This is a genomic window from Thermomonas alba (assembly GCF_022419205.1).
Classification (GTDB): domain Bacteria; phylum Pseudomonadota; class Gammaproteobacteria; order Xanthomonadales; family Xanthomonadaceae; genus Thermomonas; species Thermomonas alba.
On the sequence record NZ_JAJOZU010000005.1, the window covers coordinates 1 to 57,411 of the forward strand.

A 57,411-nucleotide genomic window follows, 5' to 3' on the forward strand; every position below is an offset into this window, starting at 1 on the left:
CAGCCTTCATGACGCTCGCCTTCTATTACACAGGGCATGCTCTCCGCATTTGGCGGGGCCGTGCCTAACAATTCATTCAAGCCGACGCCGCTTCGCGGCGCGGCTTAACTCAGGCGTTAGGGCTGCAACCCAATGACAATGCTATTTGCAATTTTCTTAATCTCCACAATTACAACATTTTTCCTACTTCGCCACTTTCCCATACCAAAGCAACCCCAAATTACTTCTAGAAAAATAACTCCCCGCGAAATATCCCTAGTCGGTGGAATGGTCTTCCTCATCGGCATCGCATCCATCGCAATGATATTCGTCTTCCTAAATGAAGCATACGCTCCATGCATGTGGCCTCGCCGAACATGCCATGAACAAATCTTCAAAGCTATTGATGAGGCCAGATATTGGAGACATCTTTATGCGTGGGTTGCATTCTGCCCTCTCACCACTCTCATGGGCTTGCGCCTCTACAAAATCGGAATTAAGCTTCGTGAATTGCAGCCCTAACAATTCGTTCAAGCCGACACCGCTTCGCGGCGCGGCTTAACTCAGGTGTTAGGGCTCATGTCAGACATGCGTAGTGCTCGAAAGAACAAGCTGTATCGGCTTTGGTCCGTTCCACTGCTGTTGGCGGGCGTCTGGTATCTAGTCCGTGCTGCAGAGTCCGGGCAGCTCAAGTTTGGGTTGCTTGGTTTGGGTATGCTCCTCGGCGGTACGTTTGCGCTCCGCCATAATCTGCTGGACATTTCATCGAGTGGGGTAGACCCGCGGCGGGTGGGGCCTGGCTGGGTCTCGCTGCTGGTCCTTGCAGTACTTCTCATACTGTCAGCGGCGGTGGTGAGCGTAACCGCATGAGCCCTAACAGTTCGTCCAAGCCGACGCCGCTTCGCGGCGCGGCTTAACTCAGGTGTTAGCTGCTTAGGACAGGACATGAACGAGCATTGTGCAATCTGCGACTGCATCCTCCATCGAACCGCTGGGACATACGCTCAGCCAACGGTCGAGGGGCGGAGCCACGCTACCAAGCACCACTTCGTCGCAGAACGCTTCTTTGGCCGCTCTTCCAATCGGCGCGGTACAGTTACGGAAGGCGTTTTTGCCTCCTGCCCTTGGGGTCACGAGGGTGAAACCGCCGTGCTCTGCTATGAATGCCATGAGGAACTGCTGCACAACCCGGTGCTGTTGCCCCAAGACATCGCGGTCTTTGCGGCACTGGTTCGGGAGGCTGGCTTAGCTGAACTCCACAAATCCAGCGATCGCTCCAAGCTTGGGGGCCGGGTGCGCCTCCTACATGAGGCTCTCAGTCGCGGCTTGGCATCGCTGGCTGCGGAGCAAGAAGCCCGGCGCAGCAGCTAACAATTCGTCCAAGCCGACGCCGCTTCGCGGCGCGGCTTAACTCAGGTGTTAGCGCCCAATCCATGACTCTCGCACTTTTCGATTTCGACGGCACAATAACAACCCACGAGACCATGCCCGACTTTGTGCGCGGCTCCATAAGTCGGCGCCGGTTGTTGCTCGGCCAGATTCTGTTGGCGCCGCTGGTGATTGGCTACAAGCTGGGGCTTGTTTCTGGCGTTCTGGTGCGTCGTGCCATTGTCCGCTTTGGCTATAGCGGCGTCCCCTTCGCGGCCCTAGACGCAGCAGGACAAGACTTTGCGCGTAACTACCTGCCCGGCACGCTCCGTCCAGAAGCAATGCAGCGTATTGCTTGGCACAAATCCCAAGGCCACAAGGTTGTTGTGGTGTCCGGCGGACTGGATGTCTACTTGGCCCCGTGGTGCAAAGAGCACGGCCTCGACCTTATCTGCTCATCCCTGCGACACCACAAGGGCGTCCTGACAGGCCACTACTCCGGGCAACAGTGCGTGCTTGCGGAAAAGGCTCGGCGCGTCCGTGAGCGGTATGACCTGAGTTCATTTTCAGCCATCTACGCCTACGGCGACACCCCGGAGGACAGGGACCTCCTTGACCTGGCCAGCAGGCGGTACTATCAATGGCAAGAGGTTAGTGCCGCAGTTGGGCGCTAACAATTCGTTCAAGCCGAACGCGCTTCGCTACACCAACAACATGGCAGGTAGAGCTTGCCATGTTGTTGGCTCCGCTACGCACGTCGGCTTAACTCTGGTGTTAGGTGGCTTGTGAAGACTCTCGCTATCTTGCTGGCAGTTCTCATATCTCCAACAATTGCCTCCGAGCCCCAGTTCAAGATCATCCCCGCAGAGCCGTTACAACAATTCATGGCCTTCGGGCGCATCACTGATGGATTCGAGGCTGAAATGCGCAAAGCAATCGCCAGAAGTCCGAACCTAAAACGTGTTTACATCGAGAGCACTGGCGGCAAGACCCTGGAGGCCAAGCGCACAGCGCAACTGTTAAATACGCACGGAATCACTATTCGCGTCGCTGGGAGATGCGCCAGCGCATGCGTCGGCCTGTGGGCTGCCACTGATCGGCGAGAGCTCACAGCAACTGCTCGCCTTGGGTTACATGCCGGCATTCCCGTCAAAAAGGCACCTGGCGCATTTGAAGCCATCGCATCTCCCGCCCGCATGAAATTGGCAGATGACATGCTGCGCCACGCGGGGTTCTCCGAACGCTTGCTCGCTAAAGCCCGCAAGGTTCCACCCAACTCCATTCTCTGGCTCACCCCAACAGAACTGGCAGCAGATGGCGTCAGGTTCACGTTAACGAGCCCGCCACCTAACAATTCGTTCAAGCCGAGACCGCTGCGCGGCCTCGGCAAAGTCCCGTAGGATTGTGCCTCTGCCGTGGCCGCGCAGCGGCCCGGCTTAACTCAGGCGTTAGGCGGCTATGGCACCAAGCTCGCACATGGAAGAACAATTGGAGAAGCTGGCGCGCCGTGGCGTGTACTGCCTGGTCATGAGTGCAGGAGCTTTCTTCGCCCACTTCAATTCGACATACGGCTGGCTCACTCCGCCGGAGTACCATCGAACTAAGGGAGCGTGGCTCAGCACCCTATTGCCGGGCTTGGAGCCATACCTGCCCCAGACTGTCATTACGCTTGGGGTCGGCTTCCTAGGTTGTGCGGTGTACTGCTTCTACCGTTATATGGCGTTGTCCAAGTCTGGCGGGTAGCCGCCTAACAATTCATTCAAGCCGACGCCGCTTCGCGGCGCGGCTTAATTCAGGCGTTAGATGCGGACAACCAATTTGGAGTACCCGTTGTGAACAAGCCAGCGTTTCGCGCGATCAAGATTGAGGCAATTCCCGCGCTCATCAGCTCTGTCATGTGGCTTTCTTTGCTTGTCGGCGCGGTTCTTTCGTTCTGCATGCTCTCAGGGTATCCGCTTCCTGGAGCCAAGATTTGGGTAGTTTTGGTTCCCACAGCAATGCTGCTTTCAGTGTTCTCGTCGGTTGTGTCTCAAGTGTCTCGCAGCCGCATCTAAGGAAGGTCTGAACAACGCCATCCAGGCGTTGTCAGCCCACGCCGAGTCCGGTACAGGCCCGGACTCGGCTCACACGCATCGATCACTCGCGTGATCGATGCGTGGCCGGCCCTCCATGGCCGACAGGAACCTCTGAGTTGATCAGAGGTTCCCTAACAATTCGTTCAAGCCGACGCCGCTTCGCGGTATCAGCTCGAGGCGGCATCACCCAGCAGCATTTCCAGCGCCGCCATGCGCACGGCCACGCCGTTGGCGACTTGCGTCAACACACGGGATTGCGGGCCGTCGGCGACGGCATCGGTGATTTCAACGCCGCGGTTCATCGGCCCGGGGTGCATGACGATCGCGTCCGGCGCGGCGCGGCGCAGGCGGGCTTCGGTAAGGCCGTAGGCGCGATGGTAGTCGTCGAGCGAGGCGATGAGTCCTTCGGTCATGCGCTCGCGCTGCAGACGCAGCATCATCACGACATCCACGCCGTCCAGCGCGGCGTCGAGGTCGTGACTGACCGCGCAGCCGGCCAAGGTGCCATCGTCGTCCGGAAGCAGGGCCGCCGGGCCGCATACGCGAATCTCGCCGCAGCCCAGCGCGCGCAGGGCGTGTAGATCGCTGCGCGCGACCCGCGAGTGCTTCACGTCGCCGACGATCACCACTTTCAGTTTCGAGAAATCTTCGCCTTTGGCCTGGCGCAGGGTAAGCATGTCCAGCAGGCCTTGGGTGGGATGGTGGCTGCGGCCGTCACCGGCGTTGAGCACCGCTACCCCCGGTTGCGCAGCTTCGGCCAGCGTTGCCACGGCTCCATCAACTTTGTGGCGGACCACGAAGCCGCGCACGCCCATCGCCTGGATGGTGCGGAAGGTGTCGAGGTCGGTTTCGCCCTTGGTGGTGGAGGCGGTGGATGCGTCGAAATTCAGCACGTGCGCGCCCAGCCGCTGCGCGGCGAGCTGGAAGCTGAGGCGGGTGCGAGTGGAGGGCTCGAAAAACAGCGTGCACACCGCGATCCCGGCCAGCGCGGAAGGCGCCTGCGCGCCATCGGCGTACCTCTGCGCGCGGCGCAGCAGGGCGTCGATCTGTGCAGCGGACAGGCGGGCGAGGTCGAGCAGGTGGCGATCAGGGAAGGACGAAATCATGCGGATATGCAGGCAGGTGAAGATTCAGGTGGGCAGCTGGACATCGCGCGGCGCGGCCAGCCAGCGTTCGACGATCACGGCGGCCGCGATTGCATCCAGCACCTCGGCATCGCGCCGCTTGCGGCGGCCGTCGGCACGGGCGGCAGCGAACCGGCGCGCGGCTTCCTGCGAGCTGTTGCGCTCATCGACCATCACCACCGGCAACCCGCTGCGGTGCTGCAGCTGCCGCGCGAACGTGCGCGCAGCCTGACGGATCGGCTGGTCGCCGCCGTCCAGGGTCATGGGATCACCGACCACCAGGCCGGCCGGTTTCCATTCGCGCAGCAGCCGGTCGATCCGTTCCCAGTCCGGGCCTGTGGCGTGCACCTCGATCACCGCCAGCGCGCTGGCATTGCCGGTCACCCCATTGCCCACGGCGACGCCGATTCGGCGCAGGCCGACGTCGAACCCCAACACGGTTGCATCAACGCGAATGACAGGCAGCGCAGCGGCGTCGCTCATGCGTGCCCGCTGTGGCCGGCGTGATTGAGCAGATCGATACCGATGCTGCCAGCGGCGGCCTGCCAGCGCTGCGCCAGCGGCAGCTGGAACAAGACGTCGTGGCGACTGGGCACCAGCAGCCAGCAGTCGTCGAGCAGCTCCTGCTCCAGCTGGCCGGCGCCCCATCCGGCGCAGCCCAAGGCCAATAGCGTCTGCCGCGGGCCTTCGCCGCGCGCCATCGCTTCCAGCACATCGCGCGAGGTGGTCAGGTACAGGTCATCGCCCAACGCCAGGCTGGACTCGTAGGGCTGGCTGCCATCGTGCAGGACGAACCCGCGTTCGGGATGCACCGGGCCGCCGGCGAGCACCGGTTTGGATTGCAGCGCCGGATCGGTGCTGGCAATCCCCATCTGCCGCAGGATTTCGCCGGCGGTGTATTCGGATGCGCGGTTGATCACCAACCCCATCGCGCCATCATCGTCGTGCTGGCAGATCAGGATCACGCTGCGCTCGAAATAGCGGTCGCGCAGCGAAGGCAGTGCGATGAGCAGGTGGTTGCCGAAATACTGGCGGGGAGGTTCCATGCCGCGCATTCTAGCGCGGCTCCCTTCCCGTCACGCGCGCGGCGGTCAGCGTCCGACCTCGACCACTTCCACCCCGTCCAGCCCCTGCGCCAGGGTGCGCGCGTCGCCGCCCTGGGCGAGCTTGATGCGCAGCCGCACTTCATTGGCCGAATCGGCGTAGCGCAGCGCATCCTCGTAGCTGATCTCGCCGGCCTGGTAGAGCTCGAACAGGCTCTGATCGAAGGTCTTCATGCCCAGCTGCACGGATTCCTTCATCACGTCCTTGAGCTTGTGGATTTCGCCGTCGCGGATGTAGTCCTGGACCAGGGGGGTGCCAAGCAGGATCTCCATCGCCACCCGGCGCCCCTTGCCATCCGGGGTGGGAATCAGTTGCTGCGCAATCACGCCCTTGAGATTGAGCGAGAGATCCATCAGCAGCTGATTGCGGCGATCCTCCGGGAAGAAGTTGATGATGCGATCCATCGCCTGATTGGCGTTGTTGGCGTGCAGGGTGGCCAGCACCAGGTGGCCGGTCTCGGCGAACGCAATCGCATGATCCATCCCCTCGCGGGTGCGGATCTCACCGATCATGATCACATCGGGCGCCTGGCGCAGGGTGTTCTTCAGCGCATTCTCCCAGCTGTCGGTATCGATGCCGACCTCGCGCTGGGTGATGATGCAGCCGTCGTGCTTGTGCACGAACTCGATCGGGTCTTCGATGGTGATGATGTGCCCGGTCGAGTTCTGGTTGCGATAGCCGATCATCGCCGCCAGCGAGGTGGACTTGCCGGTACCGGTGGCGCCCACGAACAGGATGATCCCGCGCTTGGTCATCGCCAGGGTCTTGATGATCGGCGGCAAGCCCAGCTCTTCCACGGTCGGGATGCGGGTCTCGATCCGGCGCAGCACCATGCCCACCTGATTGCGCTGGTAGAAACAGCTCACACGGAAACGGCCCACGCCGGCCACGCCGATCGCGAAGTTGCATTCGTGGGTCTTCTCGAACTCCTCGCGCTGCTGCGGGTTCATCACGTTGAGGACGAGATCGCGGCTCTGCTGCGAGGTCAGCGGATTCTGGGTGATCGGGGTGATCTTGCCATTCACCTTCATCGACGGCGGCATGCCGGCAGTGATGAACAGATCCGACGCCTTCTGATGCGCCATCAGTTTGAGGAACGAGGTGAAATCGATGCTGCTCATCGGAATGCTCCTGCGCGGGGGCGCTTATTCGAACAACCGCTTGTCCTTCGCATACTGGCGGGCCTGCTGACGACTGACCACGTTGCGTTTGACCAGCTCCTGCAGATGCTGGTCCAGGGTCTGCATGCCCTGGGCTTGGCCGGTCTGGATGGCCGAGTACATCTGCGCCACCTTGTCCTCGCGGATCAGGTTGCGGATCGCGGGGGTGCCGACCATGATCTCCCATGCCGCGGTGCGGCCGCCGCCGATCTTCTTCAGCAGCGCCTGGCTGATCACCGCGCGCAGCGACTCCGACAGCATCGAGCGCACCATCGGCTTCTCACCGGCCGGGAATACGTCGATGATGCGGTCGATGGTCTTGGCCGCGGAGCTGGTGTGCAGGGTGGCGAACACCAGATGCCCGGTCTCGGCCGCGGTCAGCGCCAGGCGGATGGTCTCGAGGTCGCGCAGCTCGCCGACCAGGATGTAATCCGGGTCTTCGCGCAGCGCCGAGCGCAGCGCCTCGTTGAACCCATGGGTGTCGCGGTGCACCTCGCGCTGGTTGATCAGGCACTTCTGCGAGGTATGCACGAACTCGATCGGGTCCTCGACCGAGAGGATGTGCGCGTATTCGTTCTTGTTGATGTGGTCGATCATCGCCGCCAGCGTGGTCGATTTGCCGGAGCCGGTCGGCCCGGTCACCAGGATCAGGCCCTGCGGCTGCTCGATCAGCTCCTTGAACACGCGCGGACAGCCCAGATCTTCCAGCGTCAGCACCTCGGAAGGAATGGTGCGAAATACCGCGCCGGCGCCGCGGTTCTGGTTGAACGCATTGACACGGAAGCGCGCCAGCGAGGGGATCTCGAACGAGAAGTCCACCTCCAGGAACTCTTCGTAGTCGCGGCGCTGCTTGTCCGACATGATGTCGTAGATCAGCGCGTGCACCTGTTTGTGATCCAGCGGAGGAATGTTGATCCGGCGCACGTCGCCATCGACGCGAATCATCGGCGGCAGACCTGCGGAAAGATGCAGGTCCGAGGCTTTGTTCTTGACCGAAAATGCCAGAAGTTCGGCGATATCCATGCGTAGCTCCCCAACGCGTCCTGATTCAGTGGCCGTCCTGCCGCCAGCACGCGCTGGCATCGACGGTCTTGCGCAGGCAGTATGAGCACCATCCGCGCCCGCGTTCAACCTCCGTGAGCACCTCCACCGCCATCCCGCCCCTACAGGCGATCCTGTCTGCGATTGCCAACGCGAAACCCCGCCCCGGCAGGCCAGCGCCGCGCCTGCTGGCGGTATCCAAGACCCGCGGCGCCGATGCGGTGGCGGCGCTGGCGGCGCAGGGCCAGCGGGCGTTCGGCGAGAACTATGTGCAGGAGGCGCTGCCCAAGATCACCGCCCTGCGCGAGCTCGGCCTGGAGTGGCATCTGATCGGCCACCTGCAGTCGAACAAAGCGCGCGAGGCCGCGCAGGCATTCGACTGGGTGCAAAGCGTCGATCGCCCGAAGCTGGTCGAGGCGCTGGCGCGTCACCGACCGCCGGAAGCCGGTCCGCTGAACGTGCTGATCCAGGTGAACATCGACGATGAGGCCAGCAAATCCGGCTGCCGGCCGGAGGAGGTACCGGCGCTGGCGGAGGCGATCGCCGCGCAGCCCCGGCTGCGCCTGCGCGGGCTGATGGCGATCCCCGCGCCCGCTCCCGACATGGCACGCCGGCGCGCGGCGTTTCGCGCCATGTCGGAGCTGTTCGATGCGCTGGCGCATGCCCACCCCGGCATCGATACTCTGTCGATGGGCATGAGCGAGGACTACCTGGACGCGATCGCGGAAGGGGCGACCATGGTACGCATCGGCAGCGCCCTGTTCGGCCCGCGCCCACCCAAGAAGGACACAAACGCATGACTTCGACCATCGCTTTCATCGGCGGCGGCAACATGGCGCGCAGCCTGATCGGCGGGCTGCTGGCCCGTGGCCATGATCCGGCACGCCTGCACGTCGCAGAACCGGTCGCGGCGCTGCGTGAGGCGCTGCAGGCCGATTTCGGCGTGACCGCCTGCGAACACGGCGCGCAGGCGGTGGTCGGCGCCGACACCTGGGTGCTGGCAGTCAAGCCGCAGGTGATGCGCACGGTGTGCGAAGAACTGGCGCCGCAGGCGCAGGCGCAGCGGCCGCTGGTGATTTCGATCGCCGCCGGCATCACCACCGCGCAGCTGGAACGCTGGCTGGGCGGCGCCCTGCCGGTGGTACGCGCGATGCCGAACACCCCCGCCCTGCTCGGCGCCGGGGTCACCGGCCTGTTTGCCAGCCCCCACGTGGACGCTGACGGGCGCGCCTCGGCGCAACGCCTGCTCGACGCCGTGGGCAAGACCGTGTGGATCGACAGCGAGGCACTGATGGATGCCGTCACCGCGGTCTCCGGCAGCGGTCCGGCCTATCTGTTCCTGCTGGCCGAAGCCATGATCGATGCCGGCATCCGCGAGGGCCTGCCCGCCGACACCGCGCGCACATTGACCCTGCAAACCCTGCTGGGCGGCGCACGCATGCTCACCGAATCCGATGCCGACGCCGCCGAGCTGCGCCGCCGCGTCACCTCGCCCGGCGGTACCACCCAGGCTGCGATCGAGACCTTCGAAACCGGGGGCCTGCGCACCCTGGTCGCCGCCGCCATCCACGCCGCGCGGCTGCGCGGCGCCGAACTGTCCGCCGCCAACGATTGATGGAAGCTGCCATGCTGCGCTCTTACCTCTCTTTCCTGATAGTGAGCCTGCTCATCGCCACCGGCGGCTGCAGCCGCCCGGCCGCGCCGACGCCTGCCGATGGGGTGCTGGCCAGCAGCGCCGATCTGGTCCGCGCGAGCGCGGGCGATGCCGTGTTCCAGGCCTCCGCGATGGACGTCGCCCGCCTCGATCCGGCCGTTGCCGCCCGCTACGGCCTGGACCCGAGCCGCGGCGGCGCGCTGCTGCTGGTGACACTGCGCGATGCCGAAGGCAACGGCCTGCCGCCGGACGATCTGGTGCTCACCGCCACCGCCAGCGTGCTGCCGGATCCACCCAAGGCGCTCGGTTTGCAGCATCTGCAGGTGGACGGTCTCAACGATTACGTCGGGGTATTCGCCGCGCGCGCGCCGGCCAATGTGCAGTTCCACGTGAGCGCCACCCGTCATGGCCAGCGTGCGGAGCTGGACACCCACGTGCAGCTGTATCCGCCCTGATCCGCAGCCATCGCCTTCCGGCGAGGCCCGCGCAGCGGATTCGGCTAGGATGAGGGCGCAGGGGCAAGCCACGAGCGGGAAAAACCATATGGCGCCGACGGCGGCATCCATCCCACCCTCAGATACCGATGCCGTGCTCCTGGCGCGGCTGGTCGCGCGCGATCAGCAGGCGCTGCGGCAGGTTCTGCAAGCATACGGCCAGACGATCTTCGCCTATGCGCTGCGCCGGCTCGGCACGCCCGAGGACGCCCAGGACGTGGTCAACGACACCCTGCTGGCGTTGTGGCGGCAGGCGCAACGCGCGCAGGCGCAGGCCTCCTCGCTGCGCGCCTGGCTGCTGGGCATCGCGCGGCACAAGATCCTGGACGTGCTGCGCAGCCGCGGACAGGCATGGCGCGAGGTCATGGACGAGGACGGCGCGCTGCTGAACCACGCGACCGATCCGGACCCCTCCCCGCTGGAGCGGCTGTGCCAGGAATGCGACGAAACGCGCCTGGCCGCCGCGCTCGATCAGCTTCCGGAGGCGCAGCGCGAGGCGCTGTATCTGTTCACCTACGAGGGCCTCTCGTTGGCCGAGATCGCCTCCATCCAGCAGGTGCCGCTGGCCACGGTCGGCACCCGCCTGCACCAGGCCCGCCTGCGCCTGCGCCGGCATCTGGCTGCCGCCGAAGATCCCGTGCGTTGAAAATCCCCCCCGCCTCCCACGATTCGGATCGCATGGACACCCACGACACTCCGGGCTCACCAAAGGACGACGCGCTGACCCGGCGTCTGCGCGCGCATTGGCAGGCCATGACTCCGCCGCTGAATCAGGACGCCGCCTGGCGTCGCCTGCAAACGCAGCTGGCGCCCGCGCGCCCGTCGTCGCGCCTGGCGGCCCGATTGGCCGAATGGCGCACCTGGTGGCTGCCGACCCTGACCTTCGCCGGCGGCGCGGCCTGCGCGGCGCTGGCCATGGTCTTGCTCGCGCCCGTCACGCTCGCCCCGGCGCCTGCGCCGCAGGCGTTCACGGCGCTCTCCGGCCCCGAACGTCCGGCGCCCGCGACTGGCGCCCGCCTGCAGGTCGCATTCACCGCAGACGCGCGCATGGCCGACATCAATGGCCTGCTGCTCCGCCTGGACGCCAGCGTGGTGTCTGGTCCGAGCGCCCTGGGGCTGTATACCCTGGAGGTCGCCCCGGAATCCGCCGCACAGGCGCTACAGCAACTGCAGGCCAGCCGCCTGGTGGACAGCGCGACCCTGGCCACGGCAATGTGATCGCATGCCGCGCGCTCGCCGCCTTCGCCTGTTGCATCGCCCCCTGGCCCTGCTGCTGACGCTGGCCTGCTCGCCGGCGCTGGCGCAGACCACGCCCGGCACGCCGCCCAAGCCCCCCGCGCAATCCCCAGACCTTCCCCAGGATGGGCATCGCGGCAGCGCCGTAGGCGTTGGCGTCGGCGTCCAGGTCGATCTGACCCAGCTGTTCCGCGCCGGGCGTCGCCTGCTGCAATCGGAGCCGCCCCCCGCGTATGCGCCAGGACGCGCGCTGGTCAGTTTCGATACCGGCAACGGGCTCTCGGCGCAGGCGCTGGCCGCCGAAGCCGGCCTCGAGCTGATCGAGGCGACGACTTTGGACGCGCTGGGTCTGACCGTGGCGGAGCTGCAAGGCGCACCTGCGCAACTGCCGGCCGCGCTCGAGCGCCTGCGCGCAGCGCACCCGGAGATCACTGCGGATCTCGCACCGATCTGGCGCGCGCAGGACGCAGCGTCAGCCCCGGCTTCGTCCTGGCCCGGGGCGCGCGTCGGCCGCCTGTATGCCACTGCCCTGCTGGGCATCGACCAGCCGCAGCCGCTACCGCAGCCCGTGCGGGTCGCGATGCTGGATGGCGCGGTCGAGCCGGCGATCGGGCTGGAGCTGGCCGGCTTCGAACAAGTCCGCATCGCCAGCAGCGGAGACCCCGACCCCGGCCAGCACGGGACCGCGGTCGCCTGCCTGCTGGCCTGCCGGCCGCGCGGCCCGGCCAATGCCGCCTTCTTCGGCCCCAGCCCGGGGCTGGTCCTGCTCAATGCCGCCGTGCTCGGACGCGATGCGCAGGGCCGCCCGCAGGCGCGCGCGCTGGATGTCCTGCGCGGGCTGGACTGGTCGCTGCGCAGCGGCGCGCAGGTCCTCAACGTCAGCCTGGGCGCAGCCCCCGATGCGGTGACCGCACGCGCCTTCGCGCTGGCGCGGCCGAAGCTGGCGGCGATCGTGGCGGCCGCCGGCAACGGCGGCGCGGACGGAGGCCTGGTCTATCCGGCGGCGCTGCCGGGAGTGATCGCGGTGGCCGCCGTGGATGCGCGCCTGCGACCTTACCGCGACGGCACCCGTGGCAGCTGGATCACCCTGGCCGCGCCCGGCGTCGAGGTGTGGGTGCCTGGCCGCGCGGACGACGGCGGGCGCTATGTCAGCGGCACCTCGTTCGCCGCGCCGTTCGTCACCGCCTGGGTGGCGCAGCGCCTGGCGCGCGGTCTGCCCGTGGATGCCGCCACCCTATGCGCCAACGCGCGCGACGTGCCTCCCGCCGGGCGCGACGTTCAGACGGGATGCGGGCTGCTGCAGTGGGGCGATCTTTCGCGTTGACGCAGCCGCCGGCGCCGCCGCGTCGGCCACGATGGGCTCATTCTGAACGAAAGCCTACATCTGGATGCGATCGCACGCGCCGATCGTGAAAAAAACATTCTCCCCAAGTGCGATCTCTCCCATTGTCGGCAGGCATGTCGCCTGCCGACAGAGGCCATCGAATCCTCACCCTTTCATGGACACTGCCATGCGTTCACCATTGATCCTCACCTTGCTGGTCGGCACCGGTCTCACGCTGACCGGCAATCTCGCCCTCGCACAATCCACTACCGCACAAGACACCAGCGCTGCATCTGCGCAACGCATCACGATCAAACAGAAGAGCAGCAACATCAAGGGCGCTACCGACCCCGGAAGTTCCAAAAAAGCCGAAGCGCGCGAAAACGGTGCCTGCGATCGGCCGTATGTATGGAGCACTACCCTCCAGAAGTGTGTCATCCCGATCCGTTATCGGGAAATCATGAAAGCCACCGGTGGCCCCGTTCCGGATGCCCGCATCGTGCCGCCCAAGGGACCGGGCAATGGAGACGAACCGCCATCGCCTGGGCCGGGCCCCATCGGCCTCCCCAGCGATGGTCCACGGCCGCCGCATCCGAAAGACCCGCTGCCGCCGGGGCCGCGCCCGCGCCCGATCCCTGGGGAGCAGCCCGCTCCACATCACCTCCCGCGTGATCCCGGCATCGGCAATGGCGAGTTGCCGGCGAATCCGGGCGGCAACCCGGTCGAGCCTGCGCTGCCCTGCCCTCCGGGCTTTGCGGTGGTTCACCTGAAGAACGGTCAGACCACGTGCGCAAAGGCAGCGCCCGCCCCGATGCCGCCGACCTCCACGGCCAAGCAGGCCGCCTCCGGGCAGGATCATGTTCAGATCTGCCCGCCCTACTGCGGCAGCAATGGCCAGCAAACCGCCAAGGAAGGCGCCGACAGGCCCACGCGTCCGGTGCTGATCAATCGTCCACAGATTCCCGCGCCCATCGAAGAGCGTCGCCCGAGCGCGGGTGGCGTCGAGCCAGGCGGAATCATGGGGCCGGCGGGCTCGCCGGTGCCATCAAAGCTGATGAAAGGCAAGCTCAAAGGAGAAACTGAGGATGAAACGACTGGGCGGAAGGCCGTATCGCTTTGTCCGGTAGGGTTTCACTGGGTCGGGCCCGACCCGCGCGGCAACAAGCAAGGCCATTGCGAACGCGATGGCACCCAGACGCAGTAAGGCAGCTGTCGCTCATTGATTCTGGGGAGGGGTGTGATGCCGGCGCCGGCCGACATCACATCGCCACAACGGCGCCGGGAAGGCGCCGGTCTGGGGCAGGGATGCCCCGCCTATTTCCGGCGCTGCTGCCCCGCGTCGGCGGTGGCAGTCTCCAAATAGAATCTCCGCCCACGCGGATGCAGGGCAAGGACGCCCACCCTTTCGCCCCTGTTCCGGGACGAGGCGCCGTCGGCAGACGCTCCCCCTTATGCCGGCACCGGTCGCCGCGCCCAGTTGCGCACGATGCGGGCGATATCCGCCACGCCATCGGTCAGCGCCGCCGGGCCCGGCTGCAGGATCCGCGGCGACTTGATCTCGAACAGCTGCCCGTCCCGCACCGCCGGGATCGCCTCCCAGCCGGGACGGGCAGCGACCTTTTCTGGACGGAAGCGCTTGCCGCACCAGCTGCCGAGGATGATGTCCGGCGCGCGCCGCACCACCTCGTGCGGGTCCTCCAGGATGCGCGCCTTCGCCAACGGCTCGCGCGCACGCTCCGGGAAGATGTCGTCGCCGCCGGCGATGCGGATCAGCTCGGCCACCCACTGGATGCCGGTGATCGGCGGCGTGTCCCACTCCTCGAAATAGACCTTCGGTCGGCGCGGCAACATTGCCGCTTCGCGCTCGATGGCCTCCAGTCCGCGGCGCAGGCCATCGACATACGCATTCGCCTTTTCGCCGGCGCCGACCAGCGCGCCCAGCCGGCGCACGTAGTCGAGGATGCCCTCCACGCTGCGGTGGTTGCTGATCCACACCTCCACGCCGCGGCGGATCAGCGCCTGCGCGATGTCGGCCTGGATGTCGGAAAAGCCGACCACGAAGTCCGGCGCGAGCTTCAGGATGTCGTCGATTTTGGCCGAGGTGAACGCGCTGACCTTCGGCTTCTCGCGCCGCGCCTGCGGTGGGCGCACGGTGAAGCCGCTGATGCCGACGATGCGGTCCTGCTCGCCCAGCGCGTATAGGACTTCGGTGGGCTCTTCGGTCAGGCAGACGATCCGGCGCGGGCCGCTCATGCCAATGGTGCCCAGATCAGGCATTCGTCCACGAAGATCGCCGGCACTTCCCACGGATGGTGCGGGCGGATGCCGGCCTCGATCACCCGCGCCAGCCGCTGCGGATCGCGCGGCAGGGTGAACACCAATCGCACGCTGGCCACCTTCGCCAGTTCGCCAATGCGGCCGTATGCCGGATTGGCGCCCGGCAGCGGGCGGAACTGCTCCTCGCCGACGGCGTCGATCCACATCACGCGGTCATAGTGGCCGCCCCGCAGCGGCTCCACCGCGCAGATCCCGTCCTGCACCGCCTGCACGTACGCCGGCGGCACCTGCACGCTGACGCGGTAGGCCGGCTGCAGGCTCATGGATACAGCATCCGCTCGGACCAGACACCGTCCGCACTGCGCTCGTGCAGATGGCGCTCGTGCAGGCGGTATTGCGCGCCGTACCAGAACTCCACCGCGTGCGGCACCACCCGGAAGCCGGTCCAGCGCGGCGGGCGCGGTACCGCGCGGCCCTCGAACTGGCGTTCGAACTCGGCCAGGCGCGCCTCGAACGTGGCGCGCGCCTCCAGCGTCTCGGACTGCTTCGAGGCCCACGCGCCCAGCTGGCTACCGCGCGGGCGGGTCGCGAAATAGGCATCGGCCTCGGCGTCCGACACCAGTTCCACCGCGCCCTCGATCCGCACCTGCACGCCATTGCGCACGCGCGGCCAGTGGAACAGCAGCGCCGCGCGCGGATTGGCCTGCAGCTCGCGGCCCTTGCGCCCGTCGAGATGGCTGTAGAAGACGAAACCGCGGGCGTCGTGCGCTTTCAGCAGCACGACGCGGGCGGAGGGCGCGCCATCGGGCGTGGCGGTGGCCAGGGTCATCGCGGTGGGATCGGGCTCCCCGGCCGCCGCGGCCTCGGCGAACAGGGCATCGAAGGTGTGCAGGATCACATCGGGCAGCGTGCTCATGCGCCCATTGTCGCGCAGCCGAACGCGCGCCGCACGGCTGCTAGCATGTGCCGCCATGCGCGCGCGTCCACACATTCTGCTGATCGGCCCGATGGGGGCGGGCAAGACCACCCTCGGGCGCCTGCTCGCGGCGCACCTGGCGCGCCCGTTCGTGGACCTGGATGCCCGCATCGAGGCCGATGCCGGGCAGACGATCGCGGCGATCTTCGCGCAGGAAGGCGAGGCCGGCTTTCGCCGCCGCGAGGCGCAGGCGCTGGCGACCGCGCTGGACGGAGCGCCCGCGGTGATCGCCACCGGCGGCGGCGCGGTGCTGGATGCCGGCAACCGCGCGGCGATGCGCGCGGCGGCCACGGTGGTGTACCTGACCGTCGATCCGGCGATTCAGCTGGCGCGGCTCCGCGAAGACACCCGCCGGCCGCTGCTGCAGACCGCCGACCCGGCCGCCACGCTGGCCGCCCTGCAGGCGCAGCGCGAGCCGCTGTACCGCGAGACCGCGCATCTCACATTCGATGCCAGCCTGCTGATGCCGGACGCCGCCGCCCACGCCCTGGCCGACCGGCTGGCCACTCTGGAGCCCTGCCCCGCATGACCGATCCCACGCGCATCGTGGACGTGGCTGGCGCCGCGCCCTACCGCATCCATATCGGCACCGGCCTGCTCACCGACGGCGCGCTGCTGACGCGGACGCTGCGCGGCCGCCACGCGCTCGTCGTCAGCGACAGCCACGTGGCCCCGCTGTATGCGCAGGCGGTGGAGGACGCGCTGCGCGCGGCGCGGCCGGACCTGCGGATCGGCCGCCACGTGCTGCGCGCCGGCGAAGCGGAAAAGACGCTGGCCAACTTCGCCGCGGTGATCGATGCCCTGGCCGCGCTCGGCGCCACCCGTGATGCCTGCGTGTTCGCGCTCGGTGGCGGGGTGGTCGGCGACCTGGCCGGCTTCGCCGCCGCCTGCTGGATGCGCGGGATCGACTGCGTGCAGCTGCCCACCACCCTGCTGGCAATGGTGGATTCCTCGGTCGGCGGCAAGACTGCGGTGGACATCCCGCAGGGCAAGAACCTGGTCGGCGCGTTCCATCCGCCGCGCGCGGTGGTGGCCGATACCGCGACCCTGCGCACGCTGCCGCCGCGCGAACTACGCGCCGGGCTGGCCGAGGTCATCAAGTACGGCGCGATCGTGGATGCGCCCTTCCTCGCCTGGCTGGCCGAACACGCCGAGGCGCTGCTGGCCGGCGACGATGCCGCGCTGGCCGAGGCCATCGCCCGCAGCTGCCTGCACAAGGCCGCGATCACCGAACGGGACCCGCACGAGCGCGGCGAGCGCGCACTGCTCAACTTCGGCCACACCTTCGCCCACGCGATCGAGGCCGAGCAGGGCTATGGGTGCGGCCTCAACCACGGCGAGGCGGTGGCGGTGGGCATGCTGCTGGCCGCGCGGCTGTCGGCCACGCTGGGGCTGGCCTCATGGGCGGACGCGGACGCACTGCGCGCACTGCTGCTGCGTTTCGGCCTGCCGGTGGCGCTGCCCGCCGGGCTGGCGCCGGACGCGCTGCTGGCGCGGATGCGGCTGGACAAGAAGGCGCAGTCGGACGGCCTGCGCTTCATTCTCTGGAACGGCCCCGGCCTGGCACGCGTGGTGTCCGGCGTGGACGAAGCCGCAGTGCGGTCGGTGCTCGGCAACGCCTGAGAATCGCGCCTGCCGAGGCGCGCAGGACGCGGCGAGACCGTACAATCCGCCCCCATGCGCCTGCTGCTGCAACAACGCCCCGACGGCCGCGAAGCCCCGCGCTTCGTCCAGCTCCAGCTCCAGCCCGACCTGCTGGGCGGCTGGGAGCTGCTGCGCGAGAGCGGCCAGACCGGCGGCCGCAGCACCCTGCGGCGCACGCTCTATCCCGACCAGGCCAGCGCGCTGGCGGCGCTGGAAAAGGAACGCGACGCGCAGCTGCGCAAAGGCTTCCAGCTGGTGTTCGCGCAGGGCGCCGATGCCCCGAGGTAAGCCATCCCTGCACCGCCACCCTGCGATCGCCCGCACCTTGCCGGGCCTGTCATTCCTTCCGGAGATCCATCCGTGTCCACGCCTCTGAAGAACGATCGTCTCCTGCGCGCGCTGCGGCGCGAGCCGGTGGACTGCACGCCGGTCTGGCTGATGCGCCAGGCCGGTCGCTACCTGCCGGAATACCGCGCCACCCGCAAGGCCGCCGGCAGCTTCCTGGCGATGGCCAAGACCCCGGAACTGGCGTGCGAGGTGACCCTGCAGCCGCTGCGCCGGTTCCCGCTGGACGCCGCGATCCTGTTCTCCGACATCCTCACCGTGCCCGACGCGATGGGGCTCGGCCTGTATTTCGCCGAAGGCGAAGGCCCCAAGTTCGAACGCCCGCTGCGCAGCGCCGCCGACATCGCCGCGCTGGCCGTGCCGGACATGGAGACCGAGCTGCGCTATGTGATGGACGCGGTGCGCCTGATCCGCCGCGAGTTGGACGGCGCAGTGCCGCTGATCGGCTTCTCCGGCAGTCCGTGGACGCTGGCCTGCTACATGGTGGAAGGCGGCGGCAGCAAGGAGTGGGGCAAGGTCAAGGCGCTGGCATTGAATGAACCGGCGGCGATGCACCGATTGCTGGACACCGTCACCGACGCGGTGATCGCATATCTGGGCGCGCAGCGCGCGGCCGGCGCGCAGGCGCTGCAGGTGTTCGACACCTGGGGCGGCACCCTGTCGCCGGCGATGTACCGCGAGTTCTCCCTGCCCTATCTCATCCGCATCGCGCGCGAACTGAAGTCCGCCGAGGTGCCGGTGATCCTGTTCGGCAAGGGCAATGCTCTCCACCTCGATGCGCTGTTCGCCAGCGGCGCGGATGCGATCGGCGTGGACTGGACGGTGACCCTGGAGGATGCCGCGCGCCGCAACGGTGGCCGCGTCGCGCTGCAGGGCAACCTGGACCCGGCAATGCTGTATGGCAGCCCCGACGCGGTGCGCGCGCAGGTCCGCGCGGTGCTGGACAGCTACCGCGACGGCAACGGCGGCAGCCGCGAGGGCCACGTCTTCAACCTCGGCCATGGCCTGTCGCCGGACATGAACCCCGACCACGTGGCCGCGCTGGTGGACGAGGTGCACGCCTACAGCGCGCGCTGAGCGCACGCTGGCAGCGCCTGCGGATGCGCGGCCAGCACCGCATCCAAGGCGCGTGCCAGCCTCTCTCCGCTCACCGGCTTGCGCAAAAAGCCGTCGAACCCGGCGGCGCGCGCCTGCGCCTCGGCCTGCGCATCGGACCGCGCGGTGACCGCCAGCAGCGGCGCAGTGAAGCCCTGTGCACGCAACGTCTGCGCCAATGCCAGGCCGTCCATTCCCGGCAGGTCGAGATCCAGCAGGGCGGCATCGAACGCGCCGGCGCTGGCTTCCGAGAGCGCGCCCAACGCATGCCCGACGTGTGTGACGGTGTGCCCCTGCGCCTGCAGCAGACCGGCAATGACCTCGGCGATGATCGGATCGTCCTCCACCAGCAGCAGCCGCAGGGTGCGCGTACTCGCCGCAGAGTCCTGCGCCGGCGTGACCGGCGCGGCCATTTCCACCACCGGCAACGGCAGCTCCACCGTGAAGCTGGCGCCAGCGCCGAGCGTGCTCTCCACCGTGATGCGCCCGCCCATCGCCGCCGCCAGCTCCTGCGAGATCGCCAGCCCCAGCCCGCTACCGCCATAGCGTTCGTGGGTGCGCGCGCCCTCGGCCTGCTCGAAGCGTTGGAACAGCCGCTGCTGCTGTTCCTGGCTCAAGCCAGGCCCGGTATCACGGATGAGGCAGCGCACGCCCTGCGGCGCCAGCGGCGCGACCTGCAGACGCACCTCGCCGGCATCGGTGAACTTGATCGCGTTGGCCAGCAGATTGAGCAAGATCTGGCGCACGCGCGTGCAGTCGCCGCGCAGACCGGCCGGCACATCGTCCGCCACCTCGACCACGAAGCGCAGGCCCTTGCGCTCGGCCACCGGGGCGAGCAGCCCGGCAACTTCGTCCAGCAGCGCGCGCAGCGAGAACTCGGACTGCGCCAGCTCCAGCTTGCCGGCTTCGATCCTGGCCAGGTCGAGCGCATCGTTGACCAGCCGCAGCAAGTGCTCGCCGGCGCGGTGGATGGCCTCCACCCAGCCGCGCTGGCGCGCATCCAGCGGGCTTGCGCGCAGCAGCTCGGCCATCCCCAGCACGCCGGTCATCGGCGTGCGGACCTCGTGGCCAAGGGTCGCCAGAAAGCGGGATTTTGCCTGCGAGGCTTGTTCGGCCAGCGCCCGCTTTTCTTCGGCCAGCCGCAAGGCGTGCAGTCGATGCAGCCGCAGGCGATACGCGCGCGCCGCCAGCAGCAGCACGAGCGCCGCGATCAGGGCATAGGCCGCCAGCGCCCAGCCGGTGCGCCACCACGGCGGCGGAATCTCGAAGGCCAGCGCCTGCTCGGGCGCTGGATTGCCGGCGGCATCCTGGGCGCGCACGCGTAGCACGTAGCGGCCCGGCATCAGTCCGGCGAACACCCGATCACCGCTCGCGCCCAATGCGACCCAGCCGCGGTCGAAGCCCTCCAGATACGCCCAGTAGCGGTTGCCCGCGGGGTCATCGAAATCCAGCAGTCGAAACCGGATGCGCAGCTCGCGATCCTCCGGCGTCAGCCGTGACTGCGGGCCGGCCGGCAAAGGCTGCCAGGCTCCGTGTCGGCGCACCGCAAGGCTATCGAACCGCAACCGCGGCGGCGGCGGCGACGGATCGGCCATCGCCGTATCCACCATGCGCAGGCCACCGTCGGCGGTGCCGGCCACCAGCAGGCCGTCGTCGCGCAGCACGGCCGCGCGGTCGAGGTATTCCTCGCCGCCGGTGTCATCGCGCGCGCCCATGTGCGCCAGTCGCTGCTGCGACGGATCCCAGCGGTACAGCCCGCGGCTGGTGGTGATCCAGACCCGATGGCGAGCATCCACCAGCAGCGCCGCCGCCGCCACCGCAGGCATGCCATGGCGGATGTCGATGCGGACGATGCGCCGCCACTGCGCGCCCTGCCGGCGATAGCCCTCCAGCCCCGCCAGGCGCTGCAGCCACAGGGTATCGGCGCCGTCGAAGGCGAGTGCATACACCCGCCCCTGGCCCATTGCAGGCACCGGCACGAAGCGCGCAGCTACCGGATCGAAGCGCAGCACGCCGGTACTGGTGGCCAACCACGGCGCATCGTCCGCCGCCAGCGCCATGTCCTCGATATCGGCCTCGCCCAGTCCGCTCTGTTCACCCGCGCGCAGATCGCGCAGGATCGCGCCGCTGGCGGGATCGCGCTGCTGCACGCCGCCACCGACCGCCGCCAACCACAGGCGGCCGTCGCGCGCCAGCCGCACGAAGCCGATCTGGCCGACCGGCACCGGGGCTTGGGCATCCTCGGCGGTCCATTCGGTGACGGTCTCGCCGACGATCCGGATCAGGCCACCGCGATGGGCGATCCACAAGCGGCCGTCGGCATCCTCGGCGACGGCGGCTGGCTTGACGCTGCGCAGGCGTTCCAGCACGGCGTCCGGCAGCGCCGAAAGGCTGCCGTCCGGGGCCATGTGCTCGATCACGCCGCCCAGCCCGCCCAGCCACACGCCGCCATCGCGAGCCTTGCCGAGCGCGCGGTACATCGCGCCATTCAACCCATCCTCGACGCCCTGATAAACCGCCATCTGACGCCAGTCCGAGCGCAGGTAGCCGAGGCCGCGGCCGAACACCGGCACCCACAGGGCATTGCCTTTCTCGCCGAGCAGGGCGCCAATCGCGCGCGGAATGGCCGGCCCCCCCAGCGGCACCGGCACCGGCGGGCGCGCCTGGTGCTGGTACCACAGCCCACGCTGGCTGCCGATCCAGTGGTCGCCCTGGGCATCGGTGACGATCGCCATCATCGCGTTGGGCCGCTGGAACATCGGGGACCACGCCGGCTGCGTCCAGCGCCCCTCGGCACGTCGCCACACGCCCTGGCTGCTGCCTACCCACAGCCCATCGCGCTGCGCCGACAGCCCGTACACCAGCGCCAGGCCCTCGGCCTCCGGCAGGTTCACCGGCTCGAAACGGTCTCCGCGCTGGCGCGCCAGCCCCTCGGTGGTGCCGACCCAGAGCACACCGTCGGCATCCACCGCCAGCGCCAGCACGGTCGGCGCGGGCAGACCGGCGTCCACACCGTAATGCCGCATGCCGCCATCCGCCGCGACCCGGGTCAGGCCACCGTCGTAGGTGCCCAGCCACACCGCATCGCCCTGGCGCGCCATCGCCCACACGTCGTCGCTGCCCAGCTGCGGGTGGTCGGCCTTGCGCAGGTGGCGAAAGTGCTCGCGCGCGGCATCCAGCACGCTGACGCCCTCGCCTTCCACCGCCACCCAGATCTGGTTGCGCGCATCCACCAAGAGCGCCTGCACGTTGTTGCCGGGCAGGCCATCGGCCACGTCCGGATCATGCCGCCAGACGCGCATGTCCACGCCATCGTGGCGGGCCAAGCCGTCGGTGGTGCCGATCCACAGATAGCCGTCGGCATCCCGCACCAGCGCCTTGATCTCGGTCGAAGGCAGGCCCTGCGCCGGCCCGGTGATGCGAAAGCGCGGGCGCTCCGGCGCGGCCGCCCAGGCGCAGGCGCAGGCGCAGGCCAGCCACAGCAGCAATGCGAAACGTCGATGCATGGCGTCCTCCCCGAAGCCTGGATGCTGGCAACCCTTGGCCGCACATGCAAGCGCCACGGCTCACCCGGCCAGGAACCGCCGCACGTCCTCCGCCGTGAAGGGCCAGCCCAGCTCACGCCCGCTGCGCGCCTCGTGCAGCACCGGCACGCGCAGGCCATAATGCGCCTCCAGCGCCGGATCGCCGTCGATGAAATGGCTCGCAAAAGCCGGCGCGCGCGCCGCCGCCAGCGCGTCCAGCGCCTGCTCACACAGGTGGCAGTCGTCGCGCTGATAGAGGATCAGTTCCATACGCCGGCGTCGGAAAGCAACGGGTATACGCGCCTAGAATACGCAACCTTTCAGTCCAACCACACGCATGGCCGTCTCCACCTTCGATCTCTACAAAATCGGCATCGGCCCGAGCTCCTCGCACACGGTCGGCCCGATGCGGGCGGCCGCGCGCTTCGTCAGCCACTGGCTGGAGCAGAACGGCGCGCTGGAGCGCACCGCGCGGGTGCGTGCGGAGGTGTTCGGCTCGCTGGCGATGACCGGTCGCGGCCACGGCACCGACAAGGCGATCCTGATGGGACTGGAAGGCCATTGGCCGAACGAGATCGATCCCGACCTGATTCCCGCCGCGCTGGAGCGCATCCGCAGCGAAAAGCGCATTCGCCTGCTGGGGCGCCACGTGATCGGCTTCGACGAGAAGCACGATCTGATCATGAACAAGCGCCAGAAGCTGCCCTTCCACACCAACGGTATGCGCTTCACTGCGTTCGATGGCGAAGGCGCGGCGATCGCAACCCGGGATTACTACTCGGTCGGCGGCGGCTTCGTGGTGAACCAGGACGAGGCCGCCGAAGACCGCATCGTGGCCGATACCACCGAGCTGCCGTATCCCTTCCACAGCGGCGCCGAGCTGCTGGCGCAGTGCCAGCGCAGCGGGCTCGGCATCGCCGCTTTGATGTTCGAGAACGAACAGGCCTGGCGCAGCGCGGAGGAGATCCGCGCCGGCTTGCGCGAGATCTGGCGCGCGATGCAGGACTGCGTCGCGCGCGGCATCCGCCATCCGGGCGAGTTGCCCGGCGGCCTGCACGTGGCGCGCCGCGCGCCGGCCCTGCATGCCGAGCTGTCCGCACGGCCCGAGGCGGCGATGCGCGATCCGCTCACCGTGCTCGACTGGGTCAACCTGTACGCGCTGGCGGTCAACGAGGAGAACGCCGCCGGCGGCCGCGTGGTCACCGCGCCCACCAACGGCGCGGCCGGGATCCTGCCGGCCGTGCTGCATTACTACGACCGTTTCTGCCCGGGCGCCAGCGAGCAGGGTGTGTTCGATTTCCTGCTCACCGCCGCCGCGATCGGCATCCTGTACAAGGAAAACGCCTCGATCAGCGGGGCCGAGGTGGGCTGCCAGGGCGAAGTCGGGGTGGCCTGCTCGATGGCCGCGGCCGGCCTCACCGCCGCGCTCGGCGGCAGCCCGGCGCAGGTGGAGAACGCCGCCGAGATCGGCATGGAGCACAACCTGGGCCTGACCTGCGACCCGATCGGCGGGCTGGTGCAGATTCCCTGCATCGAGCGCAATGCGATGGGCGCGGTGAAGGCGATCAACGCCAGCCGCATGGCCCTGCGCGGCGATGGCAGCCACAAGGTGTCGCTGGACAAGGTGATCAAGACCATGCGCGACACCGGCCGCGACATGCAGGACAAGTACAAGGAAACCAGCCGCGGCGGGCTCGCGGTGAACGTCATCGAGTGCTGATGCGTGCGTAGCGTCAAGTCCGCGGCCTGCCGGCCGCTATCGGTTTCAGGGTAAGCTGGCCATCACCCCTTTCGGGGGGGGGGACCTGGGGGAGAGACGACGATCGACCGCGCATCCGCCACCCGCTGCACGGGCTGGACGCAGCAGGCGGTGTGTCTGCTGCGAGGGGTCGCGCTGCTGCTGGGCCTGCTCATCACCGCTCCGGCGCTCGCCCTGGACCAGGACAAACCGTATCGCGACTTCGTGGTCGATACCTGGGACGTGGCCCAGGGCTTGCCGCAGATCAGCGTGATGGCCATCACCCAGGGGCCGGACGGGCAGCTCTGGCTGGCCACCCAGGCGGGGCTGGCGCGCTTCGATGGCGTGCGCTTCCATGCCTACCCGCGCACCCGGCGCCTGGGCCTGGACAACATGATTCAAACCTTGCTGCCGGATCGGCAGGGGCGCGTCTGGCTCGGCACCGCAAACGGGTTACAGGTGCTGCTGCCAGACGGCCGCCTGCATGAGCTGCCGGCGGGGCAGATCTCCGCGCCACGCCGTTTTCCAGTTCGAGCGCTCGCCCTGCAGGGGCAAAGCGTCCTGGTCGGTGGGCCGGATGGCCTGTACGTGGTCACGGGCGAGCGGCTGCGCCGCCTGCTGGCAGTGGGCGCCGAGGTCAGCGCGCTCTCAGTGGAGGCAGACGCGCTCTGGATCGGCAGCCGAGGCCGGGTGATCCGGCTCGACCACGGCGGTCGCCGCCAGGAGTATCCCTTCCCGGACGCACTGGCCACCGCTGCGCCGATAGCGCTGGCGCGCTTTGACGGCGAGTTGCTGGCCGCGACCCGCAGCGGCCTGCTGCGTCTACGCCGCGATGGGATCTGGGAAGCCTTCCCCGAACACCACGGCGAACAGCGTCACGCCGTCGAGACCATGACGGTCACCCACGATGGCACGCTGTGGCTGGCCACCCCGCACTTCCTGGAGCGCCTGGTGCCGGGCAGGGCACCGGAGCGCATCAGCGACCGCCCGGGTAGCCGCAACCTGCGCGCACTCTTCGAGGACCGGGAAGGCAATCTGTGGACCGGCAGTCTGACCGATGGCCTGGCGCGCATCTGGAATGGACGCACCCGCCGCCTGTCGACCGCCGAAGGGCTGCGCGTGCCGCTGCTGTGGACGATCGTGCCCGCGCCGGATGGCAGCGTGCTGGTCGGCAGCAGTGACGGCGTGGCGCGCTGGGATGGCCGCCGCTTCGTCCCGGTGGCCACCGGGGCCGTGCTCCCGCATCCGGATGCCTACAGCCTGCTGGCCGAGCCCGACATGCTCTGGATCGGCACCCGCGCCGGCGCGGCCGTGCTGCGTTCGGGCCATGCCCGGCCCGACATCCCGCCGCTTCTGAACCCGCTGCGCGACGCGCAGGTGCACGCGATCCTGCGCGCCCGCGATGGCGCGCTCTGGTTCGGCACCACCAACGGCGCCTTCCGGCTGGCGGCTGGCCGCCTGCAGCGCTATGGCGAGGCGCAAGGGCTGCGCGATCCACGCGTGCGCATTTTGCTGCAGCTCTCCAGCGGGCGCCTGCTGCTGGGCACGGCCGATGGCCTGTACGAATGGCGCGCGGGACGCATCCTGCCATTCGGCCAGCAAACCGGGTTGCCCGCCGGGGTCGGGGTCACCGCCCTGCTCGAACTGCGCGATGGCCGGCTGGTGCTGGGCGGCGATGACCAGCTCTGGCTGTATGCCGACGGGCGCTGGCATGACCTCGCCCACGGCCGGGGGCTGCCGGGAAACGTCCCCACCCACCTGGCCCAGATCGGCAATGACCTGTGGGTGGCCGGCACCCAAGGGGTGTACCGCCTGCCGCTGGCCGCGCTCGCTCGCCTCGGCTCCGCCCCCGGTGCTGCGCTACGCGCGCGCATCGTGGTCAACTCCGGCTTCGCCCAACCCGGCGGGCAGCAGGACAAGTGCTGCAACGGCGTCGGCAATGGCCGCGGCCTGCTGCGCGACGGCCTGCTGTGGCTGCCCACCCGCGACGGCGTGCTGCAAGTCAGCACGCGGCCTGCGCCGGTAGATCCGCCCTGGCCGCTGCGGATCGAGGAAGTCCGCGCTGGCCAGCAGGCATTCGACGCCGTCATGGGCACGCTGACGCTGCCGCTGGATGTGCGTCAATTCCAAATCCACTTCAGCGCGCCGATGCTCGATCCCGCGCGCCAGCCGGATCTGCGCTATCGCCTGATCGGCCTCGATCGCGGCTGGACGCCGCTGGAATCCCCCACCCAGCGCCGGATCGGCTACACCGGGCTGGCGCCGGGACGCTACACCTTCGAGCTGGCCGATTTCGATCCAGACGCTCCGCTGGGCGGACCGGCGCGGCTGGCTCTCACCGTGCCGGCGCACTTCTACGAATCGGGCGCGTTCCGCATCGCGCTCGGCCTGCTGGGCCTGCTGTTGATCTGGCTGGGCTACCTCTGGCAGCGGCACCGGCATGCCCGCCAGCGCGCCGAGCTCGAGCGTCTGGTAGAGGCACGCACGCGCGAACTCCAGGACGCCAACGCCAAGCTGGAACGCCTCAGCCTCACCGACCCACTGACCGGCCTGCACAACCGCCGCTACCTCACCCAGCAAATGCCGCTGGATTTGTCCTTCTATGCCCGCGAGGAGGCCTTCCGCGATGGCCGCGAAGCGCTGGTGCTGGCGCTGCTGGATGTGGATCACTTCAAGCGCATCAACGACACCTGGGGCCATGCCGCCGGCGACCACGTGCTGGAGCAGCTCGGCCAGCTGCTGAAGTCGCTCAAGCGCAGCGGCGACTACGCCGCGCGCTGGGGCGGCGAGGAGTTCCTGCTGGTGCTGCGCCCGCTGCCGCGTGGCCAGCTGGCCGAGATCGGCCAGCGCCTGTGCCAGCAGATCGCGGGGCATGTGTTCGACCTGGGCAATGGCCAGATGCATCGGCTGACCGTCTCGATCGGCCTGATCGAGTGCCCGCTGTTCCCGCATCACCCGCAGCTGCTGACATGGGAGCAGCTGGTGACCCTGGCCGACCGCGCGCTGTACGCCGCCAAGGCCGCCGGCCGCAATGCCTGGATGGCCTATCGGCCGGCAGCCGGGGCGCAGCTGCCGCCCGACCTCACGATGGCGGCCGGCGACCCCGGATGGCTGATCGAAAGCGGGCTGCTGGAACGCATCGGCGGCAGCTGCTCGGAGCACGCGACAGGCGCTGACACGCTGCCCCCGCAAGCCGATGGGCCTCGGGTGGATGGCGATCCACTGCCTTTCCTACGCCCGCCCATGCCCGCCGATTGAAGGAGTTTCCATGCGCGACATCCCGGCGATGGTCTCCAGAGGTGCGCTGCTCGCCGCGCTGTACTTCGCCGGGGCCGCGCTGGCCGTGGTGTTTGTGCGCACGCCGGGCGATGTGGTGCCGTTCTGGCCGGCCGCTGGCATCGGCTACGCGATGGTGCTGCGCTTCGGCAAGCGCTACGTGCTGGCCATCGCCGCCGGGCAGGCATTGGTGCACCTGCTGCTGGTGCCGACGCCGCCGCTGTTCCTGCCGTTTTCGATCGGTAGCAATGCGCTCGCGACCTGGCTGGCGGCGCTGTATGTCAACGCCCATACGCGCCAGCTGCGGCTGCGCACCAGCGACGGTTTCCTGCTGATGCGCGGCGGCGCCCTGCTCTGTCTGGTCAGCGCCCTCATCGGCAGCAGCGGAATGCTGGTCGCCGGGATGATCCCGACGACGGAGTGGCCGCGCGCCTTCCTGCAATGGGCGCTGGGCAACCTGCTCGGCACCTTGGCCACCACTCCGTGCATGCTGCTGCTGTTCGGGATTCCGCGCCAGGACCCCACGCGCCTGCCGCCGTCCCTGGCCGGTCGGCGCGAGCGCCTGCTGTGGTCGCTGCTGATGGCCCTGCTGCTGGCTGGCGCGATCGCACTCGCGCATCGCACCAGTATGTATCCGCTGGCCACCGCCACCCTGCCGCTGGCCCTGCTGCTGTGGTCGGCGGCGCGCTTCCCGCCCACTTTCACCGCGGTCGCCACCGCCGTGGTGACCATCATCCTGACCCTGATTCTTGGGCTCGGCATCGGGCTGGACCACACGCAGCGCCTGGAGTCGCTGCAGGACACGGCCCTGCTGATAGCCTCGCTGGTGGTGGTCGCCACCATCCCGCTGCTGCTCGCTGCCTCGTATCACGAGCGGTTCTTGGCGATGGCCGCGCTGCACGAGCGCGCCATGATCGACGCGCTGACCCAGTTGCTCAACCGCGAGGCGTTCGAGGAGCGCGCGCGCCAGCGCCTGGCCTCCCACGAGGGTCCGCTCAGTCTGTTCTACATCGACCTGGACAACTTCAAGCTGGTCAACGATGCCGCCAGCCATGCCGCCGGCGACGAGATGCTGCGCCACCTCGCGCGCGTGATGCAGACCGAGTTTGCAGACTGCGACGCCCTGATCGCGCGTAGCGGCGGTGATGAGTTCACCGTGCTGGCCGCGCTGCCGGTCGAACAGGCAATGGCGGTGGCCCGTCGCGTGCTGGATACGATCGAGGCCATGCGGGTCGCCTGGCAGGGTGACAACCTGCGCGCCACGGCCAGCATCGGCCTGGCCGTCAGCCAGCCGCCGCACCCCAGCTTCGACGCGCTGCTGTCGCAGGTGGACGCCGCCTGCCACGAAGCCAAGGATCTCGGCGGCAACCGCGTGCTGGCGATTTCCGACAATGCGGAGAGCCTGCGCGACCGCAGCCGGATGGTGCGCAGCGCGCTGGAAGCACGCGAGGCGCTGGACCAGCGCCGGCTGGAGCTGTGGTGCCAGCCGATCGTGCCGCTCATGCATCCGCCGCAGCCGCAGCACTTGCATTTCGAGGTGCTGCTGCGCTGGCGCGATGGCGAAGGCCTGCTGCGCCCGCCCGCCCATCTGATCGCCGCCGCCGAGCGCTTCCGGATCGGCCCACGCCTGGACCGCTATGTGCTGGACACGACACTGGCCTGGCTGGAGTCGCATCCGGACGCGGCTGCGCGGGTCGCGCAGTGCAGCATCAACCTCGGCGCCGCCACCCTGGTGGACGAGGAGTTTCGCGAGTATCTGGCCGCGCGCCTTCGCCGCAGCTCGCTGCGCGCCGAGCAACTGTGCCTGGAGATCACCGAGACCAGCGTGGTGCGCGACATGACCCGCGCCCGCCGTTTCATGACCCAGATGCGCAGCCTCGGCTGCCGCTTCGCGCTGGACGATTTCGGCATCGGCTTCTGCTCGTTCGGCTATCTGCGCGATTTGCCGGTGGACTACCTGAAGATCGACGGCAGCTTCGTGTATGCACTGCCCAACTCGCCGCTGTCGGAGGCGGTGGTGCGCTCGATCACCGAGATCGCCCACCTGCTGGGCATTCGCGCGGTGGCCGAACACGCCGAGGATGCGGCGCAGATCGAGCGACTGCGCGCGCTGCAGGTGGATTACGCGCAGGGCTTTGCCTTCCAGCGCCCGCTGCCGATCGCGGAGTTCTTCGGGGTGAAATCCTGATCAGTGGAGATGCGCGCAGCCGGATCGGGACCCATGACGTGGCGTGACGCAAGGGCCACCCGCACATCCTGCGGCGTACCGCCAGCAGCGGCCTGGATCGCCAGCGCATCGTCCAGCAGCGCCGCGGCGGTCACTTCCGCGCCGGCGCCCGGCCCCTGCACCACCAGCGGCTGGCGCGGATAGCGGTCGCACCAGATCGCCACCAGGTTGTCGGTGCCGCTGCCGCCGGCCAGCGGATCGTCCGCGTCCAGCGCCTCCAGCCCCACCGTCGCGCGACCGTCGGCGTGCAGGCGGGCGATGAAGCGCAGCCGCTGGCCGCGCTTGTAAGCCTCGGCGTAGCGCGCGCGCAGCGGGGCATCCAGCGCCGGCAAGGCCGCGTCCAGCGCCGTGCGCGAGGCGCCGGCCAGCGCCTCTGGCACCAGCGACTGCACGCGCACGTCCGCCGCCTCCAGCGGCACGCCGGCGACGCGCGCCAGGATCAGCAGCTTGCGCCGCACGTCCTCGCCGGACAGGTCCTCGCGCGGGTCCGGCTCGGTGAAGCCCGCCGCGCGCGCCTGCCGCACGAACCCGGAAAACGGCCGCAGCCCGTCGTAGTGGTGGAACAGCCACGCCAGCGAACCGGACAGCACCCCGGCGATCGCGTGGATGCGGTCGCCGCCCGCCTGCAGCGCGCGCAGCGTGCGCAGCAGCGGCAACCCGGCGCCAACCGTGGCGCTGTCGCCATAGAACGCGCCGCCGGCCGCGGCCGCCAGCTGGATCGCCCGCCAGCGCGCCAGCGACGTGCCCTGCCCCAGCTTGCAGGCGGTCACCACGTGGATGCCCTGCGCCAGCCAGTGCGCATGCCGGTCCGCCACGGCTTCCGAGGCGGTGGCGTCGATCACGATGCGGATGCCGGCACCGCCCAGCACATGCGCCACGTCCTGCAACCGGCTGACCCGCGCAGAGGCCTGCAGCCGCTGCTGCAGGTCGCCGGCGATGCCATCCGGCGCCTCCAGCGCGGTGCGCGAGTTGGCGACATAGACCAGCGACAACCGCCGCGCGAATGCGCCGCCCTGCCAGCCGGCCAGCCGCGCCCACACCGCACGCCCCACGGTGCCGCTGCCCAACAGCGCCACCCGCGCCGGCGCTGATGCCGGGATGACGAAGGCGCAGGCGCTCATCGCGCGACCCGCCGCTCGACCGGACACGCCGTCTGGGCCCGCTCCAGCGCGGCGGCCAGGTCCGCCACCAGATCGTCGGCGTGCTCGATGCCCACCGACAGCCGCAGCAGGCCATCGGAAATCCCGGCCTGCGCGCGCGCCTGCGCGCTCATCGCCGCATGGGTCATGGTGGCCGGATGCGCGACCAGGCTCTCCACCCCGCCCAGCGACTCGGCCAGGGTGAAATGGCGCAGGCCATCGAGGAACGCGCGCACCGCCGCCTCGCCGCCCTCGAGCTCCAGGCTCAGCATCGCGCCGAAGCCATGCTGCTGGCGCGCCGCGAGGGCATGCCCGGGATGCGCCGGCAGCCCCGGGTAATGCAGCGCGCGCAGCGCCGGATGGCCGTCCAGCAGTGCCACCAGCGCCTCGGTGTTCTCCTGGTGCACGCGCATCCGCGCATCCAGCGTGCGCAGCCCGCGCAGAGTGAGGAAGCTGTCGAACGGCGATCCGGTCAGGCCCAGCGCGTTCGCCCACCACCCCAGCTCGGTGTGCAGGCCGGCGTCTTTCGCCACCACCGCGCCGCCGACCACGTCGCTATGGCCGTTGATGTACTTGGTGGTGGAATGCACCACCACATCGGCGCCGAACTCCGCGATCGGCCGCTGCAGCAGCGGCGACAGGAAGGTGTTGTCCACCACCACGCGCGCGCCGGCCGCGTGCGCGGCGGCAATCGTCGCGCGCAGGTCGGTGATCCGCAGTAGCGGATTGGACGGTGTTTCGACCCAGACCAGCGCAGGCTGGCGCGCCAGCGCCTCGGCCAGCGCGCGCGGATCGGTGAGGTCGCAGGTCAACAGGTCGAACGCGCCCTTCGATGCCAGCGCGTTGAACAGCCGCCAGCTGCCGCCGTAGCAGTCGTGCGGCACCACCAGCACGTCGCCCGGCCGCAGCAGCGCGTGCAGCACCAGCGTCACCGCGCCCATGCCGGTGGCGGTGACGACGCCGCCCGCGCCGCCTTCCAGCGCTGCCAGCGCCTCGCCGAGCAGGTCGCGAGTGGGGTTGCCGCTGCGGGTGTAGTCGTAGCGGCGCTTTTCGTTGAAACCGGCGAAGCTGAAGTTGGAGGACAGCACCAGCGGCGGGGTGACCGCGCCGAACGCGGGATCGCGGTCGATCCCGGCGCGCACCGCGCAAGTCGCCGCACGGGCGCGTGCGATGGAGAACGAATCGTGCATGGGAATGGCTCCGCTCAGCGGCATGGTGGGTTCAGGTCCGCGCCGGCAGCGGCGCGGCCAGTTCACTGGCCAGCAGCGCGTCCATGCGCACGCTGTCCTTCAGGAAGGCGTCATGGCCGTAGTCCGAGCGCAGCACGCGCAGGCGGCCGTGGCAGCCCAGGCCCTCCTGCAGCGCCACCGCATCCGCCAGCGGCACCAGGCGGTCGCTCTCCACCGCGATCACCGAGACCGGCACCCGCACCTGCGCCGGGTCCACCCGGTGCAGGTCGATGGACTCGGACAGCCGCAGCCAGGCGGTGGTGGGCATGCGCGCGACGAACTTCGCCCCGGCCGCGTCCAGGTAATCCTCGGCGGCCACCCGCACCCGGCCATTGCACAGCACCGGCGGCACATCGAAGCGCGCGGCGAACTCCTCCGGGGTGCGGTAGCTGAGCATGGCGAACTGGCGCGCCAGCGACAGGCCCTGCGCGTCGGCGCACTGCAGTTGGCCGAGCGCCACCACCTTGCGCTGCAAGGCGCGCCAGGCCGCGGCGTAGGGATGCGGGCGATGCGCGCCGCTGATCGCCAGCAGGCGGCGCAGCCGCTGCGGATGGCGCACCGCCAGCTGCAGGCCGACCTGCGCGCCGTAGGAATAGCCGACGAACGCGTGCAGGGCGTCGATGCCCAGCGCCTCCAGCAGCAGCGCCGCCGCATCGGCCTGGTCGGCGGTGTCGATCGGGGCATCCAGCTCGCCGTCGGCACCGACGTAGTCGAACGCAAGGATGCGCCAGCGCGAAAGGTTCAGCGCGCGCCCCACATCCAGCAGGCCCTGGGCCCACCCCGGGGACGGGTCCAGCGCGTTCGCCGCCACGTGCCGGTGCGCGGAAATGCCGCCGGCGAGCAGCGCTACTGGCGCGTCTTCGGGGCCAGCCAGTTCGTACTGCAGGCGCAGCCGGCGGGTTCCGGCATACCGCATGGCCAGCACCGCATCGATGCTGCCGCGCAGCGCGGGAATCACCGACGCCGCCGCAGGCCTGGGCGGCGCTCCGGCAGCGGCGGGCGCGCGAGACGGATGGATTGCTTCGCAGAGAAAAGAGCTCACGACAGACTCCGGCTGTGGACAGGGCCCATCGGAGTCATGCGGGGAGCGGAAGGAGGCCGACATCGGCACGGCGCGCCGCGCACGCGGCATCGCACCCATCTTCCGGCAGACGCTCAGGTCCCCGCAGGATTTGGCACCTCGCGGCGGCTTGCGCCATCCGCAGGTTGCCCCGGCATCCAAGGGCCTGTCCCTCCGCCGGTCTCGATGGATGCGCGCAGTCTGCGCAGCCGCCGCGAACTTGTCAATCGCTTTATGCAGATAAAGCGATGCATATAACGCATCATCATGTCCGCCGGCTCCGGCATACTCGCGCCGATGCCGTCCCTGCCCCACGCCCTACGCCCTCTCCTGGCGGCCAGCCTGCTGGCGCTGTTGCCCTCCGCGCTGCCGGCGGCCGACCCGGCCGCGCCCGCCGCAGGCTCGCCCCCGGCGCTGGCCAGCCTGCGGGTGGAACCCAATGGCAGTGAATACCTGGTGTGGGCGGACAATCACCTGGCCGGGCCGATCGAAGTGCGCGTGAGCGCGACCGGATCACCCCCGGCCTGGAGCCAGCCGCCGCTGCCGGCACGTGCGAGCGTCGCCGCTGGCGGCAGCACCTTGCTGGCGCACCTGCGCATGCCGCCCGGCAGCGGCCTTCTGACACTGCGGCTGGAGGCCACCCCGGGCAGCTCCAACGCGCGTCCGCGCGACGTGATCTACCGGCTGCCGCTGGCCGACCCGCACGCGCGCATCGACCAGGGCTTCGAGGGCGACTTCAGCCACCAGGATCCGGAAAACCGCTACGCGATCGACTTCGCCACGCCCGAAGGCACCCCGGTGCTGGCCGCACGCGGCGGGGTGGTGATGCAGGTGCAGGACGGCTTCCGCGGCCACGGCCTGGACCCCCACCGCGATGCCAGCCGCGCCAACCTCATCCGGATCCTGCACGACGACGGCAGCATGGGCCTGTATGCGCACCTGGCCAACGGCGGCGCGTGGGTGCGCGTCGGGCAACGGGTGGACGCTGGCCAGCCCATCGGTCTGTCCGGCAATACCGGCTACAGCACCGCGCCGCACCTGCATTTTGCGGTGCAGGTGAATCGCGGCATGCAGCTGCTGTCGATCCCGTTCCGGCTGACAGCGCCTGATGGGATCTTGGACACGTCGCGCTGACGGCACCGGAGCCGCCTGGCCCGCAACCAGGCCGACAGGCGCAGGCAGGAACGGTTACGCCTCGTCCTCGGCCGCCACTGCCGGCTGCACCCATTCGCGCCACTGCGGCAGCCGCTCCAGCATGCCCACCGAGCGCAGATAGGCCTCGTCCGGCTCGCGCCCGGCGACCAGCGCGGTCGCCACGTGGACCGCGCCCGTCACCCAGAAGCCCGGGGTGCGTAGCCGCGCCGGTCGATGCTGGTAGGCCACCGCTTCCACGATCGGCATCGGCAACCCCCACAGACCGAGCAGATACGCGCCTGCCTCGGCATATCCGGGCCCGCTCTCATCGCCCTCGCCCGCGGAGATCCCGGGCAGCAAACGTCCGACTTCGGCCAGCAGGCTGGCGGTGGCCGCGAGCTCGGCGCTGGGGCCGGGCAGCAGGCGGCGCGCGAGATTGGACGCACGCAGGGCGCGATCCTGCATCGCCTCGCGCTCCTGGCTGCTGACCAGACCGGAGCTACCGAACGCCTCGATGGTCAGCACCATTCGCAGCAAGGTCTGATGCCCCAGTCGGGTGACCGCGGCACGCATGTCGGTGATTTCACGACCGCCGGAGAAATACGCCGAATTGCACAGGCGCAGAACCTTGGCCGCGATCGCCGGATCCTGCGACAGGGTCTGGGCGATTTCGGCATTGCTGGCGTCCGGATCGCGCAGCAGGCGGGTCAGCTGCAGATACAGCCGCGGCGGCGGCGGCAGCGTATTGATCCTGCCCAGCACGCGCTTGAGCGCATCGTTGTCGAGCAGCTCGCGCAGATCGACCACGCTCTCCACCGCTGTGACCAGTTCGGCCGGGTCCAGCGGACGTGCCAGCACCCGGTGGGCGCCGTCCAGGCCCTGCGCGACATCCACGTTGACCTCGTGCAGATCCTGCTCGAGCAGCAGGATGCGCACCGCCTGCGGATACAGCGCAGCCACCCGCGCCAGCAGCTCGGGACCGCCGATCGGGCCCGGCTGCAGCCCGCACACGAACACATCGAAGGGGGACATCGCCGGATCCACCGTAGTGCCGACCGGCAGCCAGTCGATGGTCCAGTCCAGGCCGTAATCAGCCAGCAAGGCGTCGAACTCCGCAGCCCGACTCGCGTCTTCCCCGGCAATCACGATGCGCACTTACGTCACCTTCCCGTCTGGTGTGCCCAACTCTCGGCGGGGGCCACGCCAATCGCGCATCCCCACCCGCTGCGGCAAGCCGCACCCGGGCAGATTACACCGCGCCGCCAGCGTCGGCGACACCCCCCCAAACATGCGCCGAATGCGCACGCCGCATCACATCCGATCCCGGCCATGCGGCGCAATCCCGTGCCGGCTGACATCCCGCGGCGGATATAATCCCGTGATGACAGACGTTGCATCCGAAGCCGCGCGCCGGCGCACCTTCGCCATCATCTCCCATCCCGACGCCGGCAAGACCACCCTCACCGAGAAGCTGCTGCTGTTCGGCGGCGCGATCCAGATGGCCGGCAGCGTCAAGGGCCGCAAGGCCGCGCGCCATGCCACCTCCGACTGGATGGCGCTGGAGAAGGAGCGCGGCATTTCCGTGACCAGCTCGGTGATGCAGTTCCCCTACGCGGGGCGCATCGTCAACCTGCTGGACACCCCCGGCCACGCCGACTTCGGCGAAGACACCTACCGCGTGCTCACCGCGGTGGATTCGGCGCTGATGGTGATCGACGTGGCCAAGGGCGTGGAGGAGCGCACCATCAAGCTGATGGAGGTATGCCGCCTGCGCGACACGCCGATCATGACCTTCGTCAACAAGCTCGACCGTGAAGGCAAAGACCCGATCGAGCTGCTGGACGAGATCGAATCGGTGCTGCGTATCCAGTGCGCGCCGGTCACCTGGCCGATCGGAATGGGTAGCCGACTCAAGGGGGTGGTGCATCTGCTCAGCGGGGAGGTGCATCTGTACGAGCCGGGGCGCAACTTCACCCGCCAGGATTCGACCATCTTCCCGTCGCTGGATGCCCCAGGGGTGGAAGCCGCCATCGGCGCAGAGCTGCTGGCCGAACTGCGCGAGCAGCTGGAGCTGGTGCAGGGCGCCAGCCATCCGTTCGATCTGGACGCTTATCTGGCCGGAAAGCAGTCGCCGGTCTTTTTCGGCTCCGGCGTCAACAACTTCGGCGTGCAGCCGCTGCTGGACTTCTTCGTCGAGCACGCACCGGCACCGCGCGCGCGCGCCACCACCACGCGCAGCGTGCAGCCGCAGGAAGAAAAGCTCACCGGCTTCGTGTTCAAGATCCAGGCCAACATGGATCCCATGCACCGCGACCGGGTGGCGTTCCTGCGCATCTGCTCGGGCCGCTTCGTGCCGGGCATGAAAGCCCTGCACGTGCGCAGCGGCAAGGAGGTCAAGCTGGCCAATGCCCTGACTTTCATGGCCTCCGATCGCGAGATCGCGGAAAGCGCCTACCCAGGGGATGTGATCGGCATCCACAACCACGGCACCATCGCGATCGGCGACACCTTCACCGAGGGCGAGCCGCTCAGTTTCACCGGCATTCCGAGCTTCGCGCCAGAGCTGTTCCGACGCGCGCGCCTGCGCGATCCGCTCAAGCTCAAGCAGCTGCAGAAGGGCCTGGCGCAGCTGAGCGAGGAAGGCGCAACCCAGTTCTTCAGACCGCTGATGAGCAACGACCTGATCCTAGGCGCGGTCGGCATGCTGCAGTTCGACGTCGCCGCCTACCGACTGAAGGACGAGTACGGGGTCGAGGCCACGTTCGAGCCGGTGCAGGTCGCCACCGCGCGCTGGATCCGCTGCGACGACGCCCGCGCGCTGGAGGAGTTCCGCGAGAAGAACGCCATGAACCTGGCGCTGGATGCCGCAGGCGCCTTGGTCTATCTCGCACCCTCGCGGGTCAACCTGCAGCTGGCGCAGGAGCGCGCACCCAAGGTGCAGTTCCTGGCCACCCGCGAGCACGCGCAGGCAGTTCCGGCCTGAGCATCGACCGGCAGACGCGGCCGCTCGCGCGGCGGCCCGCTGTCGGCATCACAAGCACCCGTGGCCGCTGGCGCAGTCAGGAGGCGATATAGCGCTGCAGCTGCTCCAGCGTCTGCTGCTGCTCCTCGATCACCGCCTTGACCAGGTCGCCGATCGACAGCACGCCGACCACCTGCCCGCCATCCAGCACCGGCAGGTGACGAATGCGGCGATCGGTCATCAGCTGCATGCAGTGCTCGACCGTGTCAGAAGGCGACACCGTGCGCACCTGCGCGGTCATGATCTCGCGCACCGGGGTGTCCTTCGAGGCGCGGCCGAGCAGCACCACCTTACGCGCGTAATCGCGCTCGGACACGATTCCCACCAGCTCAGGCCCCTCCATCACCAGCAGCGCGCCGACCTCGTGCTCCGCCATCCGGCGCAGCGCCTCGATCACCGGCGCATCAGGTGTGATCGAGAGAATCCCGGCTGGCTTTGCATCCAACAACTGACGAACCGTACGCATGGCGGTCTCCTTTTGTCCGGGAGGATGCTTCGAGGATACTCCGATCATCGCCGGCCGGAAGCCAGGCATCGACCAGATACAGCGGCCGCTGCTTGGCCTCTTCGTACAGCCGGCCCAGGTATTCGCCGATCATTCCGAGCGCCATCAGCTGCACCCCGCCCAGCAGCAGGATCACCGACATCAGCGATGGCCAGCCGGCCACGCGATCGCCCCACAGCAGCGCGCGCAGCACCACCCAGGCGCTGAACCCGAAGGCCAGCAGCGAGGTCAGCAGCCCCACGTACGTCGCCAGCCGCAGCGGCGCGGTGGAAAAGCTGGTGATGCCCTGCAGCGCGAAGTTCCACAGCCGCCAAAAGCCGAACTTGCTGCGGCCGCCCGCGCGCGCCTCGCGCTGGTACGGGATCTCTACCGCATTGAAGCCGATCCAGCCGAACAGCCCCTTCATGAAGCGCTGGCGCTCGCGCAGCTGGCGCAGGGCCGCCAGCGCGCGCGGCGAGAGCAGGCGGAAATCGCCGGTATCACGCGGCACCGGGGTCGCCGACAGGCGCGCGATCAGTCGGTAGAACAGATGCGCGCTGGCGCGCTTGAACCAGCCCTCGCCGGCGCGCGTGATGCGCACCCCGCGCACGTCATCAAAGCCTTCCCGCCACTTTTGCACGAACTGCGGCAGCAGCTCGGGCGGGTCCTGTCCGTCGGCATCGAGGATCAACGCCGCGCCGGTCTCGACGTGATCGAGTCCGGCGGTGAGCGCGGCCTCCTTGCCGAAATTGCGCGACAGCCGCAGCAGCGCCACCCGCGCATCTTCGCCGGCAAAGCGCCGCATCAGCGCCCAGGTCCCATCGCGACTGCCGTCATCCACCAGCAAGAGACGCGCGCGCAGCCCTTCGCGCTCGGCCATCTCCAGCGCCGCGCGCAGGCGCGGCCACAGCGCAGGCAACGCCTCGGCCTCGTCGCAGGCGGCGACCACCAGGGTCAGCTGGCAGTCCTCGGACGGGATCTCGTGCATGCGCGCAGTATGCCAGCGCGTCGACTTGCGCCTTCAGTCGAGCGTGTGCAGCAAGCCAACCCCACCCAGCGCCACCATCTGCCGCTGGATGGCCTGCGCGCGCCGCTGCACATAAGGGCCGGGATGGGCAGCGGCGTAGCGCCTGGGGCTAGGCAGCACCGCCGCCAGCCGCGCCGCCTCGGCCGCCGTCAGCGCCTGCGCATCCTTGCCGAAGAAGCGGCGCGCCGCCGCCTGCGCGCCGTACACGCCATCGCCGAACTCGGCGACATTCACATACAGCTCCAGGATCCGGCGCTTCGGCCACAGGGCTTCGATCAGCACCGTGTACCACGCCTCCAGCCCTTTGCGCAGCCAGCGTGTCGCGCCGCTGCCCTGCCACAGGAACAGGTTCTTGGCGGTCTGCTGGCTGATGGTGCTGGCCCCGCGCAGATGCCTGACCGGCGTGCCGCGCTTCTCGGCGCGCGCGAGCATGCGCGCGTTGTGCGCCTGGGCCTTCTCGATGGCGTCGAAATCGAACCCATGATGGCGCGGGAAGTTCTGATCCTCGGCGGCAATCACCGCCAACGGCAGCTGCGGAGAAATGCGCGCCAGCGGACGGAAGTCATAGCGCACGCGAAACCCGGGGTCGCCCTCCAGCGCGGCCTCCACCCAGCGTGCCAGCATGAACGCCGACAGCGGCGGATCCACGAATCGCAGCGCCACTACCTGAGCGGTGCTCAACGCGATGCCCAGCAGCGGCAGCTTCCACCACCAGCCGCGCAGACGGCGCTTCCAGCGGCCGCTCATGGCAGCCGCCCTTGCGATCGCACCACGCGCGCCCCAAGTCGTTGCATCATTCACGTCTCCCTCTCGGCGCCGCCATTATCCCGTGCGCGCCCGTCACCACGGAACCGTCATGCCCCAATCCCGAGACACCCTGCTGCGCTTTCTGTTGCCTCATGCCGGCGTACGCGGCGTCGCCGTGCATCTGGACGCGACCTGGCAGACGATCGCCGCCCGTCGCCCGTATCCGGAGGTCGCCGCCCATCTGTTGGGCGAGGCCGCTGCCGCTGCCGCCCTGTTCACCGGCCATGCCAAAGTCGCCGGCCGGCTATCGGTGCAGCTGCGCAGCTCCGGCGCGATCGGCACCCTGTTCGCCGAGTGCACCGCCGCCGGCGGCCTGCGCGGGATCGTGCGCCTGCGCGAGGATGCCGGCCCACCGCCGCGAGATCTGCGCACGCTGGGCGAAGACGCGCTGCTGGCGATCACCATCGAAAACCCCGCGCTGGGCGATGCCGAGCCGATGCGCTACCAGGGCCTGGTCAGCCTGCAGGCCAGCCGCCTGGACGCCGCATTCGAAGGCTATTTCCAGCAGTCCGAGCAGCTCCCCACGCGCCTGTTGCTGGCCTGCGACGGTGCCCATGCGGCTGGCCTGATGGTGCAGAAGCTGCCCGGCGCGGAGGGCGATGAGGACGGCTTCCGCCGCGCCAGCGCCCTGTTCGACACCCTCGGCCGCGAGGAACTGCTGACGCTGCCGCCAGCCGAGACGGTGCATCGCCTGTTCCACGAGGAAACTCCGCAGCTGCTGGGCGAAAAGCCGCTGACGTTCGCCTGCTCGTGCTCACGCGAACGGGTGGAGGCGATGCTGGTCTCGCTGGGTCGGCAGGAGGCCACGGCCGCGGTCGCGGCCGGAGGCGGCCAGGCGCGCGTCACCTGCGAGTTCTGCGGCCAGGACTACCGCTTCGATGCCACCCAGATCGCCACCCTGTTCGCGCAGGACGCGGCCGCCCACCCCACCCCGGCGACGCTGCAATGACCTCGCGCCGCTCGCGCTTGCCAGGTCCGAACGCCGGCGTGACGGAGCGCACACAGTCGCTGCCGGCCGCTTGTTAAGGAAACATAAACAAGCTAACCTCCAGTTTCACTCTGCAAAGGAACTTTGCCGCTCGCGGTCAGTCTATTAGGCAGCCATGTCATCGCGCCTCCTGCCACTCGTCGCCTCCACGCTCGCCCTGGCCGTTGCCAGCGGCGCCGTGCATGCGCAGGCCAGGCAGCAGCCCAGGCAGGACAAACGCAGCGATGCCCGCATGCTGCCGGTGCTGAACAAGGCCAATGGCAAGCTGGAAGCGGTGCTGATGCTGGAGCCGGCGGCCGGGCTCAACGGCAGCAATCGCTGGCAGTTCGGCGGCACTACCCTGGAGGCCACTTTCGGCCTGCAATCCGGAAACTCGCTGGCCCTGCTGTGCGACCGCCGCAGCGGCATGGCGCCGGCGATCGGCCAGCTCGCGGGCTGCGTGCTGGCGTCGCTCGACGGTGGCGGCAATAACAGCACCACCAGCCGCTATTCCAGCGCCGGATTGAACTTCACACGCCCCGGCGCCAAAGCCGGCGTGAGCGTGGGCAGCGGACACGACCTCCTGCCCGCCTGGCTGAGTCCGGGCGCGTTGGGAGGCGCACGCTACAACCAGAAAGACGTCTCCCTGTTCGCCGAGAAGTCCTGGGGCGGCGAGGGCTTCGTGAACGTCGGGGGCACCGTGGCGCGCGCGCGCCTGATTCCCGCGACCGAAGTGCCGCAACTCGCCGACCAGTGGAACTCCCGCAGCCTGAGCATCGGCGGCGGCTATGGCAACTTCGGCGCCAGCATCATCGGCCGGATCGTGAACGTGCCCGGTGAGAGCGACGTATGGAAGGGCGTGGGCCTCGGTCTGACCTGGCGCACCCCGTGGAATGGCCAGCTCAGCATCGGCGCGGACAACGTGATCACCCGCGGCAAGAACCCGTTCGCCCCCAAGGGCAGCGAGAGCGACGAGGGCACCGTGCCCTACGTGCGCTACCAGCAGGACCTCTGATCCCGCCTTTCCGTTGTGCGGTGCCAGGCACGCTCCGGACGACGCCCCCCCAACATAAAGGCCGCATCGCAGGATGCGGCCTTTTTGCTGCATGACCGAACCGCGGCGCGGCCCAGGATGGCGGCCTCCATCTGCCCGGATTCGCGAAGCCCTGCACGGCTAGCAACTGGCCCGCACTGCCCGCATACGGGCCGACGGGCCAACCACACAAGCGCCCAAATCCCGGCACGACTGCACTACTGCTACTGCACGGCTTGACTCGGAAGACGGACGATTACTCAGGGGAAGACCAGGCTGGCGTCTCCAGAGAAGGTCTGCATGCGCACCTCGCCCCTGCCGGCACCGTAGCGGGCGCGCAGGCTGGAGCCAGGCCCGAAGCCCTCCCTCTTCGGTACCGCACCCGGAGCGCTGAGCTTGCCGCTGAAGGTTTCCGCAAACAGGTTGGCCGAGAGCGTCGCCGGCAGCTGCAGGCGCAGCTCGCCGCTGACCGATTCCAGCCGGATCTCGCCATCCTCGCCCAGTGCCGCCTTCAGCTGCATGTCGCCGGACACGCTACTGGCGGACAGCCGCCGCAGGCGCTCGCCGAGGGTGTCCAGGCGGATGTCGCCGGACACGCTTTCCAGCGAGATCTCGCCGTTCAGGCGCCCCTGCAGGACGAGGTCGCCGCTGACGGTCTCGACCTTGAGCTGCGGCGTGTTCAGCGCCAGCTGCACGTCGCCGCTGACCGCGCTGATCCGCGCGCGCTGGGGCGCGCCGTTGGCACTGATGCTACCGCTCACCGCCTGCAGCGACAGCTCGCGCGGGGCCACGCCGCTGACGCGGATGTCGGCGCTGACCGTGTCCACTTCGAGGTCGGCCAGCCGCGGCACCTGCAGCACCAGCTGGGTCGGCTCCGGGTTCTTGCTGCGCGGCGGGTACTGCACCTTGATCCGCAGCACCCGCGCATCACCCTCCACCGACAGCCTGTCCACGCCGGTGCCGAGGGTGCCGGACAGCTTCACCTCCGGACGGTCCCAGGCCACCACTTCGACCCGGCCGCGGGCGTTTTCCACTTCGACCCGCCCACGCGGATCCAGCGGGCGGGTCTGGTCGATCGGAGTGCCGGCCAGCGCCGGCAGGCTGGTGGCCAGCAGGGCCAGCGACAGGAGGGGGGCGAACAGGCGCATGGTCGGTGTCCTCAGGCGTAAAGGGCGCGCCGCGCCAAGGCGATGCGGCGGGCGTAGGTCTGGCGCAGGCGTTCCAGCAGCAGGCGCGAGTCCGGCTGCTCGCGCAGCGCCTGGCGGATCTGCTCGGCGCTGCGGTCGAGTGCCTGCATGCCCGGCTGCCAGCTGACCGGGACCTGGCGCAGGCCGATCTCCGCGAGCGCGGCTTCGTAATGCCGGGTGAGCAGCGCCGCCTCCGGCGGCAACGCCGCGTGGGTGTCGGCGGCCACGGCGATGGTCGACGCGGCGGGCATCGGGGCCTGCGTAGCCGATTGCGGCGAACCCGACCCGACCGTCACGCCCGGGCGCAGCTGCCAGGCCAGGCCGAGTGCCAGCGCCAGCGAAGCGGCCAGCGCCAGCGGCCACTGCCAGCCGCGCCGGTGCGACCGCAGGCGGGTGGGCGGCGGCGTGGCGCCCTGCGCCTGCAGGCGCGCGGCGATCTCCGGCCACAGGTCGCGCCCGGGGTCGATCTCCCGGCGCAGGCCGCGCAGGGCCAGGCGCAGGGCGATGTCGTCGGTCTCGTGCGGATTGCTCATGTGCCATCTCCGATGCGCGCGCGCAGCAGGCTGCGGGCGCGGTGCAACTGGGCCTTGGAGCTGCCCACCGCCATGCCAAGCTCGGCGGCGATCTCCTCGTGCGTCCATCCCTCCACGTCGTGCAGCACCAGCACCGCGCGGGCGCGCGGCGGCAGGCTGGCGACCGCACGGCCGAGGTCGCGCCCGAGCTGGGCACGGCTGGCGGTGTCGGGCGTGGCCACCGCGTCCAGCGCCGCGTCGTCCTCGTGCCAGGGCCGGTTACGGCGGGCGCGCAGCTCCATCAGCGCGGTGTTCACCGCCAGCCGATGCAGCCAAGTGGACAGGGCGCTGTCGAAGCGGAACGTGGGCAAAGCCTGCCAAGCACGCAGGAAGACCTCCTGGGTAAGATCCTCAGCACGCGTGCCGGCCTGCCCGACCAGCCGCACGATCACCCCGTGCAGGCGCCGGTGATGCCGGCGGTAGAGCTGTTCGAACGCGGCCACATCGGCCTGCGCGGCGCGGCGGGCGAGATCGGCGTCGTCATCCTCCAGCGGGGCTGGCGGCATGGCCTGCGGCATCGGCATGGTGGACATCAGCATAGCCACTGGGATGCCGCGCCGACACAAAAGGTTTAGGCCGCACCGGCCGGGAACGTCCCGGCCGGGTGCCGGTCCCCGGCGGGCCGGCTCAGGCCAGCAGCGGGTTGGGCTTGTCCGCGTCCAGCTTGTACAGCTTGATCGCGCGCGCCACGTCCTTGGCGGTCAGCTTGCCCTCGGCAGCCAGCGCCGCGACCGCGGCATGGGCGATGTGGTAGCGGTCCACCTCGAAGTGGCGGCGCAGGTTCTCGCGGGTGTCGCTGCGGCCGTAACCGTCGGTGCCGAGCACGGTGTAGCGCATCGGCACGAACTCGCGGATCTGGTTGGCAAATGCGCGCACGTAGTCGGTGGCGGCGATCGCCGGGCCCTGGCGGCCTTCCAGCAGCTGCGTGACCCACGGCTTGCGCGGGGTCTTGGCCTCGGGATGGAAGCGGTTCCAGCGCTCGGCATCCACACCGTCGCGCGCCAACTCGGTGAAGCTGGGGCAGGACCAGATGTCGGCCTTGATGCCAAAATCGGCATCCAGCAGCTCGGCCGCCGCGATCGCCTCGCGCAGGATGGTGCCGCTGCCGAGCAGCTGCACGCGCAGCTCGCCTTTCTTGGGCTTGCCCGCATCCTTGAATAGATACATCCCCTTGATGATCCCTTCCTCGCTGCCGGGCGGCATTTCCGGATGCGGGTAGTTCTCGTTCATCAGGGTCAGGTACCAGTACTCATCGTGCTGCTCGGCCAGCATCCGCTGCATGCCGTGCTGGATCAGCACCACCACCTCATAAGCGAAAGTGGGGTCATAGCTGCGCACATTGGGAATCAGCGCGCTCTGCACGTGCGAATGTCCGTCCTCGTGCTGCAGCCCCTCGCCGTTCAGCGTGGTGCGACCGGCGGTGCCGCCGAGCAAAAAGCCGCGCGCGCGCATGTCGCCGGCCTGCCAGGCGAAGTCGCCGATACGCTGGAAGCCGAACATCGAGTAGTAGATATAGAACGGCAGCATCGGCAGATCGCTGACGCTGTAGCTGGTGGCCAGCGCCATCCAGCTGGCGAACGCGCCGGCCTCGGTGATGCCTTCCTCCAGCACCTGCCCGGCCGCGTCCTCGCGGTAGAACATGAGCTGATCGGCATCCACCGGCTTGTACTTCTGCCCCTGCGGCGCGTAGATGCCGAGCTGGCGGAACAGGCCCTCCATGCCGAAGGTGCGCGCCTCATCCGCCACGATCGGCACGCAGCGCGGCCCCACCTGCTTGTCACGCAGCAAGATGTTGAGCATCTGCACGAACGCCATGGTGGTGCTGATCTCGCGCTCGCCGGTGGATTTCAGCAGACGCTCGAAGGTCGCGAGCGGAGGCACTTGCAGCGGCTTGCTGGTCTTGCGCCGGCGCTGCGGCAGATAGCCGCCGAGCGCGGCGCGGCGCGCACGCATGTATTCCATCTCCGGCGACTTCTCGTCCGGACGGAAGAACGGAATCGCGCCGTCCTTCAGCTGGGCGTCGCTGATCGGCAGCTGGAAGCGGTCGCGGAACGCGCGCACCGCGTCGTCGTCCAGCTTCTTGGTCTGATGGGTGGGATTGAGCGCTTCGCCGGCCGCACCCATGCCGTAGCCCTTGACCGTCTTCGCCAGGATGACGGTAGGCATGCCCTTGGTCTGCATGGCCGCGTGGTAGGCGGCATAAATCTTGTGCGGATCGTGGCCGCCGCGGTTCAGGCGCCAGATGTCCTCGTCGCTCATGTTGGCGACCATCGCCAGCGTCTCCGGCGACTTGCCGAAGAAATGCTCGCGGGTGTAGGCGCCGCCGAAGGCTTTGCAGTTCTGGTACTCGCCGTCCACGGTTTCCATCATGATCTTGCGCAGCGCGCCACTGGTGTCCTTGGCCAGCAGCGGATCCCAGTAGCTGCCCCAGATCACCTTGATCACGTTCCAGCCGGCGCCGCGGAACTGGCCCTCCAGCTCCTGGATGATCTTGCCGTTGCCGCGCACCGGCCCGTCCAGCCGCTGCAGGTTGCAGTTGATCACGAACACCAGGTTGTCCAGGCCCTCGCGGCCGGCCACCCCGATCGCGCCCAACGACTCCGGCTCGTCGGTCTCGCCATCGCCCAGGAAACACCACACCTTGCGATCGGTCTTGGGCATCAGTCCGCGGGCTTCCAGGTATTTCCAAGCGCGGGCCTGATAGATCGCCGCCAGCGGGCCCAGGCCCATGCTGACGGTCGGGGTCTGCCAGAAATCCGGCATCAGCCACGGGTGCGGATAGCTGGAAACGCCGCGGCCATCGACCTCCATCCGGAAGTGGTCGAGCTGGGATTCGCTGATGCGGCCCTCGAGGAAGGCGCGCGCATAGATGCCCGGCGCGCTGTGGCCCTGGATGAACAGCAAATCGCCCGGGTGCTGCTCGGACGGCGCCCGCCAGAAATGGTTGAAGCCGACGTCATACAGCGTGGCAGAGCTGGCGAAACTGGCGATATGCCCGCCCAACGAACCCGGCTTACGGTTGGCGCGCACCACCATCGCCATCGCGTTCCAGCGGATGATCGAGCGGATCCGCCATTCCAGATGCGGGTCGCCTGGCATCGGCGGCTCCAGGTGGGCCGGGATGGTGTTGACGTAGTCGGTGGTGGGTGAGAACGGCAGGTGCGCGCCGGCGCGGCGGGTCAGCTCGACCATGCCCTCCAGCAGCTGGTGGGCGCGCTGCGGGCCGTCATGGTCGATCACTGCCTTGAGCGATTCGATCCACTCACGGGTCTCCTGCGGATCGGGATCGTCCTGCAGCATCTCGTTGAGCCAGTTCATCGCGCATCCTCACTGGAAACCATGGTGAGGGCGCAGTCTAGCAAGCCCGGTGGGGCGAAAGTGGCTCTATCGCAGCTTGAATCACGTTTTACCCGGATTTTTCATCATCCGTAAGCCTACCCGCAGCCGACCTACGGCAAAGCAGAGCCGGCGCAGTGAAGATGGCATGCCCGGGACGGCACCGGCGGAAGGTGCCGACCGCAGTTCCCAGGCTCCTGCAGACCCGTGCAGCGTCAGCCGGCGCGGACCTTCAGCTCGGCGCGGATCTGCGCATCCACCGCGGCGATCGCGGTCATGTTCACGATCCTGCGCACCGATGCGGCGGGGGTCAGGATGTGCGCCGGTTGGTCCAGCCCCATCAGAATCGGGCCGATCGCCACGCCGCCGGTGGCCACCCGCACCAGGTTGTAGCCGATGTTGGCGGCGTCCAGGTTCGGCATCACCAGCAGATTGGCGCGCCCTTTGAGAGGGGTGTTGGGGAAGATGCGCTGGCGCAGCGCCTCGTCCCAGGCGGTGTCGGCCATCATCTCGCCGTCCACCTCCAGCCTGGGCGCGCGCTGGCGCAGGATCTGATAGGCGCGCGCCATCTTCTGCGCGCTGGCGTCGGTATGGCTGCCGTAGTTGGAATGCGACAGCAACGCCACCTTCGGCTCGATCCCGAACAGCTTCAGGCGATAGCTGGCCTGCAGGGTGGCCTCGGCGATCTGTTCGGCGCTCGGGTCCACCTGCACGTGGGTGTCCACGAAGAACCACGCGCCCTGATCATTGAGCACGCCGGTCATCGCGGCGGTGCCGGTGATGCCCGGCTCGAAGTCGAACACGCTGCGCAGGTAGCCCAACTTCTTGTGATAGCGCCCGACGATGCCGGTGATCAGGGCATCCGCCTCGCCGCGCTCCACCATCAGCGCGGCGATCAGGGTCGGGCGCGAGCGCATCAGGTTCTTGGCCGCATCCGGGGTGACGCCGCGGCGTTCGGTCATGGCATGGTACTGGCGCCAGTAGTCGTCGAAGCGCGGGTCGTCGTTGATGTTGGTCAGCTCGAAATCGACCCCGGCGCGCATGCGCAGCCCAAGCTTGGCGATACGGCTCTCGATCACCTCCGGCCGTCCGATCAGGATCGGGAAGGCCAGCCCTTCGTCGATCACCGTCTGCACCGCGCGCAGCACCACGAACTCCTCGCCCTCGGCGTACACCACGCGCTTGCGGTCGGCGCGCGCGCGCTCGTACACCGGCTTCATCATCAGGCTGGTGCGGTGGATGAACTGGCCGAGCTTTTCACGATAGGCCGCCATGTCCGCGATCGGACGGGTGGCCACGCCGGACTCCATCGCCGCCTGCGCCACCGCCGGCGCCAGCATGGTCAGCAGGCGTGGGTCGAACGGGCGCGGGATCAGGTAGTCACGGCCGAAAGTCGGCACCTCGCCGCCATAGGCCGCGCCGAGATCGGACGATTCCATCCGCGCCAGCTGCGCGATCGCGCGCACGCAGGCCAGCTTCATCGCCTCGTTGATGGTGGTGGCCCCGACATCGAGCGCGCCGCGGAAGATGTAGGGGAAGCACAATGCGTTGTTGACCTGGTTCGGGTAATCGCTGCGGCCGGTGGCGATGATCGCGTCCGGACGCACCGCACGCGCCGCCTCCGGCAAAATCTCCGGGTTCGGATTGGCCAGCGCCAGGATGATCGGGTTCTCCGCCATCGTGGCCACCATCTCCGGCGTGAGGATGCCGCCGGCGGATAGGCCCAGGAAGATATCGGCCCCGGCCACGATCTCGGCCAAAGTGCGCTTGTCGGTGTCGCGCGCATAGCGCGCCTTGTCCGGATCGAGATTGGCGCGGCCGGTGTGGATCACGCCGTCGCGGTCGTAGGCCAGGATGTTTTCGGGTTTGACCCCGAGCGCCACCAGCATGTCCAGGCAGGCGATACCGGCCGCGCCGGCGCCGGTGGTGGCCACCCGCACATCCTCGATTTTTTTGCCAGCTACCTCCAGCGCATTGAGGACGGCGGCGCCGACGATGATCGCGGTGCCGTGCTGATCATCGTGGAACACCGGGATCTTCATCCGCTCGCGCAGCTTGCGCTCGACGATGAAGCACTCCGGCGCCTTGATGTCCTCGAGGTTGATCCCGCCGAAAGTCGGCTCCAGCGCCGCGATGATCTCCACCAGTTTGTCCGGGTCGCGCTCGGCGATCTCGATGTCGAACACGTCGATCCCGGCGAACTTCTGGAACAGCACGCCCTTGCCTTCCATCACGGGTTTCCCGGCCAGCGGCCCGATGTCGCCCAGGCCCAGCACCGCAGTGCCGTTGGAGATCACTGCCACCAGGTTGCCGCGCGCGGTGTACTCGCTGACCTTGGATGGATCGGCGGCGATCTCCTCGCAGGCAAACGCCACCCCGGGCGAATAGGCCAGCGACAAATCGCGCTGGGTCACCATCGGCTTGGTGGCAATGACCCGGATCTTGCCCCGTGGGGCCATGCGGTGATACTCGAGTGCGGCCTGTTTGAGATCGTCTTGGGCGGAGTGATCGGACATCGAAGCGTATTCCCTGCGCGATCGCGCGACTGCAGTTCGGGGATGATACCGGCTTCGCCATCGAGGTTCCGCGCGCGTGACCGCCCCGCTGCCCGCTTCCCGATACTCCGATGCCCCCTGGCTGCTGCTACTGGCGATCGCGGTGCTGCTGCTGTCGTGGCCGCTGCTGCGCAATCCCGGCTATTTCAGCCATGACGAGCTGCAGTGGGCGGTGTTCGCCGCCGACGGCGGCACCGCGCACTGGCGCGACACCCACGCCTTCCAGTACCGCCCGCTGACGTTTTCGACGTGGATGGCCCTGTCGCGCGCGCTGTTCGCTACCCCGATGCGGTTCCACGGGGTGCTGGTGGCCTGGGGCGCAGCCAACGCGGTGCTGCTGGCGCTGCTCGGGCGCGGCTTCGGGCTGCGCCGCTGGCCGGCCGCACTGGCCGCGCTGGGCTTCGCGCTCAGCCCGTTCGCCGCCTACGTACACGGCTGGGTCGGCTGCATCGCCGACCTGCTGTGGCTGTTCTGCGCCCTGCTGCTGGGGCTGGCGGTGCAGCGCGCACGCCATCCGTGGCAGGCGGCGCTGGCCGCCGCCGTGCTGACCGCCGCGGCCCTGTTGGCGAAGGAGGCGGCGCTGGCGATCCCGCCGCTGCTGTGGCTGGGCGGGTGGTGGCAGGGGCGGCCGCGGACATGGCGGGCGGCGTGGCGCGCCGCCGCGGCGGTGGCGGCGGCCTGGCTGGCCTGGCGCTGGGATGCGCTGCTGCACGCCCCGCAGGCCGGCGCGCCGTACGTGCTCTCGGCCTGGCATGTGCCGCGCCGCTGGCTGGAGTACCAGCTGTTCCCGCCACTGCTGCCCATCTTCGAAATCGGCAACAGCCTGCGCCGGCTGCCGCTGGCGCTCGCCGCCGCGCTGGTCTGGCTGGGCGTGCTGGCGGCGCTGTGGCGCGCCGGTCGGCGCTGGCCAGCGCTGTGGCTGCTCGGCGGGCTAGCCACCCTGCTGCCGGTGCTGCCGCTGGCCACCAGCGCCAACCAGTACGGCTACGGCTATTCGGCGCTGGCCGCGCTGGTGCTGGCTGGCGCGTGGCCGCACACCTCGCGCGCCGGGCGTGCGGCGATCGCGCTGCTGGCGGTACTGGCAGTGCTGCACGGGGCGCTGGTGATGCGCCAGATCCGGCAGGTGGGCCGCCTCCAGGCGGTGTTCTCGCCGGCACTGGCCGCCGCCGTGGCCGCCCGCGGCGATGGCCCGCCGCTGCGGCTGCGCCCAGCCGCCGACGCGCCGGAGTGGGTGTTCCGCCGGCTGACCCATGAAATCCCGCGCTATGCGGGCGTGCCCATCGGCGGGCGCGTGCAGCTGGTCGCGCCAGGCACTTCCGCAGACATGGAGATCACCGCGCAAGGCCGGCTGCAACCGCTACGCTGATCACATGTCCAGCACGCCGCCATCGGCACCCAGCTGTTCCAGCCGGATGCGGTTGGCGAACAGCGAGAACGCCAGGGTGCCTGCCAAGGCGCTGGCGCGCGCCACCCAGGTCGGTAGCCAGGTGGGCTCCAGCAGGTCGCCGCTGTCGAACAGCGGCTCGAAGCGCTGCACGTCGGCCAGGGTCATCTTGCCGGCGAACAGACGCCGGCACAGGCGCAGGCGGCCCTGCTTGAGCGCCCAGCGGAAGAAGGTGTGCACGCCGATCAGGCCGCGCAGGTACACAGTGTCCTTGGTGAACGCACTACCTCCGCTGGTGGGCACGCCGCGGAACACGCGCTGGGCGGACGTGAAGCTTTCCACCTCGCTCTGCCCGGACTCCAGGAAATAGCGGAACACCTGTACGAAGTCGGCGCCTTCCAGCGCCATCGCCACCGCCTCGATGCGCAGGCTGATCCGCTTCAGACGCTCGATATCGATGCTGCCGGTGATCTGCTCGGCGAACACCGCCAGCCCTTCCTGGGTGGCGGTGATCCGCGGCGAGGACAGCGCCAGGCTGGGCAGGTTGGGCTGGCGCTGGCCGTTCAGCGCGGTCAGCGAGTGCACGTAGGCCTCGTGCTGCAGCAGCTGCTGGTAGTCATAGTCGGAGAAGCCCGCGCCCGCGCGCAGTCGGATCCGGCTGGCGCCGGCCGCGGCTTTCGCGATCAGGTCCGGGTCCAGCTCCACCGCGATCACCCGGCCGCCGAAGAACTCGTCCAGCGCGGCCTGCAGGCGCAGCGCCAGCGCTTCGGCCGAGATCTGCACCTGCTCCGCGTCGGCCACCAGCTCGCGATCGAGCTCGTCGGCCACGCGCAGGAAGTGGTTGGCCGCGACCCGGGTGCTGATGCCGCCCGGCAGCATCTGGTCGGGCGTGCCGAACAGGGCGATCGACAGGTCGGTCACCTGCGGCGTGCCCAGATGTTCCAGAAGCTCCGCGGCCAGCACCCAGCCCTGCGCCGATTCGACCAGGTACTGCCCAAGCGGATGGGTGGGGTCGGCGGCGGCGGCGATCGCCGACAGCTCGCGCCGTGCGTCGGAGAAGTCCAGCTTCGGATACTGGTATTGCGGCAGGCGCGGATTGCCGCGCGCCCAGCCGGCGAGGAACGCCTGCTGCTCGCTGGCCGGCCAGCTGGCCAGGCTGAGCAGACGGATCGGCTTGGCCGCCCGCGCCAGCCGCGCATCCAGCGCCGCGTGGTGGGCGATCGCGTCAGCGCCGGCCATGCGGGTGCTCCGACGGTCGGCGCGCGGGCTTGCCCGGCGCGCGCGACCCGGCTTTCTGCGCCACTCGGGCGGCGAGTTGGTCGGCGGCATCGGCCACTTCGACCGACAGTTTGAGGAAGTTCGCCACTCGCCGCGCGTCCAGCGCGCCGCGCTCGACCGCCGCGCGCACCGCGCAGCCGGGTTCGCGCGCGTGCCGGCAATCGCGGAAGCGGCACTGCGCGGCCAGGGCCTCGATGTCGGCGAAGCTCTCCGCCAGATCTTCCTCGCCGGTCGGCTTGAGCTCGCGCATGCCGGGCGTATCGATGATGCAAGCCCCGGACGGGAGCGCGATCAGCGCGCGATGGGTGGTGGTGTGACGACCGCGCGAATCGTGATCTCGCACGGCGCCGGTCTTCATCCTTTCGATCCCGAGCAGAGTGTTGGTCAAGGTGGACTTGCCGGCGCCGGAACTCCCCACCAGCACCACGCTCTGCCCCGGCGACAGCCACGGCGACAGCTGCGCAGCCGCCTGCGGCGCCTTCGCGTTCAGCGCCAGCACTGGCACCTGCAATCCCTGCAAGGCCTGGCGTGCCGCCTGTGGGTCGGCCCCTTCCAGATCGGCCTTGGTGAGCACCACCACCGGCTGCACGCCATGCCCGGCCACCAGCAGCAGGTAGCGCTCGATCCGGCGCGGGTTGAAATCGGCATCCAGCCCGCACACCACGAACGCGGTGTCGATGTTGGCGGCGATCACCTGCTGACGGTAATGCTCGCCGGCGGCGCCGCGCTTGATCGCGGAGAGTCGCGGCAGCAGGGCAAGGGCTCGCAGATGGGCGCGAGAGGCGCCCTCGATGAGCACCCAATCGCCGACCGCAGGCCGTTCCTCCGGGCTGAGTTCACCCTTGCGGTAGCTGCCGGCGCGCTGCCACTGCGGCAGCGACTCCAGTGGATAGGCCTGCTCCGGCGCCTCCGCGACCCGATAACCGCTGCGGTGCTGCTCCACCACCCGCGCCGGACGCGCCTGCGGGTGCGCCGCCAGCAGCGCCGCCCAGGCCGGCGGCAGAGTAGCGGGCGTCCAGCGCCAGCCAATGGCAGAGAGCGCGGGCGACGCAGCGGGCGGGATCATGCGGATGGGCCGGGCTTCATCCTGCGGATTCTAGCCTCGACCCGACGCGCGGCGCCGGCGTTTCCGCTAGGCTTAGGCACTTTCCACGCCCACGTCCGCCCGATGTCGTCCTTCAACCCCCGCCACAAGATCGCCACCCGCACCCGCCTGAGCGAAGTCCGCTACGAGATTCGCGGCGAACTGGCGCGCCGCGCGCGCGAGCTGGAGGCCCAGGGACGCAGGCTGATCAAGCTCAACATCGGCAACCCCGGCGCATTCGGCTTTCGCGCGCCGGAGCCGCTGCAGCGGGCGATCGCCGACCATATCGCACGGACCGATCCTTACACCCATCAACAGGGTCTGCCCGAGGCGCGCGCGGCGATCGCCGCGTTCCACAAGGCGCGCGGCACGCCCAACGCCAGCCCGGAGCGGGTGTTCGTGGGTAACGGCGTGTCCGAGCTGATCGACATCGCGCTGCGCGCGCTGCTCAATCCCGGCGAGGAAGTGCTGGTGCCCTCGCCGGATTATCCGCTGTGGAGCGCGGCCACCATCCTCAACGACGGCCGCCCGGTCTATTACAAGCTGGACCGCGACAACGGCTTTTTGCCCGATCCCGAGCAGATCGAATCGCTGGTGTCCTCGCGCACCCGCGCGATCGTGCTGATCAACCCGAACAATCCCACCGGTGCCAGCTATCCGCGCGCGCTGCTGGAGCGGATCGTGGAGATTGCGCGCCGCTATCGCCTGCTGCTGCTGGTGGACGAGATCTACGACGGCATCCTGTACGACGACGCCACCTTCCAGCCGGTGGCGCCGCTGGCCGGCGACCTGCCCTGCCTGAGCTTCGGCGGGCTGTCGAAGGTGCACCGCGCCTGCGGCTGGCGGGTGGGCTGGGCCGTGCTGTCCGGCGACGCCCTGGCCTGCGGCGATTACCATCACGCGCTGGACCTGCTGGGTGCGCTGCGGCTGTGCGCGAACGTGCCGGGACAGTTCGCGATCGAGCAGGCGCTGCACGGCGAGGACACCATCTCCGCGCTGTGCCGCCCCGGCGGCCGGCTGTACGAAACCCGGCGCGCGCTGATCGAATCCTGCGCGGCCAGCGAGCATCTGGCGCTGGTGCCGCCGGCCGGCGCCCTGTACGGCTTTCCGCGCGTGGTCGGCGCGGCGGCGACCGGCTTCGACGACCACGCCTTCGCGCTGGAGATGCTGGAACAGGAGGACGTGCTGATCGTTCCCGGCACCAGCTTCAACGTGCCCTACCGCGACCACTTCCGGGTCACCCTGCTGCCCGAGGCGCCGGTGCTGCGCGAGGTGTTCGCACGCATCGAGCGCGTGCTGGCACGCCGCGCCGAACAGGCGCCACGCTCGACCGCGGTGGCCTGAAGCCAGCCACGTCGCAGGCACACCGCCGGCTCAAGGGCCGGCGTTGGGCGCGGCCACCGGCACCAGCCGCAGGTCCTGGAAATCGAAGCTGAAATCGGTCAGCGGCGAGACCGGCTGCATGCGCAGCTCGCGGATGCGGCCATCGGCATCCAGGCTGAAACTGGCAAAAGCATCGGCGTTCAGGCTGCGGTCGCGCCAGCGCACGATGAAGGTGTCGTGCTGCCAGTGCTGAAGATCACCCAGCAGCTGCGCGGTCTTGCTGAACTGCATCTCCAGCCCGTTCTTGCCCTGGCGGATGATGACATCGCCGTACCACGGGTCGCGGTAAGTGCCGGTGTACTTCGCCAGCGGCAGCGACGGCGTGCTGGCGGCGTCGCGCGCGGCGAGATGCTTTTGCCAGTCCGCGTCGGCATTGTCCTTGGACTTGGCCTGCGCCGCCGCGTAGGCGCGCAGCCAGTCGTGGCCGTCCTTGCCCAGCAGCATGTCCAGCGCTTCAAAGGTGATCGCGTTGAACGCGGCGCCGACCTCGGCGCTGGTCAGCACCACGATGCCGACGCGATCGTCCGGCAGCAGGGTCAGCCGCGACACCTGCCCCGGCCAGCCGCCGGTATGCCAGACCAGGCGGTGGCCGGCGTAATCGGACAGATACCAACCCTGGCCATAGCCGAGAAAGTTCGGCACCGTCGGCGCCAGCTCCGGCACCGCCGGCTTGCCGACCGGGATCGGGGTCAGCATCGTCCACATCTCGCGCTGACGCGCCTCGGAGAACAGCCGCTTGCCGCCGCTGCCCGGGATCTCGCCGCCGGCCAGCTGCAGGTTCATCCACTTGGCCAGGTCGTGCACGCTGGAATAGATGCCGCCGGCGCCGGAGACGTTGCGCCAGCTGGTCGGCTCACGGATCGGCCGCAGGTCCTTGAAGTCGTACAGCGCATGGCCCACCGCGACGTTGTCGCCGGGCTTGAGGTCGTCGCTGTTGTAGCGGGTCTCGGTCATCCCGAGCGGCTGCCAGATGCGGGTCTGCAGGAACTGCTTGTAGGACATCCCCGAGGCCTGCTCGATCACCAGCTGGGCCACCCCGAACAGGATGTTGTCGTAGGCGTACTGCTCGCGGAAACCACCGGTCAGCGGCACGTCCTTCAGGCGCTCGGCCACCTCGCGCGTGGTGTAGGTGGTGGTCGGCCAGTACAGCAGATCGCCCGCCCCCAGGCTCAGGCCACTGCGGTGCGCCAGCAGGTCACGGATGCGCATCTCGCGGGTGACGTACGGATCGCTCATGCGGAACCACGGCAGGTGGTCGATCACGCGGTCGGTGGTCTTCAGCTTGCCGTCGTCCTGCAGCATGTTCAGCGCCGCGGCGGTGAATGCCTTGGTGTTGGAGGCGATCGCGAACATGGTGTGTTCATCCACCTTGGCCGGCTTGCCCAGCTCGCGCACGCCGTAGCCGCGCTCCAGGATCACCTCACCGTCCTTGACGATCGCCACCGCCACGCCCGGCACCTGGAACTGCTTCTGCACCGCTTCCACGAACGCATCGAAGCGCGCCAGCCGCGCCGCGTCCGGCAGCGGGGCGGATGGCTGGAGGCGGGTGTCGTCGATCAGGAACGGCTTCGATACCGTGCGCTCGGCCTGCTGCGCGTGCAGCGGGGAAGCGAGGGCCAGGGTCAGCGCCAGGGCAACGGCCAGCGGGGCGATGCGCATGTCGGGGGTCCTTGCGATGGGAAAGCCCGAGTATGCCGCGTCACGACCGCGGCGCGACCGGCCATCGGTCACGCCCCGCAGCAAACGGTGTCCACCGATAATGCGCGGATGCAAACCCCCGACACTACCCGCGCCCTCTGGCAGATCCATATCTGTGTCTTGCTGTGGGGCTTCACCGCCATCCTCGGGAAACTGATCACCCTGCCGGCGCTGCCGCTGGTGTGGTGGCGGATGCTGATCGTGGTGGCCGCGCTGGCGCTGCTGCCGCGGGTCTGGCGCGGGCTGCGCGCGATGCCGGCGCGCACGCGCTGGGCCTACGCCGGGATCGGCGCGCTGGTCGCGCTGCACTGGCTCACCTTCTACGGCGCGATCAAGCTGGCCAATGCCTCGGTGGCGGCCACCTGCATTGCGTTTGCCACTCCGATGACCGCGCTGGTGGAACCGGCCCTGACCCGCCAGCGGTTCCGCCCCGGCGACCTGCTGCTGGGGCTGGCCGCGCTGCCGGGGATCTGGCTGGTGGTCGGCGGGGTGCCGTCCGGGATGCACGCGGGGATCGCGGCCGGGGTGGTGTCGGCGCTGTTCGTGGCGCTGTTTTCCAGCCTCAACAAGCGCATGGTGGAAGCCGGCGACGCGCTCACCGTGACCGCGCTGGAGCTGGGGGCCGGCGTGCTCACCCTGAGCCTGCTGGCGCCGCTGATGCCGCATCTGGTGCCCACCTTCGCCGGGCCACTGCTGGTGCTGCCGGCCGGGCTGGACGTGCTGTGGCTGCTGGTGCTGGCGCTGGCCTGCACCCTGCTGCCGTTCGCCCTGTGCCTGGTGGCGCTGCGCCACCTGTCGGCGTTCACCGCGCAGCTGTCGATCAACCTCGAGCCGGTCTATGCGGTTCTGCTGGCGGCGCTGCTGCTGGGCGAGCAGCAGGAGCTCTCGCCGCGCTTCTACGCCGGCGTGGCCATCATCCTGGCGGTGGTGTTCGCGCAGGGCCTGCTGGCCGGGCGGCGGCGGCCGGCGCATGCCGAGCAGGCGGCGATCAGCGAAACCCACCACGTGGCCGACTGACCCAAGCACCGCGAGACATGGCAGGCTAGGGGCATGTATCTGGCGTATTACGGCCTCACCGAGCCGCCATTCTCGCTCACCCCCGACCCGCGCTTCGTGCACCTGAGCGAACGCCACCGGGACGCGCTGGCGCATCTGCTGTACGGGATCGACCAGGGCGGCAGCGGCGGTTTCGTGCAGCTCACCGGCGAAGTCGGCACCGGCAAGACCACCCTGAGCCGGCTGCTGCTGGAGCAGCTGCCGCCGCACGCGCGGGTGGCGCTGGTGCTGAACCCGCGCCAGACCCCGGTGGAACTGCTCGAAACCATCTGCGAGGAGCTCAAGATTCCCACCGAAGGCCGCCGCGGCAGCGTC

Annotated in this window: 49 protein-coding genes and 1 riboswitch (1 of these 50 only partly in view); of the genes, 24 read left to right on the top strand and 25 right to left on the bottom strand. The window is 69.2% G+C overall.

The features are described from left to right. Nucleotides 1–1,412 precede the first annotated feature (1,412 nt). Nucleotides 1,413–2,021, top strand: a complete 609-nt coding sequence (locus ML342_RS08625) for an HAD family hydrolase (protein WP_240126648.1) — start codon at nt 1,413–1,415, stop codon at nt 2,019–2,021. A 111-nt stretch (nt 2,022–2,132) separates the two neighbouring features. Further along, nucleotides 2,133–2,747, top strand: coding sequence for a hypothetical protein (locus ML342_RS08630; RefSeq protein ID WP_240126649.1), 615 nt, complete (start codon nt 2,133–2,135; stop codon nt 2,745–2,747). An 842-nt stretch (nt 2,748–3,589) separates the two neighbouring features. On the opposite strand, the gene ML342_RS08635 is transcribed toward ML342_RS08630, so the two are convergent. From ML342_RS08635 to ML342_RS08655, 5 genes are read right to left on the bottom strand one after another with little or no spacing between them, the layout of a single operon-like run. Next, entirely contained in the window at nt 3,590–4,528 is a 939-nt protein-coding gene (locus ML342_RS08635) for an aspartate carbamoyltransferase catalytic subunit (RefSeq protein ID WP_240126650.1), read from the bottom strand. Nucleotides 4,529–4,552: 24 nt separating this feature from the next. Then, nucleotides 4,553–5,029: a Holliday junction resolvase RuvX gene (gene ruvX / locus ML342_RS08640; RefSeq protein WP_240126651.1), complete on the bottom strand. Its 477-nt coding sequence runs from the start codon at nt 5,027–5,029 to the stop codon at nt 4,553–4,555. After that, nucleotides 5,026–5,592, bottom strand: a complete 567-nt coding sequence (locus ML342_RS08645; RefSeq protein WP_240126652.1) for a YqgE/AlgH family protein — start codon at nt 5,590–5,592, stop codon at nt 5,026–5,028. The genes ruvX and ML342_RS08645 overlap by 4 nt, the downstream gene beginning before the upstream one ends. Nucleotides 5,593–5,637: 45 nt before the next feature. Continuing rightward, entirely contained in the window at nt 5,638–6,771 is a 1,134-nt protein-coding gene (locus ML342_RS08650; RefSeq protein WP_240126653.1) for a PilT/PilU family type 4a pilus ATPase, read from the bottom strand. Between the two features lie 24 nt (nt 6,772–6,795). Further along, the gene (locus tag ML342_RS08655; RefSeq protein ID WP_240126654.1) at nt 6,796–7,833 is read right to left on the bottom strand and encodes a type IV pilus twitching motility protein PilT; all 1,038 of its coding nucleotides are present in this window, start codon (nt 7,831–7,833) and stop codon (nt 6,796–6,798) included. 131 nt (nt 7,834–7,964) lie between these two features. Here ML342_RS08655 and ML342_RS08660 point away from each other — a divergent pair, with 131 nt between their 5' ends. From ML342_RS08660 to ML342_RS08690, 7 genes are all read left to right on the top strand, one after another. Next, nucleotides 7,965–8,651 carry a YggS family pyridoxal phosphate-dependent enzyme gene (locus ML342_RS08660; RefSeq protein WP_439655190.1) on the top strand — a complete coding sequence of 229 codons (687 nt, stop codon included), beginning with the start codon at nt 7,965–7,967 and terminating at the stop codon, nt 8,649–8,651. Beyond that, nucleotides 8,648–9,466: a pyrroline-5-carboxylate reductase gene (gene proC / locus ML342_RS08665; protein ID WP_240126655.1), complete on the top strand. Its 819-nt coding sequence runs from the start codon at nt 8,648–8,650 to the stop codon at nt 9,464–9,466. The genes ML342_RS08660 and proC overlap by 4 nt, the downstream gene beginning before the upstream one ends. A gap of 11 nt (nt 9,467–9,477) precedes the next feature. Further along, entirely contained in the window at nt 9,478–9,960 is a 483-nt protein-coding gene (locus ML342_RS08670) for a DUF4426 domain-containing protein (protein WP_240126656.1), read from the top strand. Nucleotides 9,961–10,093: 133 nt separating this feature from the next. Beyond that, nucleotides 10,094–10,645, top strand: a complete 552-nt coding sequence (locus ML342_RS08675) for an RNA polymerase sigma factor (RefSeq protein WP_240126657.1) — start codon at nt 10,094–10,096, stop codon at nt 10,643–10,645. Between the two features lie 32 nt (nt 10,646–10,677). Further along, the gene (locus ML342_RS08680; RefSeq protein WP_240126658.1) at nt 10,678–11,217 is read left to right on the top strand and encodes a hypothetical protein; all 540 of its coding nucleotides are present in this window, start codon (nt 10,678–10,680) and stop codon (nt 11,215–11,217) included. 31 nt (nt 11,218–11,248) lie between these two features. Further along, on the top strand, nt 11,249–12,559 hold the full coding sequence (locus ML342_RS08685; RefSeq protein ID WP_240126659.1) for a S8 family serine peptidase: 1,311 nt from the start codon (nt 11,249–11,251) through the stop codon (nt 12,557–12,559). A 175-nt stretch (nt 12,560–12,734) separates the two neighbouring features. Beyond that, on the top strand, nt 12,735–13,763 hold the full coding sequence (locus ML342_RS08690; protein WP_240126660.1) for a hypothetical protein: 1,029 nt from the start codon (nt 12,735–12,737) through the stop codon (nt 13,761–13,763). A 245-nt stretch (nt 13,764–14,008) separates the two neighbouring features. Here the strand turns inward: ML342_RS08690 and ML342_RS08695 are convergent, their stop codons facing one another. Genes ML342_RS08695 through pdxH form a run of 3 tightly spaced genes read right to left on the bottom strand, consistent with a single transcriptional unit; the run spans nt 14,009 to nt 15,752 of the window. After that, entirely contained in the window at nt 14,009–14,812 is an 804-nt protein-coding gene (locus ML342_RS08695) for a cobalamin-binding protein (RefSeq protein WP_240126661.1), read from the bottom strand. Continuing rightward, nucleotides 14,809–15,159 carry a YqfO family protein gene (locus ML342_RS08700; RefSeq protein WP_240126662.1) on the bottom strand — a complete coding sequence of 117 codons (351 nt, stop codon included), beginning with the start codon at nt 15,157–15,159 and terminating at the stop codon, nt 14,809–14,811. Before ML342_RS08700 ends, ML342_RS08695 begins: the two co-directional genes overlap by 4 nt. Continuing rightward, nucleotides 15,156–15,752, bottom strand: a complete 597-nt coding sequence (pdxH, locus tag ML342_RS08705) for a pyridoxamine 5'-phosphate oxidase (protein ID WP_240126663.1) — start codon at nt 15,750–15,752, stop codon at nt 15,156–15,158. The genes ML342_RS08700 and pdxH overlap by 4 nt, the downstream gene beginning before the upstream one ends. Nucleotides 15,753–15,807: 55 nt before the next feature. Between pdxH and ML342_RS08710 the strand changes: the two genes are divergently transcribed. The 4 genes from ML342_RS08710 to hemE all read left to right on the top strand — a co-directional run bounded on the left by ML342_RS08710 (nt 15,808) and on the right by hemE (nt 18,878). Beyond that, nucleotides 15,808–16,341: a shikimate kinase gene (locus ML342_RS08710; RefSeq protein WP_240126664.1), complete on the top strand. Its 534-nt coding sequence runs from the start codon at nt 15,808–15,810 to the stop codon at nt 16,339–16,341. Continuing rightward, entirely contained in the window at nt 16,338–17,435 is a 1,098-nt protein-coding gene (aroB, locus tag ML342_RS08715; protein ID WP_240126665.1) for a 3-dehydroquinate synthase, read from the top strand. The genes ML342_RS08710 and aroB overlap by 4 nt, the downstream gene beginning before the upstream one ends. A 54-nt stretch (nt 17,436–17,489) precedes the next feature. Beyond that, entirely contained in the window at nt 17,490–17,744 is a 255-nt protein-coding gene (locus ML342_RS08720; RefSeq protein ID WP_240126666.1) for a WGR domain-containing protein, read from the top strand. 72 nt (nt 17,745–17,816) lie between these two features. Next, a complete protein-coding gene (gene hemE / locus ML342_RS08725; protein ID WP_240126667.1) occupies nt 17,817–18,878 on the top strand; it encodes a uroporphyrinogen decarboxylase in 1,062 nt (353 codons plus the stop codon). Here the strand turns inward: hemE and ML342_RS08730 are convergent. Then, entirely contained in the window at nt 18,863–22,402 is a 3,540-nt protein-coding gene (locus tag ML342_RS08730; protein ID WP_240126668.1) for a hybrid sensor histidine kinase/response regulator, read from the bottom strand. The two genes, hemE and ML342_RS08730, sit on opposite strands and share 16 nt — an antisense overlap. 60 nt (nt 22,403–22,462) lie before the next feature. Continuing rightward, nucleotides 22,463–22,690, bottom strand: coding sequence for a glutaredoxin family protein (locus ML342_RS08735; RefSeq protein ID WP_240126669.1), 228 nt, complete (start codon nt 22,688–22,690; stop codon nt 22,463–22,465). A 67-nt stretch (nt 22,691–22,757) separates the two neighbouring features. Here ML342_RS08735 and ML342_RS08740 point away from each other — a divergent pair, with 67 nt between their 5' ends. The 3 genes from ML342_RS08740 to ML342_RS08750 all read left to right on the top strand — a co-directional run bounded on the left by ML342_RS08740 (nt 22,758) and on the right by ML342_RS08750 (nt 29,622). Continuing rightward, complete coding sequence (locus ML342_RS08740) at nt 22,758–24,140, top strand: L-serine ammonia-lyase (protein WP_240126670.1); 1,383 nt, start codon at nt 22,758–22,760, stop codon at nt 24,138–24,140. A gap of 150 nt (nt 24,141–24,290) precedes the next feature. Continuing rightward, nucleotides 24,291–27,416: a diguanylate cyclase gene (locus ML342_RS08745; protein ID WP_240126671.1), complete on the top strand. Its 3,126-nt coding sequence runs from the start codon at nt 24,291–24,293 to the stop codon at nt 27,414–27,416. 10 nt (nt 27,417–27,426) lie between these two features. Further along, entirely contained in the window at nt 27,427–29,622 is a 2,196-nt protein-coding gene (locus ML342_RS08750; protein ID WP_240126672.1) for a putative bifunctional diguanylate cyclase/phosphodiesterase, read from the top strand. Here ML342_RS08750 and ML342_RS08755 read toward each other — a convergent pair. The 3 genes from ML342_RS08755 to metX are packed head-to-tail and all read right to left on the bottom strand — an operon-like array spanning nt 29,556 to nt 33,071. Further along, on the bottom strand, nt 29,556–30,782 hold the full coding sequence (locus ML342_RS08755; protein ID WP_240126673.1) for a homoserine dehydrogenase family protein: 1,227 nt from the start codon (nt 30,780–30,782) through the stop codon (nt 29,556–29,558). The two genes, ML342_RS08750 and ML342_RS08755, sit on opposite strands and share 67 nt — an antisense overlap. Further along, nucleotides 30,779–31,990 (bottom strand): cystathionine gamma-synthase, encoded by a 1,212-nt coding sequence (gene metB, locus ML342_RS08760; protein WP_240126674.1) that lies wholly within the window; start codon nt 31,988–31,990, stop codon nt 30,779–30,781. Before metB ends, ML342_RS08755 begins: the two co-directional genes overlap by 4 nt. Nucleotides 31,991–32,021: 31 nt before the next feature. Then, nucleotides 32,022–33,071: a homoserine O-succinyltransferase MetX gene (gene metX, locus ML342_RS08765; RefSeq protein WP_439655188.1), complete on the bottom strand. Its 1,050-nt coding sequence runs from the start codon at nt 33,069–33,071 to the stop codon at nt 32,022–32,024. Between the two features lie 92 nt (nt 33,072–33,163). Beyond that, nucleotides 33,164–33,282, bottom strand: a riboswitch (SAM riboswitch). A 104-nt stretch (nt 33,283–33,386) separates the two neighbouring features. Between metX and ML342_RS08770 the strand changes: the two genes are divergently transcribed. Beyond that, entirely contained in the window at nt 33,387–34,223 is an 837-nt protein-coding gene (locus ML342_RS08770) for a M23 family metallopeptidase (protein ID WP_240126675.1), read from the top strand. 54 nt (nt 34,224–34,277) lie between these two features. Here the strand turns inward: ML342_RS08770 and ML342_RS08775 are convergent, their stop codons facing one another. After that, nucleotides 34,278–35,378 (bottom strand): HDOD domain-containing protein, encoded by a 1,101-nt coding sequence (locus ML342_RS08775; protein WP_240126676.1) that lies wholly within the window; start codon nt 35,376–35,378, stop codon nt 34,278–34,280. Nucleotides 35,379–35,604: 226 nt separating this feature from the next. On the opposite strand from ML342_RS08775, the gene ML342_RS08780 reads away from it, so the two are divergent. After that, nucleotides 35,605–37,206 carry a peptide chain release factor 3 gene (locus ML342_RS08780; RefSeq protein WP_240126677.1) on the top strand — a complete coding sequence of 534 codons (1,602 nt, stop codon included), beginning with the start codon at nt 35,605–35,607 and terminating at the stop codon, nt 37,204–37,206. Nucleotides 37,207–37,282: 76 nt separating this feature from the next. On the opposite strand, the gene ML342_RS08785 is transcribed toward ML342_RS08780, so the two are convergent. Genes ML342_RS08785 through mtgA form a run of 3 tightly spaced genes read right to left on the bottom strand, consistent with a single transcriptional unit; the run spans nt 37,283 to nt 39,503 of the window. Next, nucleotides 37,283–37,711, bottom strand: coding sequence for a CBS domain-containing protein (locus tag ML342_RS08785; RefSeq protein ID WP_240126678.1), 429 nt, complete (start codon nt 37,709–37,711; stop codon nt 37,283–37,285). After that, entirely contained in the window at nt 37,650–38,717 is a 1,068-nt protein-coding gene (locus tag ML342_RS08790) for a glycosyltransferase family 2 protein (protein ID WP_240126679.1), read from the bottom strand. The genes ML342_RS08785 and ML342_RS08790 overlap by 62 nt, the downstream gene beginning before the upstream one ends. A 33-nt stretch (nt 38,718–38,750) precedes the next feature. Beyond that, nucleotides 38,751–39,503, bottom strand: coding sequence for a monofunctional biosynthetic peptidoglycan transglycosylase (gene mtgA / locus ML342_RS08795; RefSeq protein WP_240126680.1), 753 nt, complete (start codon nt 39,501–39,503; stop codon nt 38,751–38,753). Nucleotides 39,504–39,612: 109 nt separating this feature from the next. Here mtgA and hslO point away from each other — a divergent pair, with 109 nt between their 5' ends. Beyond that, complete coding sequence (gene hslO / locus ML342_RS08800; RefSeq protein WP_240126681.1) at nt 39,613–40,512, top strand: Hsp33 family molecular chaperone HslO; 900 nt, start codon at nt 39,613–39,615, stop codon at nt 40,510–40,512. Nucleotides 40,513–40,666: 154 nt separating this feature from the next. Next, nucleotides 40,667–41,545, top strand: coding sequence for an XOO1806 family protein (locus ML342_RS08805; protein WP_240126682.1), 879 nt, complete (start codon nt 40,667–40,669; stop codon nt 41,543–41,545). 278 nt (nt 41,546–41,823) lie between these two features. Here the strand turns inward: ML342_RS08805 and ML342_RS08810 are convergent, their stop codons facing one another. From ML342_RS08810 to ML342_RS08830, 5 genes are all read right to left on the bottom strand, one after another. Then, nucleotides 41,824–42,711 (bottom strand): DUF4097 family beta strand repeat-containing protein, encoded by an 888-nt coding sequence (locus ML342_RS08810; RefSeq protein WP_240126683.1) that lies wholly within the window; start codon nt 42,709–42,711, stop codon nt 41,824–41,826. Between the two features lie 11 nt (nt 42,712–42,722). Further along, the gene (locus tag ML342_RS08815; RefSeq protein ID WP_240126684.1) at nt 42,723–43,283 is read right to left on the bottom strand and encodes a hypothetical protein; all 561 of its coding nucleotides are present in this window, start codon (nt 43,281–43,283) and stop codon (nt 42,723–42,725) included. Further along, nucleotides 43,280–43,861 (bottom strand): RNA polymerase sigma factor, encoded by a 582-nt coding sequence (locus ML342_RS08820; protein WP_240126685.1) that lies wholly within the window; start codon nt 43,859–43,861, stop codon nt 43,280–43,282. The genes ML342_RS08815 and ML342_RS08820 overlap by 4 nt, the downstream gene beginning before the upstream one ends. Nucleotides 43,862–43,949: 88 nt before the next feature. Continuing rightward, nucleotides 43,950–46,640 carry a pyruvate dehydrogenase (acetyl-transferring), homodimeric type gene (gene aceE / locus ML342_RS08825; RefSeq protein WP_240126686.1) on the bottom strand — a complete coding sequence of 897 codons (2,691 nt, stop codon included), beginning with the start codon at nt 46,638–46,640 and terminating at the stop codon, nt 43,950–43,952. A gap of 233 nt (nt 46,641–46,873) precedes the next feature. Next, on the bottom strand, nt 46,874–49,174 hold the full coding sequence (locus ML342_RS08830; protein WP_240126687.1) for an NADP-dependent malic enzyme: 2,301 nt from the start codon (nt 49,172–49,174) through the stop codon (nt 46,874–46,876). A gap of 76 nt (nt 49,175–49,250) precedes the next feature. Here ML342_RS08830 and ML342_RS08835 point away from each other — a divergent pair, with 76 nt between their 5' ends. Next, nucleotides 49,251–50,579 carry a hypothetical protein gene (locus ML342_RS08835; protein ID WP_240126688.1) on the top strand — a complete coding sequence of 443 codons (1,329 nt, stop codon included), beginning with the start codon at nt 49,251–49,253 and terminating at the stop codon, nt 50,577–50,579. Here the strand turns inward: ML342_RS08835 and ML342_RS08840 are convergent, their stop codons facing one another. Both ML342_RS08840 and rsgA read right to left on the bottom strand, forming a co-directional pair. Further along, nucleotides 50,580–51,836 (bottom strand): flavohemoglobin expression-modulating QEGLA motif protein, encoded by a 1,257-nt coding sequence (locus ML342_RS08840; protein ID WP_240126689.1) that lies wholly within the window; start codon nt 51,834–51,836, stop codon nt 50,580–50,582. After that, nucleotides 51,823–52,941 carry a ribosome small subunit-dependent GTPase A gene (gene rsgA, locus ML342_RS08845; RefSeq protein ID WP_240126690.1) on the bottom strand — a complete coding sequence of 373 codons (1,119 nt, stop codon included), beginning with the start codon at nt 52,939–52,941 and terminating at the stop codon, nt 51,823–51,825. The genes ML342_RS08840 and rsgA overlap by 14 nt, the downstream gene beginning before the upstream one ends. Nucleotides 52,942–53,043: 102 nt before the next feature. Between rsgA and ML342_RS08850 the strand changes: the two genes are divergently transcribed. After that, complete coding sequence (locus ML342_RS08850) at nt 53,044–54,303, top strand: aminotransferase class I/II-fold pyridoxal phosphate-dependent enzyme (protein WP_240126691.1); 1,260 nt, start codon at nt 53,044–53,046, stop codon at nt 54,301–54,303. 30 nt (nt 54,304–54,333) lie between these two features. Here ML342_RS08850 and ML342_RS08855 read toward each other — a convergent pair whose 3' ends face one another. Beyond that, the gene (locus ML342_RS08855; RefSeq protein WP_240126692.1) at nt 54,334–56,001 is read right to left on the bottom strand and encodes a serine hydrolase; all 1,668 of its coding nucleotides are present in this window, start codon (nt 55,999–56,001) and stop codon (nt 54,334–54,336) included. A gap of 108 nt (nt 56,002–56,109) precedes the next feature. On the opposite strand from ML342_RS08855, the gene ML342_RS08860 reads away from it, so the two are divergent. Continuing rightward, entirely contained in the window at nt 56,110–57,057 is a 948-nt protein-coding gene (locus ML342_RS08860) for a DMT family transporter (protein ID WP_240126693.1), read from the top strand. 33 nt (nt 57,058–57,090) lie between these two features. Continuing rightward, on the top strand, nt 57,091–57,411 hold the start of the coding sequence (locus ML342_RS08865; protein ID WP_240126694.1) for an ExeA family protein. The gene runs 1,284 nt beyond the window's last position; only the first 321 of its 1,605 coding nucleotides appear in the window; the start codon lies at nt 57,091–57,093; the stop codon falls past the right edge of the window.

Bases quoted from the DNA above. Each gene is read 5' to 3' on its own strand.
- ML342_RS08635 (WP_240126650.1), bottom strand. From the start codon at position 4,528: ATGATTTCGTCCTTCCCTGATCGCCACCTGCTCGACCTCGCCCGCCTG.
- ML342_RS08755 (WP_240126673.1), bottom strand. From the start codon at position 30,782: ATGAGCGCCTGCGCCTTCGTCATCCCGGCATCAGCGCCGGCGCGGGTG.
- ML342_RS08810 (WP_240126683.1), bottom strand. From the start codon at position 42,711: ATGCGCCTGTTCGCCCCCCTCCTGTCGCTGGCCCTGCTGGCCACCAGC.
- ML342_RS08670 (WP_240126656.1), top strand. From the start codon at position 9,478: ATGCTGCGCTCTTACCTCTCTTTCCTGATAGTGAGCCTGCTCATCGCC.
- hslO (WP_240126681.1), top strand. From the start codon at position 39,613: ATGCCCCAATCCCGAGACACCCTGCTGCGCTTTCTGTTGCCTCATGCC.
- ML342_RS08840 (WP_240126689.1), bottom strand. From the start codon at position 51,836: ATGGCCGGCGCTGACGCGATCGCCCACCACGCGGCGCTGGATGCGCGG.
- ML342_RS08650 (WP_240126653.1), bottom strand. From the start codon at position 6,771: ATGAGCAGCATCGATTTCACCTCGTTCCTCAAACTGATGGCGCATCAG.
- ML342_RS08690 (WP_240126660.1), top strand. From the start codon at position 12,735: ATGGACACTGCCATGCGTTCACCATTGATCCTCACCTTGCTGGTCGGC.
- ML342_RS08625 (WP_240126648.1), top strand. From the start codon at position 1,413: ATGACTCTCGCACTTTTCGATTTCGACGGCACAATAACAACCCACGAG.
- ML342_RS08735 (WP_240126669.1), bottom strand. From the start codon at position 22,690: ATGGAACTGATCCTCTATCAGCGCGACGACTGCCACCTGTGTGAGCAG.
- ML342_RS08860 (WP_240126693.1), top strand. From the start codon at position 56,110: ATGCAAACCCCCGACACTACCCGCGCCCTCTGGCAGATCCATATCTGT.
- rsgA (WP_240126690.1), bottom strand. From the start codon at position 52,941: ATGATCCCGCCCGCTGCGTCGCCCGCGCTCTCTGCCATTGGCTGGCGC.
- ML342_RS08700 (WP_240126662.1), bottom strand. From the start codon at position 15,159: ATGAGCCTGCAGCCGGCCTACCGCGTCAGCGTGCAGGTGCCGCCGGCG.
- ML342_RS08855 (WP_240126692.1), bottom strand. From the start codon at position 56,001: ATGCGCATCGCCCCGCTGGCCGTTGCCCTGGCGCTGACCCTGGCCCTC.
- ML342_RS08710 (WP_240126664.1), top strand. From the start codon at position 15,808: ATGCGCGCGCGTCCACACATTCTGCTGATCGGCCCGATGGGGGCGGGC.
- ML342_RS08750 (WP_240126672.1), top strand. From the start codon at position 27,427: ATGCGCGACATCCCGGCGATGGTCTCCAGAGGTGCGCTGCTCGCCGCG.
- metB (WP_240126674.1), bottom strand. From the start codon at position 31,990: ATGCACGATTCGTTCTCCATCGCACGCGCCCGTGCGGCGACTTGCGCG.
- ML342_RS08720 (WP_240126666.1), top strand. From the start codon at position 17,490: ATGCGCCTGCTGCTGCAACAACGCCCCGACGGCCGCGAAGCCCCGCGC.
- ML342_RS08740 (WP_240126670.1), top strand. From the start codon at position 22,758: ATGGCCGTCTCCACCTTCGATCTCTACAAAATCGGCATCGGCCCGAGC.
- pdxH (WP_240126663.1), bottom strand. From the start codon at position 15,752: ATGAGCACGCTGCCCGATGTGATCCTGCACACCTTCGATGCCCTGTTC.
- ML342_RS08770 (WP_240126675.1), top strand. From the start codon at position 33,387: ATGCCGTCCCTGCCCCACGCCCTACGCCCTCTCCTGGCGGCCAGCCTG.
- ML342_RS08695 (WP_240126661.1), bottom strand. From the start codon at position 14,812: ATGAGCGGCCCGCGCCGGATCGTCTGCCTGACCGAAGAGCCCACCGAA.
- ML342_RS08805 (WP_240126682.1), top strand. From the start codon at position 40,667: ATGTCATCGCGCCTCCTGCCACTCGTCGCCTCCACGCTCGCCCTGGCC.
- ML342_RS08830 (WP_240126687.1), bottom strand. From the start codon at position 49,174: ATGTCCGATCACTCCGCCCAAGACGATCTCAAACAGGCCGCACTCGAG.
- ML342_RS08790 (WP_240126679.1), bottom strand. From the start codon at position 38,717: ATGCACGAGATCCCGTCCGAGGACTGCCAGCTGACCCTGGTGGTCGCC.
- mtgA (WP_240126680.1), bottom strand. From the start codon at position 39,503: ATGAGCGGCCGCTGGAAGCGCCGTCTGCGCGGCTGGTGGTGGAAGCTG.
- aroB (WP_240126665.1), top strand. From the start codon at position 16,338: ATGACCGATCCCACGCGCATCGTGGACGTGGCTGGCGCCGCGCCCTAC.
- ML342_RS08815 (WP_240126684.1), bottom strand. From the start codon at position 43,283: ATGAGCAATCCGCACGAGACCGACGACATCGCCCTGCGCCTGGCCCTG.
- ML342_RS08850 (WP_240126691.1), top strand. From the start codon at position 53,044: ATGTCGTCCTTCAACCCCCGCCACAAGATCGCCACCCGCACCCGCCTG.
- aceE (WP_240126686.1), bottom strand. From the start codon at position 46,640: ATGAACTGGCTCAACGAGATGCTGCAGGACGATCCCGATCCGCAGGAG.
- ML342_RS08780 (WP_240126677.1), top strand. From the start codon at position 35,605: ATGACAGACGTTGCATCCGAAGCCGCGCGCCGGCGCACCTTCGCCATC.
- ML342_RS08820 (WP_240126685.1), bottom strand. From the start codon at position 43,861: ATGCTGATGTCCACCATGCCGATGCCGCAGGCCATGCCGCCAGCCCCG.
- proC (WP_240126655.1), top strand. From the start codon at position 8,648: ATGACTTCGACCATCGCTTTCATCGGCGGCGGCAACATGGCGCGCAGC.
- ML342_RS08730 (WP_240126668.1), bottom strand. From the start codon at position 22,402: ATGCATCGACGTTTCGCATTGCTGCTGTGGCTGGCCTGCGCCTGCGCC.
- ML342_RS08655 (WP_240126654.1), bottom strand. From the start codon at position 7,833: ATGGATATCGCCGAACTTCTGGCATTTTCGGTCAAGAACAAAGCCTCG.
- ML342_RS08645 (WP_240126652.1), bottom strand. From the start codon at position 5,592: ATGGAACCTCCCCGCCAGTATTTCGGCAACCACCTGCTCATCGCACTG.
- ML342_RS08785 (WP_240126678.1), bottom strand. From the start codon at position 37,711: ATGCGTACGGTTCGTCAGTTGTTGGATGCAAAGCCAGCCGGGATTCTC.
- ML342_RS08680 (WP_240126658.1), top strand. From the start codon at position 10,678: ATGGACACCCACGACACTCCGGGCTCACCAAAGGACGACGCGCTGACC.
- ruvX (WP_240126651.1), bottom strand. From the start codon at position 5,029: ATGAGCGACGCCGCTGCGCTGCCTGTCATTCGCGTTGATGCAACCGTG.